The sequence below is a fragment of the Pseudomonas sp. MWU13-2100 genome (genome assembly GCF_023242365.1).
Taxonomy (GTDB): domain Bacteria; phylum Pseudomonadota; class Gammaproteobacteria; order Pseudomonadales; family Pseudomonadaceae; genus Aquipseudomonas.
The window spans coordinates 173,015-230,685 of the sequence record NZ_JALLIX010000005.1 but is presented as its reverse complement, the minus strand read 5'-3'; the positions used below and the strand labels follow the sequence as shown (position 1 = coordinate 230,685).

The window sequence follows — 57,671 nt, the reverse complement described above, 5'->3', positions numbered from 1 at the left end:
CCGCCCAAGCAACGGACGCCGGGTGCGCTTATCAAAGAGGACGCGCCGAAGGCCGCGATCATCAAGGGATCACCACTAGTGGTTGTGGCCCAGCGCCTGTTGAACGAGGCGTCTAAATCACTGGCGCCAATCTCTGCGGCGGATTATTTCGCCTTGACGGAGGAAACCAGGGGGCTGGATCAGGAGTCCTGCATGATGTGTTTTCTCACCGTTCTGGATAGGCAGGTACAGGCCAATACCAAGATCATTCGCCGGCTGCAAATTGATAAGAAGATCAAGAACGCCCACGACCGCATGAGTGGCAACGTCATCATTGAGGATGTGCAGGTATGCAAGCGCTCGGCATGATCAAAAAGCTGATGACTATTTGTCAGTCTGATGCAGAGGAGTTTCGGCAGAGCAAACAGCTTGATAACTTCTGTAAAGAGTTCGGCGTTGGCCACTTATACGGCTCAGTATGGAGGATTAATCAGGCCGACAAAGAAAGAATAGCCAACATTGTTCGTAATGAAGCGAAGGTCGACCCGACTGCCTCAGTTGAGCAGTGGAGTGAAACCCACAGGCACCAAGCGTTGGACATTGGCGGTGACGAGAAGCACTCCAAGAAACGCTTGCGAGATAATCGGGTAGCGGTGAAGTCACTGTCAGGCAGACCGTTGATGATTGCGGGTGGTGACCTTGTTCTTCCGCCGGGAGCGTGCCTGGATTTGGATTTTAACTGGGTGGCCGAGCATTGCCGGCACGATGAAGTCCTACTCGTGGAAAATTGGGAGAACTTCGAACTCACGCACCAAACTCCATTCCTGAATAGTGTCCCGGGTAATCCCTTGGTGGTGTTTCGTGGCGCCCCTGGCAGTTACAGGATCAGTGCCGCTCACAAACTCCTGAACGCTCTTGCCCGGCCGGTAATCGCCTTCACAGATTACGATCCGGAAGGTATGGCGATCGCAGCCACCCTGCCCTATTTCAGACGTTACCTGGCACCACCGAATGATGTGCTCGAGCGCCTGATTAAGCAGGTCACCACCCACGACAGGTATGTCAAACAGCTGGTAGGCAAAATTGGGATGCTGGAAGCACTGTCGGATCCCGAACTGGTTCGTGTTTTCCAGGTGATCAGAAAAGCAACAAAGGCGCTGCCTCAAGAAAAACTGATTGGGCTGGAGGTGTTGGTGTGAATCGACTGACGAGCACCCAATGATCTTCAATGCTGCAAAGTCGCTGACTTGTACCCCTCTTGTCAAACGGATGCCTCCATCCGCCTGCCCATCAGCATGAGCCACGGTGGTCTTTTAGGGGTAGATGCGGCTCTTGCTCAACTGGTAATTCGGGATTGTGCCAGCCGCCATCAGCTGACATGAAAGGACCCGCGGCTGGTGGCCCCCATGAACCGGCAGCATACTGGTGGATCGGAGGGGGATCGACCAGCACCGGCTCGACCACCGCCCACGCTGACTCGATGCTGTCTTCACGGGCAAATAACGCACCGTCGCCGTTTATCGCATCGGTCAGCAGGCGTTCATAGGGAGATTGCTCGCCGGACTCTTCCTGGAACAGCAAGAACTCCCGCTGCACGCCGACGAAATCCTTGCCGTTGCGTTTGACGCGAGCGGCGAGCGCGATTGTCGAGTGGGGTGACAAATGGAAGCGTAAATAGTTGGCGCCCTCACCCATCGCGGCGTCGCCAAAAAGGTTCTGCGGCGGCGCTTTGAAGCGCACCACGACTTCACAGGCGGTGGTCGGCAGGCGCTTGCCTGAGCGCAGGTACCAAGGCACGCCGGCCCAGCGCCAGGAATCAATATGCAGGCGCAGCGCGCAAAAGGTTTCAACCTCGGAATCGCTCGCGACATGTGGCTCGTCGCGGTAGCCCTGGTACTGCCCGCGCAGGATGTCATCAGCGCTCAGCGGTCGCATCGCGCAGAACACATCGGCCTTGTGACGGTGCACAGCCTCGAAGTCTCGGCTCGCCGGCGGCTCCATCGCCAATAGCGCGACGATCTGGAACAGATGGTTTTGCATCACATCGCGCAAGCACCCTGCGCTTTCGTAGAATGCGCCGCGCCCCTCGACGCCGAACTGCTCGGCCAGCGTTATCTGCACACTCGCGATGTGATTGCGATTCCAGATGGGTTCGAATATGGAGTTGGCGAAACGCAAGTACAGGATGTTCATGATCGCTTCCTTACCCAGGAAGTGATCAATGCGCAAAATCGCATTATCGGGGAACGCGTCCAGCGCGACGCGATTAAGTTCGCGCGCCGAGGCAAGATCGCGGCCGAACGGTTTTTCGACGATCACTCGACCACCCTCGGCCAATCCAGCGGCTTTCAGGCCGCGAATGACCGTGGAATAAAGGGTGGGAGGAATGGCGAGGTAAAACGCTGGGCGCCGTGCTTCGTGCAGGACGAGTCGCAGCGCATCGAAAGTCGCCACTTCCTCGTAATCGCCGCTGACATATTGCAGCGCTGACATGAGCTTGCCCAGCGTCGGCGAATCGACTGTAACGCCGGCCTGCTCAATGCTTTCACGGGCTCGCGTACGCAGTTGTTCGACACTCCACATTGACGACGCTACGCCGATTACCGGTATCTTGAGCGCACCACGTTGGCACATGGCGTAAAGCGCAGGGAAGATCTTTTTATGTGCCAGGTCGCCGGTGGCGCCAAAGACGACCAATGCATCGGCAGATTGCAAGTGCGCGTCGGTGACGTCTTGGTTCATTTCATGTCTCCGCTGGCGGGGTCCTGAATAGAGTTGAACCTCAATGTGGTTGAGTTCGCCGCGCCGGTAATAGTTCAAATCGAACGACGAAGATCCAGATAACGGCTCAACGCCGTCCGGTGTTCACCCTGGCCAATAATAGCAATACGCCACTTGACGACAATGCCGAGCCATAGCACCCTGCGTGAAAATCCAGTCCACCTTTCATTGACTGCCCTTTTGAAGTGCTGAGGCCTTTTCGCTCAGAACTACCCGGTAAGCCACTTATGCCAGCACGGTTCAAAAAAATAATAGCCATTTTGTTTTATTGCATTTTACAAGGGCCCAATCCCGTCTTCGCTGCGAATGAAGAGCTTGACGCCAGCAAGATGCCAGAGGCCTCCATGAATGAGCGCGTACTCAATGTTCCCGGTGATAGCGAGCGCCCTGTTGCCCTGCAACTGACGGTATTGACTCCCCGTGGCCCGGGCCCGTTTCCCTTGGTGGTGATGAATCATGGCTCCGACGGCCAAAAAAAACCGAGGGATAACCCCCGCTACCATCTGACTTTTTCCGCCTATTATTTTCTGTCGCGCGGTTATGCCGTAGCGCTACCCATGATGCGCGGTTATGCCGGCTCGGGCGGACAGCTCGAACACCATGGTTGCGACTTTATTTCAACCGGTCTCAACAATGCCCAGGACATCCGCGCCGTCATCCAGTATATGACGGCACAGCCCTATATCGATGGTCAACGCATTGTTGTTGCGGGCCAGAGTTTTGGTGGTTTCAATACATTAGCACTCGGCACGCTCAACATCCCCCACGTCAAAGGTTTGATTAACTTTGCAGGCGGGCTCAAAGCGTCTGATTGTGCCAATTCAGAGCAGAGCATGGCCCTTGCCGCCGCTTACAACGGTGCACATACCACTATCCCGTCCATCTGGTTTTATGGCAGCAACGACAAAGTGTTTTCTGAGCCGACCTGGCGCAGCGCGTATGCGAGTTATACCGCAGCGGGTGGTGCGGCCGAGCTAGTGGCGTATGGTAACTTCATGGATGACTCGCATAACCTGCTGGGTTTTCCTGAGGGATTGACGATTTGGGGGCCTAAAGTAGACGCCTTCCTGGCCCGGCTGGGGCTACCTAACCAACCGGTCCACCCTGAATACCTGCCGGTACCTGCGCCGCCACCAACTCAGTATGCCGGCATCAAGGATGTTGGCGCCGTGCCGCTTGCGAGTGACCAAGAGCGGCAACAATACCGGGATTTCTTGACCCGGCCCATGCCGCGCGCCTTTCTTATCGGTGAAAACGGTGGCGTCGCGTCCATGTATGGCGGCTTCGATCCGCTCGGTGCCGGACTTCGCGCCTGTAAAAATAAAGGCGCCAAGTGCTATCCCTATGCAGTGGACAACGAGGTGGTCTGGGTGAAGCCATTATCGACACCCGTTCCACCACCGACACATTTCGCGGCACTCACTGATGCGCAGGCCGTGCCGTATATCAATGATCAGGGCCGAAAAACCTATCAGCAGTTTTTAACAAAAGGGCTTCCACGGGTCTTTCTGATTGCTGGTGATGGCACCGCCGTTTCAACGCAAGGTGGTGTTGATCCGCTTGCCAGGGGATTAGCCGATTGCAAAAAAGTGGGGCGAAATTGCCGGCCATATGCAGTCAACAATGACGTGGTCTGGGTTAAACCTGCGCAGACTCCGCCCCCCACGCATTTTGCAAGACTAGAGGATCCAACGGCTATTCCGTACCTCAGCACAACAGCCCGTGAAGGGTATAAAAAGTTTTTGGCACTTAAAAAACCGCGTGCTTTTATCATCGCCCCCGATGGCGGGTGGTCTGCATCGGCCGGCGGTAACGAACCACTGCAAGCCGCTTTAGATGAATGTATAAAAGCCCATCGGAACTGTCGCCCCTACGCGGTCGACGATGAGGTCGTATGGTCGAGAAAGTAATCAGCGCTTTTTCGGCGGCTGGTCACAGTGTAGAAGATGACCGAAACACCATATTCAGCAGAGCCCCACCAGGTCGATCAGCGGCACACCTGCTTCACCTCATTGACATCCGGCCACTCACGCAATATTTTAAGTTACGTGAAGTCATCCGGTCGCCGAGGACTTTCCCTACCCCATACATCGTAGCGGCGTGCCGAGCGCCATTGGAGTCGTGAGCAGTATGACCGAGTTCTGGGAAACCGCATTCACCGAGAATCAGCTGATGTGGGGGGATAAGCCGACGGCCTCCGCCCTCTACGTCAAGGATCACTTCGCTCGAGCGGGCGTCAAGGACGTTCTGATTCCCGGGATTGGCTACGGCAGGAACGCCAAGGTGTTTCTCGAACACGGGATGTCAGTCACCGGGATCGAGATATCGGACACGGCGATTGCGCTCGCCCGGTCGCGGCTCGGCCTGCAGATCCCGATCTACCACGGCCCGGTGTCGGACATGCCATACGACAATCGTTTGTACGACGGCATTTTCTGCTACGGGCTTATCTATCTTCTGGATACCGAGGGCCGGACGAAGCTTATCCGAGACTGCTACCGCCAGCTCAACCCCGGTGGGCAGATGATTTTCACGGTCATCTCGAAGAAGGCGCCTATGTATGGCCAAGGCGCTAGGCTTGGCGATGATTGGTACGAACGGATGCCTGGCCTGAAGATGTTCTTCTATGATGCTGCGTCGGTTGAACGGGAGTTCGGCCAGCATGGGCTGGTCGAATTCTCCGAGATCGATGAGCCGACGCCTGGCGGTGGGTCTTTCCCATTCATCAATGTGGTTTGCAAGAAAGACTGAACGTGAGCAACCGCCATGACCGGCCTCGCCTGGGATGACTCGCCGGTGTTAATACTCAGGATAAAAAACATCAAGTCCGTTTTGTTCTATGCCCAAGCATTGAAAGCGCTTTGATATCACCTTTTACTTCGGCTAGCATAAGGCTATATCCATATAAGGAAATGAAAGCATGCGCAAGGACGCTGGAGCAATCAAGCTTGCTCACCCTCAAAAGCGCCGTTAATTCGCATTAAACTCTTTGATTTTATTGTGCGCGCAGCATGATTCTGCTGCGCTCTGACCTGGGTCGAATCGAATAAAGAGGCGCACCTTAGTTATGGAGAGCTACGTTATGGAGAACTGCAAAGAAAAACCTAACCTTTCCTCCCTGCCTTTCTGGGTGCTCTGCGCGAGACAACTCTGTGACCTGGAGTTGCTGGCTAACGAGGCCTTTGCGCCGCTGACGGGTTTCCTCGGCCTGGAGGATTATCTCAGCGTTGTCCACCACATGAGACTGAGCTCGGGTGCCCTTTGGCCAATGCCGATCACCTTGGATATCCCGCAAGCGTTGGCTGAACAGCTGCTACCCGGGGGCGAGTTGGCGCTACGTGATCCGGAAGGCCTCACATTAGCCGTGCTGGCCATTGACTCAATCTACCAGCCGGACCATCACCTCGAGGCACTGCGGGTTTTTGGCACCCAGGATAAGGCTCATCCCGGTGTGGCAGCCTTGTATCGCCAACATCCTTTTAACGTCGGCGGGATCATTAAAAAAGTTGATTCGGTCACACACTATGATTTTGCTGATTTACGTTTGTCGCCCCTGCAAGTCAAACGCGAAATAGCTCGTCGAGGCTGGGAGGCCGTCGTCGCCTTTCAAACACGCAATCCGATGCATTGCGCCCATGTTGAATTAACCCTCCGCGCCATGAAACAAGCCAATGCGGCCTTGTTGCTACAGCCCGCAGTGGGGCTGACCAAGCCGGATGATATCGATTACTACACGCGTGTCAGGTGCTACAAACATACCTTGAAGTCTTACCCCGCCGATGCCGTCCTGCTGTCATTGCTGCCGTTGGCCATGCGCATGGGCGGCCCCCGTGAAGCCGTTTGGCACGCCCTGATCCGCAAGAACTTTGGCGCGACGCATTTTATCGTTGGCCGTGATCACGCCGGCCCTGGCAACGATAAGCATGGCAACGCGTTCTACGCTCCCTATGCGGCCCAGGAAATGGCATTGGCCCATGCGCAAGAAATCGGCCTGCAGATCCTGGCCTTCGAGGAAATGTTATATCTCAAGGAGGAGCGGCGTTACGCGCCGGCCTCGGAGGTGCCGCCTGGCGCCGCCGTGCTGAGCTTATCGGGAACCGAGGTCAGGGAAAAGCTGGCCAGCGGCGCGGATATTCCCGAGTGGTTCAGTACGCCGGATATCGTCGCCGAACTGCGCCGCTCATATCGTCCGAAACAACAGCAAGGCTTTGTTCTCTTCTTTACCGGGTTGTCTGGTGCCGGCAAGTCAACGATTGCCAATGGTATTGCCGTGCGACTGCGGGAAGACGGGCGACGAACCGTGAGTTTGCTGGATGGCGATGTGGTCCGCCATAGCCTCTGCAAGGGGCTCGGATTTTCAAAGGAGGACCGTGAAGCCAATGTCGAGCGTGTTGGTTTCGTGGCGATCGAGATCGCCCGGGCCGGCGGGGTCGCAATCTGCGCATGTATTGCCCCCTATGCGAGTACGCGCCAGGTCTGTCGAGAGTTGGCCAGCACACACAAGACGGCCTTTTTCGAAATATACATAGCGGCGGATCTGGAAGTCTGTGAGCGGCGTGACCGAAAAGGCTTGTATGCCAAGGCGCGGGCCGGGAAGCTCCCGGGGATGACCGGTATTGATGCCCCCTACGAGGCACCGCTGTATCCCGATCTACGAATTGACACCGCCCGTATGAGTGCAGCCCAGGCGGTGGAGTTGATCATTGCCACCCTGGTCGAGCTGGACTATCTCCCCGCCTCTCTCCTTCATGAGCCCTGAGCCGCAACAGCCTTGTATACATCCAATGGTTTCAATCAGGTTGAGCCCGCTGTGTTCCCAAGGAGAACGATATGAACGTCATCCACAAACCTGCGTCCACCGGCAACGCGCGTCCGCGGCCTGTACTGATGATTCCGTTGCGTCGGTGCGGCAGTCACGCACTACGGTTACGCCTCAATCTTAATCCACAATTCTATTCACCTTATCCGCTGCACATCGCTGACTATATGCCGATTGTTCCCCTGTACGGTGATATTGCCGATGACAATGCCTACTTTCGCATGGTGGTCGACGTGGTCGGCTTGCAGGCAGCCAGCATCGTCAAATGGCCCGGCAACGCTTTTGATCCGGTCGATATTTTCGAGCGGGTTCGCCACGAGCCGCGCAGCGTGCATCGGATTACCTGGGAGTTGCTGTTGTGCGCCGCGGAACAGCAGAACGCCCGCGTGGTGATGGACAAGTCCCTCGATGATGTGCACTACGCCCACGAACTCATGCAGCTTTTCCCCAACATGCTGCTGCTCAATGTGGTACGTGACCCCCGCGCGCAGGTCGCTTCAATGAATCGCGCGATCATTCATGACTTCGATACCTTGATCAATGCACAAACCTGGGTGGCGGCGCATCGAGCGGCGCAATCCTTGATCGAGCGTTACCCCGGGCGCGTATTGACCATACGTTATGAAGACTTTCTGCACGATGAAGAAGCGACGCTCAAGCAGATCTGCAATTTTTTCGACATTGAATTTCTCGATAAGATGCTCGATATCTCCGAGTCCCAGGAGGCAAGGCAGATTTCGAAAATGTCGGCGCTTTGGTCATCCAACAGCTCTTCGCCGATCACCACCAATATTGATAAGTTCAAAGAGCAACTGAAAACCCAGGAGATCGAAATCATCGAGACCCTGGCGAAGGAGTTCATGTTGCGATATGGCTATGAGCCAATGACCGAGGCCAATTTCGCCTTTGACACGCACATGTTGGTGGACGCCACCGAGCGTTCAGGTGATGCCAAGAAATTTGCCTGGCAAGACTTGGAACAGAAGAATTTCCAAGACTACATTTTGCGCCAATACCGCGTGGACTACCTGAGCTCGGTGCGTAGCCGGCTTGAACGAAGTCGATAGCGTCAGGCGGATGGCGGAGTGGCTGAGCAAGTCGGCATAATCCGCCTATCCCACCTCAAGCAAGAGATCTTCATGGCAAACCAAGACATCACCTTCCTCCCCGACCCCGACGTGGAGTCCATCTCTTCCGACGTTGCCGGTTTCGGCGGCCTGCTGGTCTCCACCCAGATCCCTACCCGTGCCGACGGCAGCCTGGAGTTGGGCGACATCACCCGGCAGAGCGAATGCACGCTGCAGGCACTCAAGGTGGCGCTGGAAAAAGCCGGCAGCGCCATGGACAGGGTCCTGCACCTGACCATCTACCTCACCGACATCGCCGACCGCCCCGCCTTCAATGAAGTCTACAAACGTTTCTTTGCCAAGCCCTGGCCAGTGCGCGCCGCTGTCGGTGTGGCCGCCCTGGCGGTTGAAGGCATGCGGGTGGAAGTCACCGCGATGGCCGCCAAGCGCTGAATTCGCGGCTTTATCCGGCGACCCCGCTCAGCGAGTGGTCGCCGACCGGCAGTATCCGGGTGTCGGTCAGGCGTTTCGCCGCTACAATGCACGCCTTGACCGTGAAGCCTGACTAAAAAACATGTCCCTACCCAAGCATCACCTGGAATTGCTCAGCCCCGCCCGCGACGTAGCCATCGCCCGCGAGGCCATCCTGCATGGCGCCGATGCCGTGTACATCGGCGGCCCGAGCTTCGGCGCGCGCCACAACGCCTGCAACGAGGTGAGCGATATCGCCGGATTGGTGGAGTTCGCTCGTCGCTACCATGCCCGGGTGTTCACCACGATCAATACGATCCTGCACGACAACGAGCTGGAGCCGGCCCGCAAGCTGATCCATCAACTCTACGATGCTGGCGTCGACGCACTGATCGTCCAGGACCTGGGTGTGATGGAGCTGGATATCCCGCCAATCGAGCTGCACGCCAGCACCCAGACCGATATCCGCACCCTGGCGCGGGCTAAGTTCCTCGACCAGGCCGGCTTCTCGCAACTGGTACTGGCCCGCGAGCTGAACCTGCAAGAGATCCGCGCCATTGCCGACGAGACCGATGCGGCCATCGAGTTCTTCATTCACGGCGCACTGTGCGTGGCGTTCTCCGGCCAATGCAACATCTCCCACGCGCAGAATGGCCGTAGCGCCAACCGCGGCGATTGCTCCCAGGCCTGCCGCCTGCCCTACACGCTGAAAGATGACCAGGGTCGCGTGGTTGCCTTTGAAAAGCATCTGTTGTCAATGAAGGACAACAACCAGAGCGCCAACATTCGCGCCCTGGTCGAAGCCGGCGTGCGCTCGTTCAAGATCGAGGGGCGCTACAAGGACATGGGCTATGTGAAGAACATCACGGCCTACTACCGCCAGCGCCTGGACGACGTTCTCGAAGACCGTCCGGACCTGGCCCGTGCCTCCAGTGGGCGTACCGCGCACTTCTTCCTGCCCGATCCGGAAAAAACCTTCCATCGTGGCAGCACCGACTATTTTGTCAGCGACCGCAAGATCGATATCGGCGCCTTCGATACCCCGACCTTCACCGGCCTGCCGGTGGGTGTGGTGGAGAAAGTCGGCAAGCGCGATATGCAGGTGGTGACCCATGAGCCACTGTCCAACGGTGACGGTCTCAACGTGCAGGTCAAGCGCGAGGTGGTGGGCTTCCGCGCCAATATCGCCGAGCCCAAGGGCGAATTCGAAGAGGATGGCGAGAAGCGCTACCGCTACCGCGTCGAGCCCAACGAAATGCCCGCAGGGCTGCACAACCTGCGGCCGAACCACCCGCTGAGCCGCAATCTGGACCACAACTGGCAGCAGGCCCTGCTCAAGACCTCCGCGGAGCGCCGGATCGGTCTTTCCTGGGTGGTTCGTCTGCGCGAGGAGCGCCTGACACTGACCGCCACCAGCGAAGAAGGCGTCAGCGCCAGCGTCGCCCTGGACGGCCCGTTCGGCCTGGCCAACAAACCGGAACAGGCCCTGGAACAACTGCAGGATCTGCTCGGTCAACTGGGCACTACCCAGTACTATGCCACGAACGTTGCGATGGATGCGCCGCAGGCGTATTTCATTCCTAACTCGCAGCTCAAGACCTTGCGCCGTGAAGTCATCGAAGCGCTGACCCTGGCCCGTATTGCCGCCCATCCGCGCGGAGGTCGCAAGGCCGAGACCACTCCGCCACCGGTGTACCCCGAGTCGCATCTGTCGTTCCTGGCCAACGTCTACAACCAGAAGGCCCGCGACTTCTATCACCGTCACGGCGTCAAGCTGATCGACGCGGCCTTCGAGGCTCACGAGGAGACCGGCGAAGTGCCGGTGATGATCACCAAGCACTGCTTGCGCTTCTCCTTCAACCTCTGCCCCAAGCAGGCCAAGGGCGTCACCGGCGTGCGCACCAAGGTCGCGCCTATGCAACTGATTCATGGTGACGAGGTGCTGACGCTGAAGTTCGACTGCAAGCCTTGCGAGATGCACGTGATCGGCAAGATCAAGGGCCATATCCTTGACCTGCCGTTACCGGGCAGCGGCGTGCAGCAAGTTGTCGGTCATATCAGCCCTGAAGATCTGCTCAAGACGATTCATCGTGCGCCGCACTGAGTGCATGACGGCCTGACATCGGAACGGGGAGCAAAACTCCCCGTTTTCAGGCGTCTGAGTCATGCGGTACAACATCTGTTCGGGATCATCCCTGATACGCCCTGATGCATGATGAAACTATCGCTTACCTTATACGATGCACTGACAGCTGCCACCGTTCCGGCGAACAAGGCCAAGGCAGTTGTAGATGCCTGGGAGGCCGATGTGGAAAATCTCGCGTCAAAATCTGATCTGCAACAAACCGAGACACACCTGAAAGCGTCCATCTCGGAACTGGGTTCAGCTATCAGAGAGCAAGGTGTCGAACTGCGGGCACTGATCAAGGAGCAAGGTGCAGAACTGCGCGCCTCTATCTCGGGATTGGAATCGCAAAACAATATCCTGCGCTGGCAGTTTGGCCTTATCTTCATCTGTGTCGCGGTACCGATCCTGAAAATGGGATTTGAGCTGCTGGCCAGGTCAACCTGACTCCCCCTTCCGTTTGGGGCTTTTTCGTAGAGCGCTTGTTGCCCGCAACCCCACAAATCTATACTCGGCATCAGTCATAGGGGTTTTACATGGGCTGTCCTCAAGTCTGTTCCGGTGCCACCCTGCAATGCTCTTTCGGTCTGGCACCCGGCGTACTCAACGTGCTGCCGCAGAACCGCACCCTGGTGTCCGGTATGCCCGCGGCCAATCTGATGGACCATATTCCGCTGGTCAACATCATGCCCTTCGGCATGTGCCAGAGCCTGGCCAATCCGATGGTGGCGGCCGCTACGGCGGCGGCGCTCGGGGTGCTGGTGCCGATGCCGTGCATTCCGGTGACCGCCACGCCCTGGATACCCGGCGGTGCACCGACCATGCTGCTGGGACCGATGCCGGCGCTGGATGCCAACAGCACGCTGATGTGCAACTGGGCCGGGGTGATCAAGATCCTCTTCCCTGGCCAGGTGCAGATGCTCATTCCCTGATCAGGCATCGGGTGGCTGCCGCCATTTCAACCACCAGGCCTTCCAACGCGCCATGGGTTTGCCCGACTCATCCAGTGGCCGTCCATCCACGGCATAGGATTGCGCGCCGTCCAATGACTGGCCCTTGTCGTATTCAATTCGCGCCGCCAGTTGGCCATTGCCATGGAACCGCTGGTAAAGCCCCTGCAATTGTCCCTGCTGATAGTGTTCGCGAGACGCCAACGTGCCGTCTTCGAAGTAACTGAGCACCTGCCCGTGCAGCAAGCCGGCGCGGTACTGTGCTTCACGAACCAAGGCGCCTTGCGGATTGTGGAACACCGCCTGGCCGTCGAGCTTGTTCTTGCGAAAATTCAGGCGCGCCGAGGGCTGGCCGTTGGGGTGATAAATCACCATCGGTCCCTCCAGCGTGCCCTGGCTATAACTGAGCACCGCCTGCGGGCGGCCGCTCTCGGTTACCCGCGCCGGGCCTTCCAACTGGCCTCCGATCAGGGTGGCGTTGAGCTGGCTGTCGCCGCTGACGACTTCAACCTTGGCCGGCTTGTCCATATCCCCTCCTCAGTTGACCTTGACCAGGCCGCCCTTGATGGTCAGCATCGCACCGCCGTCCACGGTCTGCTCGGCACCGCCCTTGTTCATCAGACTGACGCCGGCGTCGTTGGTCAGCGTGGTGCCGGCCTTGTTTTCCAGTGACGTCCCGGCTTTGTTGCTCAAGGCCGTTCCGGCCTGGTTGCTCAGGGCCATACCCGCCTTGGCACTGAGATTGGCGTCGCTCTTGGCACTGAAGTCGCCGCCACTTTGCAGGGTCAGGGTGCCGGTCACCTTGATGGTGAGGTTGCCGTCCACGGTCAGTTGGTAATTACCGCTCACCGTATGGCTGTAGTTGCCACTGGTGGTGTGGGTCTGGTCGCCGCCGACCTTGAGCGTGCGATCGCCCTTGACGTCCAGGGTGTCGCTGCCGGTCTGCAGGGTCACCGTACGCTTGCCCTTTTCCAGGGTGACGGTTTCATCGCCATCCTTGACCGTGCGTGTACGAGCGTTCTGCACCGTGAGGGTTTCGTCATGGCCGACGGTGGCGGTGGTGTCATTGAGCACATTGAACTTGAGGTCCTTCTGCGCTTGGAGAAAGACCTCCTCGGCGTCTTTCTTGTCTTCGAAGCGCAGTTCGTTGAAGCCCTCCCCGCCCTTGGAGGACTGGGTCTTGATCCCCGACTGGGTCTGGTTGGCCGGCAAGGCATAGGGCAGCGTGTTTTCACCGTTATAGATACAGGCGGTGACCAGCGGACGGTCTGGATCACCGTCGATAAAGGTCACCACCACTTCCTGGCCGATGCGCGGAATGAACTGCATACCGAAGCCCTTGCCGGTCCACCCCTGGGCAACACGGACCCAGCAGGAACTGTTCTCGTTCTTTTCGCCCTCTCGGTCCCAGGTGAACTGGACCTTGATCCGCCCGTACTCGTCGGTCCAGATGTCCTCGCCGTCCTTGCCTACCACCCTGGCCGTCTGGGTGTGCATGGTCGGCTTCGGGGTCAGGCGCAGGGGGCGGTAGTTGACGCTCTTGGGAACCGCCTCGAAGCGATTGCGGTAGTGTTCGTGGCTGGCCTCATGGCTGACCGAGGTCAACAGCCATTCGATGTTCGCGCTCTGGTCGTCATGCCCGGTCAGGGTGAAGGTGTAACCAGGCTGCAACCAGCGGCAGTCGCTTTCACCGATCAACCGCAGCGCCTGGGTACGCAAGGCGTCCATGCGCTGTTTGCCGAGTGCATCACCCCGTGCCTTGGCGGTATAGCCGCCGGGGTGCTCATAGACTGACAGCGGCCCCGACTCGGCTTCAGCGCGGCCGTATAGCGAAGTGGTAGGGGTGACGAACTGATAGTCGGTGGCACTGTAGACCCCGGACACCGCTTGCTGGCTGATTTGCGCCGAGCGGATGCCCTGCAACTCCCGATTACCGATCTGTTGGCCGAGGTAGGCGATGCTGGCACCGTTCGGACAGCTGATAAAGGCACTGTTGCTGTCCGCCAGTATCAGGGTATGCCGTCCTTCGGCATGGCTGAAAAACCAGAAGATACCCTCCTCTTCCAGCAACCGGCAGACAAAGGCGAAATCGGTCTCGCCGTACTGTATGCAGTATTCGCGCGGTTCGTAGCTGCCGGACAGCTTCAACTCGTAGTCGCTGAAGCCATGGGCCTTGAAGATGCTGGTGACAATGTCGCTGGTGGGCAGGTTCTGGTACACCCGGTTGTTACTGGCCAGCGTCAGCCACCAGAGCCAGGGGCGCAATTGCAGGCTATAGCGCTCGGCGGTGGCATCGGCCGGTAACTGGCGAATCTGCGCGCAGAGCCCATCCACGGGGCGCTTCAGCGCGTCGTTATGCAGGGTCAGGGTCACATGGGTGGCCACGGCACTGGCCATGGCCACTGTCTCGGTGGTGAAGCCGGTGACACTGAACGCCCCCAGTTGATTCAGGGACTCTTCGCCGCTCAGGGTTTCGGGGAACAACGGCGCCATGACCGCACCGCTCAACGACAGCGTGGTGTTGGTATCAGTGGGACGGGGCATGGTTTTCCTTGAAAATCATCTTTGACTACCTGTGTTCATTCCAGCACCCATTGCGCCAGTTGCCCTGCCACCTGCGCCATCAGCACATGCTCCACATCCCGCGCGCCGGCTGTACTGCAACGGGCCAGCACGGCCTTGACGATGCCGTCGTCGTAGTCAAAACGCTTGCCGGTGGCCGCCAGGTAACGGGCGCGCAGCTGCTCCAGCTTGGCCAGGACAATCCCTTCCAGGGTAACCTCATCAAGGGCGCGATACGGTACCACGGTCATGCGCGCCAGAAAGGCCGGGCGAAACGCCTGCAACAGCACATTGTGCAACTGCTGGTTGAAGGCTTCGGCGGTTTGTTGCTCGGCGGCGCTGTCGAGGATCAACTCGGCGCCGACGTTGCTGGTTGCCAGCATCACGGTGTTCTTGAAGTCGACCACCAGGCCGCTGCCGTCTTCCATAACGCCTTTATCGAACACGTTGTAGAAGGCTTCGAGCACGTCCGGATGGGCTTTTTCGATTTCGTCGAGCAAGACCACGCTATAGGGCTTGCGCCGCACCGCTTCGGTCAGTACCCCGCCGCTGCCATAGCCGACGTAGCCCGGTGGCGCGCCCTTGAGTTGGCTGACGGTATGGGCCTCCTGGTATTCGGAGAGGTTGATGCTGATCAGGTTGCGCTCGCCCCCGTACAGCGCGTCGGCCAGGGCATAGGCGGTCTCGGTCTTGCCGACCCCGGTGGGGCCCAGCAGCAGGAATACCCCGACCGGCTTTTGCGGATCGGTGAGCCCGGCGCGATAAGCTTGCAGTCGTTGGGTGATGGCGCCGAGGGCCGGCCCCTGCCCCATCACCCGCTGGCCGAGGCGTTCGGCCAGGGTGCGCAGCGCATAGGCTTCGTCGGCGAGTACCTTGCCTTGTGGAATCCCGGTCCAGGCGGCAATCACTGCGGCGATTACTTTCGAGTCGACCTGTGCCGGGACCAGCGGATCGTCCTCGCGAATCGCGTTCAGGCCGCTTTCCAGACGTACCAGCTCGCTCGCCAATTGTTCGAGACGGTTGTCCAGCTCTTCGTCATCGCGGTTCGGATCGACACGTTCATTGAGCGTGAGCATCTCGCGACGGGCCCTGAGCAACTCGGTCACCGCCTCGCGCTCCTTGTGCCAACGGGTTTCCAGTTCGACGATGGCCTGACGGTCGGCCTGTTCCTGAAGTTCGAGCGGCCGGATACGCAGGTCATGATCATGCCCTATGGCCTGTTCGCGGCGCAGGCGTTGCAGTTCGTCGAGCGTCGCCGCCTGACGATGCCGCAGGCTTTCCAGGGCCGGCGGTACGTCGTGCTGGGCCAGTGCCACTCGGGCACAGGCGGTATCGAGCACGCTGATGGCCTTGTCCGGCAATTGCCGCCCGGAGATATAACGCTGGCTGAGTTTCACCGCATCCTGGATCGCCGCGTCCAGCACTTCGACGCCATGGTGCTGCTCCAGCTTGCCGGCCACGGCGCGTAACATTTGTACGGCGGTCTGCTCGTCCGGTTCCTCGACCTGGACCAGTTGGAAGCGGCGTGTCAGTGCCGGGTCTCTCTCGAAATATTTCTTGTACTCAAGCCAGGTGGTGGCGGCCAGGGTCCGTAGTTCACCACGGGCCAACGCCGGCTTGAGCAGATTGGCCGCATCGTTCTGCCCCTCGGCGGCGCCGGCACCGATCAGCGTATGAGCCTCGTCGATAAACAGGATGACCTTGCCGGCAGCGTTACGCACACCTTCGATCACGCCCTTGAGCCGCTGTTCGAATTCGCCCTTGACCCCGGCTCCGGCTTGCAGCAGCCCGAGATCCAGTACCCGCAGGCTGACTTCCTGCAAGGGTGGCGGCACATCGCCCTGGGCAATGCGCAGCGCGAGGCCCTCGACCACCGCGGTCTTGCCGACCCCGGGAGCCCCCACCAGGATCGGGTTGTTTTGCCGACGGCGCAGGAGGATGTCAATGCACTGGCGGATCTCCGCATCGCGGCCGATGATCGGGTCGATACGCCCCTGCCGGGCATCTTCCGTCAGGTCCTGGGTGTATTGCTCGAGCACTGAGGCGTCAGTGCCGCCGGCTCGCGACGAAGCTTTTCCGGGGCGGGCCGGCAGGCCGGTTTCGCAGGAGTGTTCGGTCAAGGCCATGAACTGAGTGCGCAACGGATCGCGGGCAATGACGAGCAATGACGGGATGCTGCCTTGCAACAGGGCCCGATATTCGTCGCGGTCGAGCAATGCCAGTAACAGCAGCCCGGAGCGCACACCGGTGGCGCCGAACACACTGGCCTGGACCACGGCGTCCTCGATCAGGGCCAGCAACTGTCTGGACAGCGTCGGTGTACGGGTGTTGCCGGTCTTGAACAACTCCAGGGCGAGATTGATTTCGCCCGCCAGGCGGTCGCGCTCCAACCCCAGCGCGGGCAGCAGGCAGGCCAGGTCGCCCCCTTCGATCTCCAGCAGTTCCAGCATCAGATGTTCGATTTCGACAAAGTGCTGGTTACGCTGCCAACTGCGCTGGGCGGCCCGTTCCATGGCATCGCGGCACTGGTGGTTCAAACGTGAGATCAACACCGCGATTTCCATCTCAGGCACTTCCCTCTTCGTGCAACCGCAGGTCGATCCGGAAATCCCCCGTGCGCGCGGCACGGTTCAACCGGGTCCCCTGGCCCAGCGCGGTAGGCTGCGTGTGGCCGATCGTCAGTATTGCGCTGCTGGTGACATGCACGGACACCGTACACCGCAACTGCGCGCCGAAATAGAACGCCACCAGTGCCGCCAACTGCCGATGGGCCTCCCGGCGCGGCATGAAACGTTCGGCCATCTTGGGCTCCTGCGGGCCGAGGCGGATATGGATGCCGGCATGCTCATCCCAGACCCGCGTCCCGCACAAGGCGTTGCGACCGAGGATGAGGTTACGGCCCTGGCGCCCCAACACGCTCTGGTCGCTGGACGCAATCTGTTGCCAGGCCCCCTGGTAGCCGTGCAGTTGCACGGGCAGATCGAAGTAATGCCTGAGCAGGTTCTGAAATCCGGCCAGGGATCGCCGTCGGTTGGCCAGCAGTCCGGCGCGGGCAATCAGGGCTCTTTCCGGCAGCACAGTCACCTGCTCCACGGAGCTGGATGACAGACCGCACAAGGCACGTAGCTGCTGGTACACCGGGCTGTGTGCCGGCTTGCAGTAAGGCAGGGCCACGCGCTGACGCTGTTGCACCCGATACATCAGGCTCAGCAAGCGGTGCTGGAACAGATCGAGAAAGGCCACGGTGCCGTGGTCGCGGTTGCGCGCCCTCTGCTGCAACCATTCCTGATAGGCATAAGGCAACGGACCGTCCGGGCCGCCGAGGCCGAACACCTGGGTATGCAAGGTCAGCCGGGCCCCGGGCATGACCACATTGGGAACCTGGCGCAGGCTGCTGATTTCGCTCGGAGCGAACTCCGGCAACAACGGACCGCGCAGGCGTACCACCTCGCGCTCGGGGTCACTACCGGTCCCCAGTGAATCGGCAGTGTGCTGCTCGCGCTCCAGAATCAGCAACGCTTGCAGCAATTCGAAACGCTGGGGCACCTGGCGCAGCAGCGCACCTAGAGAGCCAGGATCGGGTTGCTGCTCGGACTCCATTGTTTGATCTCCTTATCGCCTTCTACCAGCACAGTGCGAACAAAACAGTTGGCATTGGCATACAGCGCGAAAAAGTGCGCCAGTACACCGGAGAACAGCACCCGGCTGCTGCCGGAAAACTTGCTCGGGTCCAGTTCCAGATGAACCTCCAGGCCGTTGCGCCAGCCGCGCCAGGCATCCTTGCCGACACGGCCGACCACCCGTTCGGTTTTCAGCGAGAGAATGCCATTGATCTGCAGACGAGCGGAGGGCTCATCGCGCAAATTATGCAGAATCAGCATTTCCTTGAGGGCCTCCAAGGCATGGGGGCCTTCGGTCAGCGACAGGTGATTGAGGTTGAGTTGCGAGATCAGGCGCCAGCGTGAAGCGCCCTCCAGATCGGGCAACGATTGCGGTGTAGGACTTTTCAGCAAAGTAATGTTGGCCACCGGACCGCTGCGCTCGAACTTCAAGGCGCTGCCGGTCAACAGGTTCTGCGCCATATGCCGGTTGGTGCACCAGACCTGTGCGGTAAAGGTTTCGTCAGGCAATGCGGAGCGCGGCTGGAACTGGCTGTCCACCAGGCTCAGGATCATGTCAGTGCCGGCCCGTGAGTGACCGGGGGCGCTGATCCGTCTGGCGTGCCAGAACAGGCCGTCCTGGCCTTGCCCATGCTGGTAGCCATAGTACGGCGGCACGGTCTGGAAGCCGTCGGCGGTACCGGCCACCAGCTTGCGGATGCTGTGGATTTCGACACTGTTGTCACGGTGCGAGTCAGCGACCAGGCGATATTCACTTTGCGTGCCGTCCGGGCGCAGGGTCTCGGCGGTGCGCGAAAACAGGTTGATGACCGGCGTGCAGCCCAGGGCGATATCTTCGCGTTGCAGGCTGATACGGCTTTCAGGGGCACGATCGAAGGCGACATAGACCTCGAGCAGATCCGTGGCCTGTGGTGGGATCTTCAGCGCGAGATCGAAAAAGGCAAACTTCTCCGGGAAGGCAAAATACTCCACCAGCAGGTGCAGCCCGGGGTGCACGCCATCCTCCTCGGGCAACAGTCGCTGGTTATCGTCATAGCCGGCCGGCAATGGTCGGGCATTGAGTGGCTGCCCGAGACTGCCGGGCAGGCCGCAGACAATATCCAGGCTGTGGGCGGCCAACAGATCATAGAGTTGGGAGCGATTGCCCGCAGGCCCCGCCAGATGAATGCGTAAGGTCTGGATCGGCAATTCGACCCAGGGCTTTGCGTTGTTGCATTTCAAAACCAGGCGCAGCGCCGCCTCGGCGTTGGCGATTCCGGTGACCGACTGCGCGGCGCTGCCTTCGATCAGGCTGGCGTCCTCGACCTCCAGGGGCCACAGGGTGACATCGGCGCAGGTACGGAAATACAGGCTGTCGAGTTGCGCCTTCTCCGGGGCCTTGAACACCTGCGTGCCGCGCGGCAGGTGATAGCCGGCGGTCAGGCTGCCTTTGCTCGGGTCCGGCCCGAACTGCACGATGGCGCAGGACGGCATCGGCCGCAACGCCATCGGATACAGCTGCTCCAGCAACGCGTCGCTGAATTCGGAGTAACCGTCGTCGAGCCGGCGTTGCAAGCGCGCCGCAAGCAAGGCGAAGCTTTCGATCAGGCGTTCGACATGGGGGTCCTGGGAACCACTGGACGACAACTTCAGGCTGCTGGCCAGAGTCGGATGGTTCTTGACGAAGTCGCTGCCAGCACGGTGTAGCCAGGTCAGCTCGCGCTGGTAGTAATCCAGCAGTCGGGCATCGATCGAATCACTCATGCCTGACCTCGAAGCCACTTTCACCCAGCTCCAGGACGAACGACATGTTCGGAGCCGCTTCCTGGCCCCGGACATGCCCCATCACTCGTACCGTCATGCGTGTACGTTGCCCCGGCAGCGCCTGTACGTCGACGTCCTCGAGTGCCAGACGCGGCTCGAAACGGCTAATGGCACCCCGTATATCGCGAATCAAGATGCGATGATCCTCTTCGCGGTCGGCATACAAGGTGCTCCAGTCGCTCATCCCGTAGTCGATAATGGTCGGGGCGAACCCATGAACCCGTTCGGTGCGCCGGGTATTGAGCAGGCGCTCCAGCTCAAGGCGAATGGACTCGACGATCCGCGCCGGATCACGGGCATCGAAGTAAGCCTCCGTGTCCCCCGCCAGGAGGTCGAACAGGGCAACACGCATGAAAATCTCCAGCCGGATGAAAACAGGCGATCAACCCTTGATGAGTTTGTTCGCCGCCAGGTCCCAGGTGGAGGCCGCGGTGCCTTCCTTGGTGCCGTCGTCTTTCTGCGCGGTCAGTTCCCACTTGATCTTGGTGAAATTCAGCGACAGCGTTTCCACCGGCTTGCCACCGGCACCGCCGCTGACACTGACGTTGGAAATCACCACGTTGCTCAGGGTGTAGATAATGAACGGCATCAGTTGGCCGTTGCTCTCGGCGGCGTTGCGGCCGACGGTGACCTTGACCTCGGCGATCGGTTTGCCGCCGCAGCAGTACTCGTTGATGCTCGGGGTGGCGGAGTCGATGAATTTGGTCAGGGTGAATTCACCGATATGCGGCTTGCCGGAAGTTCGTTCCGAGTTGCTGACGTCGTTGGTGACTTGCATGGCCACGTTGTGGCTGTAGGACATGACTTCGATCTTGTCGGCATAGCCTTCCAGCAGGGAGTCGCCTTTGATCGTGGTGCCCAGGTCGAGAATAATTGCATCCATGGGGTGTTGTTCCTTGCACGACTAGCAGAAATGGAGGGCCCGCCGGGTCACGGCGGGCTGCATGGCATGGATCAGGCTGCCGCAGGCGCCGGCAACGCGGCGACCAGGCGGATCGAAGCCGTCAGCTCTTCGAGCTGGAAGTGCGGCCGCAGGAACACCGTGGCGGTGTAGCTGCCGGGACGTCCGGGCACATCGCTGACATCGACCCGGGCTTCACGCAGCGGGTACTGCGCCTTGATTTCCTGAGGGGCGTTGTCGTTGATCAGCACGTAGTCGGCGATCCAGTTGTTGAGGTAGGTCTGCACATTGTCGCGAGTGGCGAAGCTGCCGACCTTGTCGCGCAAGATCACCTTCAGGTAATGGGCAAAACGCGAGGCGGCCAGGATGTACGGCAACATGCCGGAGATCCGTGCGTTCGCGTTGGCCTCGAAGGTGTTGTAGAGCTGCGGTTTGTTGGTGGTCTGGCCACCGAAAAATACCGCGACATTGCTGTTCTTGCGGTGGCACAAGGCGATGAAACCCAGCGAGTCGAGTTCCTTTTCGCGGCGATCGGTAATCGCCACTTCGGTCGGGCACTTGATCGCCAGGTCACCGACCTGGGTATTGAACTGGTACACCGGCAAATCGCTGACCGTACCGCCGCCTTCCGTTCCGCGAATCGCGGCACACCAACGGTAATGCGCAAAGGCATCGGTGATGCGCTGGGTCAGCAGCCAGGCGGCATTGCCCCAAAGGAACTTCTGCGAATCGGGTTCGACCATTTTCTGCGCATCGACATCGGCGCCTTCAGGCGGTACGCCAGAGGCTTTGGCCGCCGCGACGGCGGCAATGGCAGCCGCTGCCGCCGTCGCCCCGGCGGTGGTGTTGACGTCCTCGACGAAGGTCGACATCCCCGGTACCGGATTGTTCAGCGGATCGTACGGCAGGCGTGACAGGTAATGCGGCAGGACCATGGCGACATAGCGTGAATCCTCGGTCTTGCGAAACGCGTTCCACTCGATCAGCGCACCGCTTTCGAAAACCTTGCTCAGGTCACGGGGCACGCCCAGGTCGGCGAAGGTCTTGAGGTCGAACAGCGTCGGACTGGCCGCGGTGATAAGCGGCGCATGGGCCGCCGCCGCGACGCCCGACAGATTGGTGAGCATCTTGACATCGACACTGTTGCGACCGAATTCGTAGTCGCCCATCAGGACGCTGAACGGGCTGCCACCGAGGGTGCCGTACTCTTCTTCGTAGACCTTTTTGAACAGCACGCTCTGGTCGAAATCGATGGCTTTCTCCAAGTCCTGCTGCAGCTCGCCCTTGGTGACGTTGAGCAGGCGCAACTTCAAGGACTCGCTGGTTTCGGTGTTCATCACCAATTGGTGCAGGCCACGCCAGGATGCTTCCAGGGCCTGGAACGACGGATCGTGCAGCACCAGGTTGAGCTGGGCGTTGATCAGCGTGTCGAGATCGGCGATCCGCTTGCTGATGGTGGTCAGCATGTTGCCGTCGGCCTGGACGTTCTTTTCACCCACTTCGTCGGCGAAAACGCTGAGCATCTGCTGGGCATACTTCTTCTGGACGCCATCCTGGGCCCCCAGGATCATCGCCTGGACGATGCTCTCGAGCAATGGGGTTTGAGCGGCGGGTGCGTCGGCTGTTGTGGTGGTTGCGGGCGTCGAAGCGGGGTCATTGGTAGGCATCGCGGTTCCTCCATGAAGGGGGGCTGATCAACTAGGGTTTGGTAGGATCGACAACCGGTGCGGGGTCCACAGGTTTGTTGGGGTCCACAGGATCAGCGGGAGCCACCGCCGGGGCGGCCTTGGCCGGATCGGCGAGGGCTGCGGGAGCCGCTGCCGGCGCTGCGAGGGCCTTTTGCAGATCGTCCTTGAAGGCCTGGACCGCAGCGTCATCGTGCAACCTGGCTATCAGGCTCTGATCCAGATCGTCATTGCCGTCGAGCTTGATCAGCAGGTCCTGCAGTTTCTGGCGTTTGTTGTAGAGATCCTTCAGCCCATCAATCTGGGAAACGATATTTTCCGGGCTGAAATCCTCAATGGTCTTGAAGGACAGTTGGGCCCACAGACCGTCTTTTGCCGGATCGATGAGGTTCGCGACTTTGAACTTCTGCTGCGGGTTGATCCGGCTCAGCACGGTATCGAAGCTGTCCCGGTCGATGTCGACAAAACCGCGCGAAGACAGTGGGTCGGCCTTTTGCGGCTGGTTGTTGCCCGAGAGGTCGGACAGGATGCCCACCACCAGCGGCAGCTCCTGCTTGGTGAAGGCGTTACCGATTTCGACGTCGTAAGTGATTTGCACACGCGGCGGGCGGTTACGGCCCAAATACTTCTGCTTGCTTTCCTGATCAGCGGCCATGCCCTTCTCCTTCTGGCGCGCCTACCGAACGGCAACGCGCTCCTGGTGGTATAAACCTTTCCGACGGCTTGAGTGCGAATTTTCTGTAGGAAAATCGACTGTCCAAAACCTTAGAAGAGGACTATAAGACAAGCAAGAAATATCTGGAAAAACCCATATTTGAATCCTATGAAGCGAATTAAGTTCCTCGGCGGCAGCTACGCGCTAGCTTTTTTCATGATATTTCAGATAAGTGGTTGCAGCCTGTTTGCGCCCAAGGTCGCGCTGCAAAAAGTCATAGTCGATGTCGAGCCCAAAGCCAACAACGACACACCACTGCCCCTGGATTTTGTCGCCGTCGCCGATCCGCAACTGCTCGAACGTCTCAAGGGCACGCCAGCCAACCAGTGGTTTGCCCAGCGTGAGCAGATGCGTCGCGACTTCCCCCAGGGGTTCAACGTCTGGAGCCTGGAAGTGGTTCCCGGGAAACTGGTGACGTTCGCCAACAATCCCCTGCAAGGTGAAAAAGCTGAAGGCGTCTTGTTGTTCGCTGGCTACAGTACACCGGGCGCACATCGATTGCTGCTCGACAAACAACCGGATATCTGGCTCAAGGTCGGCGCCCGCGAAATGCGCCTGCTCGATGCCCAAGGCCAGTGAAAATCGTATTCCAGGAAGGCTAGGAGTGAAGGATGCGCGCTATACCGGATGCTATACCGGATGCGATCTGCTGGAGTGAGGGCATGCATCTGCTGCCACAGCATTTCCAGTTGCAGAGTCTGCGTGCCGAAGGCGTAAGTGCCAGGCTCGCGGCCAATGCCAGGCCCTGGTACTGGGGGGTTCAGTACATCGAAGTAGAGGTGGTGGACAGCGGCAAGATCACCCTGAAGGCACTCGAAGCGGTGATGCCCGATGGCCTGGTAGTCGACCTGGACCCCGTCAGGGACAAGGAGCACTACCCGCTCGAACTCAAGCTGAGCGCCGATGATTTCCAGCAGCAGAGCACCGTCATGGTTTACCTGGCGGTCGATCCGCTGTGGCGTTCCGGACTACTGGGCAAAATCAGTGGCCGGCTGCGTTCACTCAACATCAACGCCGTGGACCTGAACGGCAGTGATGTCCCGACGCCTGACACCGTGTGTGTCTGGCGTCCCATTGTGAGACTGGTCACGGAGAATCAACTCTCCGACTCGATCTGCCTGCCACTGTTGCGTATCAGCCATTCGGGCGGTGTGTTCAGCCAGCTCGACTACGTGGCGCCCAGCCCTGTGCTGACTGCGGACTCGATGATCGGCGAAAGGATCAGCAAGGTGTGCCTGCTGGCCCGAAGCAAATGCGATTTCCTCAAAGGCCGCTGGCGCCTGGCGCAGGACGCCGGCAAGACCCTGGAGGGCGCCGAACTGCGCGGGCAACTGGTGGCGATCGGTTCACGGCTGCCGGAGTTGCAGGCCACCCTGGATACCGGTGTTGCTTCACCGATAGCGTTGTACCTGCAGTTGACCGGCCTGGTTGGCGCTCTATATGGACTGCAACCGGAGGAGCCGCTGCCTCGTTTCAGTCCCCTGCTTTTCGACGATATTCTCTCGGGGTTCAGCCCGGTGCTCGAGTGGATCGAAGGTCAGCTCAACAATATTCGCGCGAGCTACACTCGACGTAGTTTCGACTACAAGGACAAGCATTTTTCCATCGCCCTGCTGGACCGCCAGACGCCGGTCCAGCAGCTGGTCATCGGCCTGCGCATGCCTTCCGGCGCCACGCCACAGGCGGCGGGGGATTGGCTGCAAAACGCATTCAGGGCTTCACGGGCACAATTGCCGCCCCTGATCCAGCAGCGCTCCCATGGATTGGCATTCAACGTGCTGGGGCGCAATGACCAGGTCGCCTACGGTGTTGCCGAGGATATTCGCCTGTTCACCTTGCAGGCCGCTGGTGAGTGGTTCGTACCCGATGCCGATCTGTGCCTGTACATGCCACCGGGCAGCGCCAGGGTCGAGCCGGTTGAAATCATGATATTCGACGCCACGCGGGACTGAACCTGATCAGGGATTGATGAGCGATGCTGGATAACGATGCACTGCCGACGCTCGACACTTTCGAGGCCGCGCCCCTGAGCAGCGCCTTCAACCGGGCCTGGAATGAATGGCTGGTGTTCTGGCAGGCCCTGCCACATACCACCGAGGCCAAGGTGCAGGTCGCACAAGTGGCCGAGCAGATCAGTCAGATTGCCCGACGGTTATGGCGCAGCACTTTCGCCGCTGTCGGTGATGCCCAGGGCCAGCAAGCCAAGGCGACGCTCTTCGCTTTCGTCGGACTGGTCGACGAACACCTGTTGTTCGAAGACTGGCCAGGGCAATCCACCTGGCAGGACCTGCCGATGGAAACCCGCATGTTCGGCACGCGTTCGGCGGGCGACCGGATTCCGGTCGCCATCAAGAAGCTCCTGGAAACCCGCGACCCGGCCCTGCGCGACCTGGGCAGCGTCTACCTGCACTGCCTGATCCTCGGTTTCCAGGGCCGGCTGCGCAACGGCAGCGGCCCGGCCTTGCACGAAAAGTGGCGGCGCAGCTTGTTCACCTTCGTCCGTCAACGCGGCGCCACACCCAACGATATCGCCCTGCAACTGCAACGCCCGAGTGCCCTCGACCCGCAACAGCTACCGGTACGCCGCAGCCTGCCCGACGGTTACCGTCTGGGCCTGGCATTGGGCTTGGGGTTCTTGCTGTTGCTCGGCATCAGCCAGGGGTTCTGGTTGAATATTCAATACCGGGTGCAGCCTGCTCTTGAGCAGGATCGGCAAATACTGGTCACGGAGCTCAAGCGCTGATGGCTTACCTGGGTGAAATACTCGCGGCCCTGCTCCTGCTGGTGGTGGTGGTAGCGCTGTTGTGGAAGTATTCCGCGCGACTGAACGGTGCCAATCGCAGCTTCTATGCCGCAGTGAACGAGTGGGAGCAGGCGCTGGGCGTGCATGACCGCTATGAGACGCCGTGGTTGTTGATGCTCGGCGATGCGCCACAGATCGAGGCCCTGCTCAGCGGCTGGGGACTGACCGCCACGGCACAACCGGCCTGGTTCGGACGGTGGTGGTACGGCCCAGACGGGGCGATCCTGGTGGTGCCCGCGGCTCTGTTCAGCCATGGCGAGCGCGCCAGCGTGCAGCTCAAGCTCTGGCGCCAGCTCTTGGAGTTGCTGCTGCAAGCCCGGGCCAATCGGCCGGCGGACGGCATTATCTGGCTCTGCGACCTGGAACAGTTGGCGCCCGATCAGGATACCGCCGCGGCCGGCTTGGCGGTGCGGCGCAAGTTCATCGATCTGCAACAGCGTCTGGGCCTGAGCCTGCCGGTGTATATGCTCCTGAGTGGTTTCGAGAGCCTGCCCGGTACCCTCCAGTTGCTGGAGGTGCTGCCGACGGCGGCGAAGGATGCACCGTTTGGCTGGACCTCGCCCCACACGGCGCAAACCCCTTGGCACCCGGACTGGATCAACCAGGGCCTGGGTCTGGTCGAACAGACCCTGGCCGACCTGCTGGTGGAAATCGGTACGTTGCGCGGCCAGGTGAACGCCGAGTTGTACCTGCTGCCCCGGCAATTACAAGCCCTGCACGACCCCCTGCGCTCGCTGTGCGATCCGGTGTTCCAGGGCAATGCCATGGGCGAAGCGCCGCGTTTGCGCGGCCTGTATTTCAGCGCCCAGGCCAGCCCCGCTACCCCGGCGGCCGATGCCGACCCCTTTGCCGAAGGCCCGGCGCCGATCCCCGCGCCGCCGCTGTTCACCCCGCGCCTATGGCGGCAACGAATCATCGCCGAACAGGGACTGGCACAGCCGATCACACGCATCCTGCAATTGCGCCAGCGCTGGCAGCGCCTGACGGCGCTGGCCGTGGGCGTGATCGGGCTGGTATGGGTGATCGGAATGCTCTGGGCCTGGAATGGCCGTAGCGATGCCGCGACGCAGTTGAGTAGCTTGCTGCACGAAGACCAGACGCATAACCCGGTGACCGGCGACGACGACGCCGCGCGCGAGCGCATCGCCAGTTTCTGGCGTCTGCTCCAGGCCGCACCGCGCTGGCACATGCGCACCTCGCTCCTGCCCGGTTCGTGGTTCTCTTCACTGGACCAGCAACTGGCCCAGGAGTTGCGGGCCCGGGCCCGGGTGCAACTGTTCACGCCACTCAAGGGCAAACTGCAGGACGAGATCAATACCCTGATTGCGCCTCGCGTGGCGACGCGTCCCAGGGTCGGCAGCAGCAACAATGAAGAAGCCTATCGACAAGCCATGCAGGTGCTCGACCAGGCCCTGGCGGTGGAGCGGCACAACAAACGTTTCGCCCTGAGCGTGCAAGGCGATCAACGGCCGCTGGACGATGCCATCGCCCTGGCCAACGAGCTGTTCGGATTCAATTTCCAGACCAAGGGCCTGCCGCTGAGCGATGACTACAACAACCTGCTGGCCACGACCGAAGTGCCACTGGCCAGCCCCGTGCAACTGGACCCGCTCAAACCGCAAATTGCCACGCGCTACGTCGATACCATGCGCCTGTGGCTCGACAGCCTGTTCGCCAGTTCCGACTTCAGCGCCACGGCCGGAGCCCTGAACAGCCAACTGCGTGCCTTGCAGGGGGGCCAGCGCAACAGTCTCGCCGAGCTTGAAGAACTGGACACCACCATCGTCCAACTGCGCCAGTTGCTGGCCCTGACCAATGCGGCATGGGGCCAGGGCAACGGCGCGCAGTTGGCGCCCGGTTATCAGGAGGGGCTGGAAAAAGCCCGGCAAAGCGCATTGATCGGCAGCGTTGCAGTCGACCAGGTCGAGCGTTATGCCGACAACTCGAAACGGACCTTTCACGATCGCTGGCTGGAACAGAGCGATGAGGAACAGGGCATTTTGCGGCAACAGAGCAGCGGTGCCCTGGAATTGCAGAGCAACGTCGACAAGCTCGGGCAGGTGGTCGCGGCGCTGTTGCACCAGGACTTCAGCCAAATGGCCCTGAACCAGGACGATGCCCCACCATTGAGCGGCCAGGGATTGCGCGAGCTGGACAGCGGCAAGCTGGATGCGGCGCTGCACTATCACGACAGCTACCAGCTCTGGCTGCAACAGAACGTGGCGGAACTGCCTGCGCCCTATCGCAAGGCCATGATCAGCGCCGCCCGCTCGGCGACCGCCGCCGCCATGTGGCAAAGCTTGAACAACGTTTCCAGCCTGAGCACCACCAAGCCACCCGGCGGCGATCATGGCACGACCTTCAACCTGCCCGCCGACAAAGCCCTGCAAGTGCTGCAAGTGTTCAGCGACATAGGCGATTCCCGTCAGACCGAGGCGCTGCGCCAGGAGTTGAATACCCGCGCGCTGAACGACTTGCATCGCGCCATGGCCGAGATCGATGCGCTGCCATTGTTTCGCCAACCCATTGATTTCAGCCAATGGGACGGTACCCGCAGCCTGTCGCTGCGCAGCTTCCGGGACAGTGATCCGCAGGCCTTGAAAGTCGACTTGAACCGGCAGTTCACCCTGATCGGCGATTCGCTGGCCACCGCGCGGCCGGCTATCGAGTGGCTCGACCAGCAGCGTGAGCGACTCTCGGCCAGCGACGATGCAACCCTCGACAGCTTTGTCGACATGAATGCCGAACTCAAGAAGTACAACGACCAGAATCCGGCCAGCTCGCCACTGCAGTACCAGCAGATGGTCCTGCGCGACTTCAACGATATGGACCTGAGCAACTGCGCCAAGACCCTGTCCGACTCGATCCTGCCGATGGGACGGGGAAATATCGCCATCCTGGCCCGCACTGCCCATGATCAGGCACGCCAACGTTGCGACAACTTGCAGAACTACGCCGCCTCCGTGGCCTGGAAGCGCCTGGGCGACTACTTCAGCGCTTACCTGGCCGGACGCTTTCCCTTCAGCGACGACAAAGTGCAGGTCGACGCCAACCCCGACCGGGTCCGTGAATTTCTCGACCTGATCGACAAGAACTTGCCCAGCGCGTTCAGCGGACTGGAGAACAACCGTTCGGCGCAATCGGCCGCGGCGGCCGAGTTCCTGTTCAACCTGCAGAATGCCCGGGCCTGGCTCGGGCCGTTGCTGCTGCGTGACAAGGATGGCGTACGGGGCCTGGACCTGGAAGTCCGTTGGCGTACCGACCGCGAGGAGGAACGTGGCGCCGACCAGGTGATTGACTGGAGCCTGGCCACCGGTCCACGGGAAGTCGGCTATCCGGCGGAAAACCTCAGTCACGCCAATTGGACCGTTGGCGAACCGGTCCGCCTGGCCCTGCGTTGGGCCGAAGGCAGCAACCAACGGCCGCTGGACGATCCGAAACAACCGGCGCTGGCCGTGGCCGACCGGCAAGCCAGTTGGTCATACGAAGGCACCTGGGCCTTGTTGCGCTTTATCCGCGCCAACCAGGCCGGCAATCACTTCGCGACCCAGGACGAGGGTGACCGGCCACTGGCCCTGCAACTGCCCTTGCGCTCGCCGCTGCCGGGCAATGCCAATGCCCTGATGTTCCTGCGCCTGTCGCTCAAGGCAGTCGGCGGCAAGCAGCCACTGACCCTGAGCGCCTTGCCGACGCGCGTGCCGGCCTCACCCTATGGGTCGGTCTTCCCGCTGCCAGTGGTCAGCACCGAGAGCCAACAATGACTATCGACACACCATCCCTCGATCAACTGCGCCTGCGCTTGCCAGGACTGATCGATCCCCTCCCCGGCGCCGATCCCGCAGGTATCAGCTTGCGTTCGGCGCCCGAGATCGACGTATTGCGCGAGGCCCGTCGCGAAGACGATGCCAGCCTGCCCACCGGGGTCTGGCAGGCGGACCTCAAGCGCGCGGACTGGTCGACGGTGGAGAGCCTGGCCAGCGAGCTGCTTTGCCAGCAGAGCAAGGATTTGCTGGTGGCCACCTGGCTGGGAGAGGCCTGGTTGCAGCGCTATCAGTTGCCCGGATTATGTGTGGCGCTGGAGTTGGTGGTCGGACTTTGCGAGCGTTACGGGCAGGCACTCTACCCCCGGGGGGACGACGCCAGCTGGCTGGCATCGCCACTGGGCTTGCTGATTCGCCAGTACAGCCTGTTGCTGAATATACGCTTACCCTTGCTGGGCACCGCCGCGCGCGGGTTCGAAGACCTGACACTGGAACAGTGGATGCGGGCGCAGAAACAGCTGCTGAACAAAAGCGAGGAGCGCAAGGCCAAGGCGCTGGCCCAGGAATCGCAAGACCTGTTGCGTGACTGGCGCGAGGCCGTGCTGCGGGTTCCGGTCGATCAGCTCGACACGCGGTTGCAGTGGGTCAATGCCTGCCTGCAGAACGTCGAGCGCCTGAACCGCTGGGGCGATAGTCAACTGGGCGAGGACGCGCCGAGCTTTGCCGCGCTGCAAAACATCCTCGAACTACACGCTCAAGCTTTGCGGGAGTTTATCGCCATGCACCCGGAACCGCTGCCTGTGCCAGTCAGCCTGCCCACCGAACCGACGATCGAGGAGCCAGCCACCGCAACCACGCCGCTGCCGCTGTCGGCGCCGGAGTCACGCCAGGCCGCCTATCGACAGTTGAAAGTTATTTCCGACTATCTGAAACGGGTCGAGCCTCACAGCCCGGTGCCCTACTTGATCAACCGTGCGGTTGATTGGGGGAACATGGAGCTGCCGGAGCTGCTTGGGGAATTGATCAAGGCCGATCCCGATATCCAGCGGATCTGGAGATTGCTCGGGGTCTTGCCGTGATGGGCGTTCGGCCAAGAGCGATCTAAAGCCTGGCGGAGCTTTTTGGCGAGTAGGCTTGCCCACGCTCGACTGCAAAACAGTCGAAAATCCTGTGACTGCGTTTTGCCTGACACAATGAGTTCACTGATTTCAGGGCTGCTGCGCAGCCCTGCGCGGGCAAGCCCGCTCGCCACTGGTACGCGCTCGGCACTTACATCAATGCATGTCGCCGTGGTCGGCCATGCTGTTCAGCGCTCGGGCCTTGGCCTTGACCTCGATCGACTCCTTGACGCCCTTGGCGTTTTCCAGCACCAGGGTCAGCGGCACTTCATCGCCCTCCTTCACCTGCCCCAGCAGATCGATCAGCATCACGTGATAGCCCTCGGGCTCGATGGCCACGGTCTTGCCCGCCGGCAACGGCACGAACTGCACCGGCTGCATGCTCATCACGTCGTTGTCCATCTTCGACTGGTGGATCTGCACGATCTTGGCTACCGGCGATTTCGCCTCCAGCAGCTTGGCGTTGTCACTCGACGTGATCCGCATAAACGCGCCGGTCGAGGGCTGGCCAGGCACGGTGGCGCGCACCCAGGCGTCGTCCACGCGAGTTTGGGCAAAGGCCGGGACACTCAGCAGCGCGAGCAGGGAAAACATCAGGACGTTCAAGGGTTTCATGGCATTGACCTTATAAGCTCGAGTATTCATCAGCAGACTTCCATCACCGTGAGCAAGTCCTCGGCACACTGTTTGGCCGACAGTGATGGCGACAGTCCCAGGCGCAACACGCCCCGTGTGTCATAGACAAAACTGGTCGCCGAATGGGACAGCGTATAGGTCGAACCGCTGGGGATCTTTTCGTAGAACACCTTGAACTCCTTGGCGGTGGCAGCGGTTTCTTCCAGCGTGCCATAGAGTGCGACAAAGCTTGGGTCGAAGGCCTTTACATAAGCATCGAGCACCTTGGGCGTATCGCGTTCCGGGTCCAGGGTGATGAAGATCACCTGCAATCGATCACCATCCACGCCCATCAGCTTCTTGGCCTGTACCGCCCTGGCCAGCGCGGTCGGGCAGACGGCTGGGCACTGGGTGAAACCGAAAAACACCATCGGCATCATGCCGCGGTAACTGGACAGCGTTCTGACGTTGCCCGCGGTGTCCTTCAGTTTGAAGGTGCGTCCGAGGATCTCGTCGCTCAGGTCCTTGCCGTACTTGTACGACAGGCCGTTGGAGCTGTCGCAACCGGTCAGTGCACCCAGGCCGAGCAGGCCAAGGCCGGCAACGACCTGGCGGCGAGTCAGCAATTCATTCATGTTCTGTAGTCCTTCGTATGGAGCGATGTCGCGGCCTTGCACTGCCGGATACATGCCCATTGACGCATACAAGGGCGTCGGGCTTATCGGCAGCAGGTCGTTTCGACAATGATCGGTGCGGCGGATCAGGCGCTGGCCTGAGGCGGTGCGCGCGAGCGGGCCCCCGGAAAAACCGGGGCCGAGACTTGCTCGGGGGTGAAGTGGTTGTGCGCAAAACTGATCGGGATCAGTGCCAGGCGAGGCGCCAGGGCATGGGAGCCGCTCAGGGCCGGATGCTGGAACAGCAGCGAGCAATAACCGCATTTCTCCCAGATCATCGTCCCGTGATGATCCGCCGGGCCGGAATCCCGCTGCGCGGACAAGCCCTGGCCGGGCACCGCGCCACAGATATCTTCGCTCGACGGGCCGGCGCCGTGGGCCAGGCTGAGTCCCTGCCCGATCAGCGGGCCGACGAAGACCAGCAGCATGGCCAGCAAGCTGAGCCAGGCACCGGTGCGGCGCTGGCCGGACGGTAGAGGAGACGGGATGGGTTTCATGGGCGCAGAATGTAACACCGTCGCCGTGGCCGGTGGTGCGACAAAATGGCACATCCTGCGCCGCACTACACACTCACAAGTGTCATGCCAGCTTGACGTTCATGGTGATCCGCGCCGTGAACACCTGCACGCCCTCCTCGTCACGAATATCCACCACGACGACCTTGTCGCCTGCGGTCGACCAGTCGACCGCACCGCCATCGGCCACGGCGCGTACGTCGGTCTTGGCCTTGGCCAGGTACTCGACGCTCATGCCCTTGGGAATCCAGCGCGCCCCCGGCGGAATCGACACATCGGTCATCACCCCGGCCGCCAGTTCCGCGGCGTTGCACAGGGCAATGGCGTGGACCGTGCCCAGGTGATTGGTGATTTCCCGACGAAACGGCACCAGTACCTGCGAATGCCCGGCTCGCAGCTCGCTGATCAACGGGTTGATGGTGCTGAAGTAAGGGGCCATCTGGCAAGCCATCTGACTGAATTTTTCCGGACCTACACTGGTGAACATACTCAGGAACTGGCTCATCGGGTGTACCTCGGTGGATGTCTTGTTTGATTGACAGAATATTATTCTGTAAAAGAACAATATTCTGTAGATTGAAAACCTGTCAAGCTCACTCCCCGGTTTTATAAGATTGCCGCCTTGCCACTGGACCTCAGGTTGTTGCTGCCATGGAAAACCTCGATCTTCTCGAACGCTGTTACCCGGGCCGTCGTGCCGAACTGAAACGCGCGATCCTGGCGCAGGCCCTGTCCAGCTTCAATGAGCACGGGATCGAAGCGACGACCATCGAGGCCATCCGCGCCGAGTGCGACGCCAGCGTGGGGGCGATCTATCACCACTTTGGCAACAAGGAAGGCCTGGTGGCGGCGCTGTTCTTCGCCGCCCTGGAAGACCAGGCCGGTTTGCGTGAACGCTATCTCTCGGCGGCCCTGACCTTGCGTGACGGTGTACAGGCGCTGGTGTACAGCTATGTCGACTGGGTGGACGCGCAACCGCAATGGGCGAGATTCCAGTTCCAGGCGCGCTTTGTCGTGGCCCAGGGGCCTCACGCCACGGAGCTGGCCAGCCGTAACAAGGCGCGTAACCGACAGTTGCGCGAATGGCTGGGCGAACCGGCCCATGCCGACGGTCTCAAGAACGTTCCCGCTGAGCTGTTGCTGTCGTTGATTGTCGGCCAGGCGGAGAATTACTGCCGGGCGTGGTTATCCGGGCGGGTCCAGAGTCGCCCCGCGACCTTCCGCAGCGAATTGGCCGAAGCGGCCTGGCGCTCGCTGCAGATCTAGCCGGGTGCAGCAGGTTTCTGTGGAAGCGGAGCTTGTGGGTCGCCACCCCGCCGCCAAGGCGGTCGTGAGATGGCCAAAAGCTTCGCGGGCAAGCTCCGCTCCCACAGGTTCTGCGTCCAGATTTGAGGTGTCGTTTCAGGCTTGAGCGCACAACATCTGGATCTGGCCAGGAAAGTGGCGGAAGGCAGCCGGAGTCGAACCTGCCCGGGAACGGATGCCGTCCCCAACCGGGTTTGAAGCCCGGCCGCGCCACCGGGCGCGATTGCCTTCCTTGAAATCTGTATGACCAGCCGAGGCTTTGGACACGCAATCGAACGTTCAGGCGCCTGGTTTGCCAGCGAAGCGGCCGCAAGACCGCTAAAAACCTCGCTGACAAGCCAGGCTCCTACAGGTTTTTCAGCGAGCCCCCGTCCGCCGGTGCGCTTCGGGCCAGTGCATTGTCGGAACGAATGAAGCGTAAGTTGCCGACACGCCGGGTCAGGCCGATCCGATCGAAAAACTCCAATATCTGAATACAGCGTTTACGCCCCAAGCCGAGCCGATCACGAAAGGCGATCACCTGTACCGTCGGATTATCCGCTGCCAACTGCACCAGCATAGCCGCCAATTGGCGGACTGCCGCCTCTGTGTAAAAACGGTCGTGCACCACTTGGTACACCTGCCCCAGCCTGGCCAGTTTGCGCAGCAGCAAGCGTACGGCGGCTTCATCCTTGCCGGTCGACACTGCCAGGGCACGCACCCACGGAGGATCGATCGCGCCCTGCTCCAGTAGCGGTTGCAGTTGTTGCCACAAGCCCTCCTCGTCTTCGCTCAAGCGCACCTGATGGTCGGGCAAATGCAGCCAGGGTCCGCTTGCCACAACCGCGGCCTCATCGAGCAACGCATCCAGCAGGCTGATAAACGCCGGTCGTTCCAATGCCAGGGCGGCAAAACGCCGCAAGCGATCACGGTCCGGTCCCAACTGATCGGGCTCCAGGGCGTGAAATCGCGCCAGTTGCGCGAGCAAAGCCACCTTCTGGGCTTGCCAACCCGCGGCGCTGAACAGCAGCGTCCCTTGTCGCGTGGCGATCAGGCGGATATCGGCAGGCAGCTTCCAGCTGTCGCGCGGACGATTGAACTGGCGCTCCAAGCGTTGCGGATCAAGACCGCCAGCGCTGCCGGCGAGCAAGGTCGGCAACACCGTCTCCAGGCTCCTGGCCTGCGCCAAGGCCTGCAATTGCGCCAGGCGTTCGGGACTGCGCCGCTGACGGGGCGGCGCAAAGGGATCAAGCACCCGGCCACCACCTAGGGTTCGTTGCGCACTTTGATCGCGCAACACCAGGCGGTCACCGTGCACGGCCTGCAAGGGCGCATGGGTCAGCAACTGGGCGAAGGCTCGACCTCCCGGGGCCAACCGGGTGGTATCGAGCAACGCTACCCGGCCCAGTACATCCTGGGTGCCCAAATGAATGTGGACCGGGCTGAAGTGTTCGAACTGACGGGTTTCACTGGCGAGCAGTTGCAGTTCGATATCCAGCCGCTGGGTCGGTGCATGCAGCCACTCGGCCTGCAACCAGTGACCGCGATGAATCTGTTCGAGCGCCAGGCGCTCGGCACTCAGGTTCAGCGCTACCCGTTGCCCGGCAAATGCCTCGCTTGCCGGTTGGTTCTGCGCATGCAGACCACGAACCCGCACCATTTTTCCGGTGGGCCCAAGGGCCAGGACAGCACCGGTTCCAACCTGGCCGGACAAGGCCGTGCCGGTGACCACTATGCCGCTGCCCGGGACATTGAAAGCCCGGTCGATCGCCAGGCGAAAGCCGCCTTGGTCACTGCGACGGCGGACCTCGCCCTGGGCTTCGAGCAATGCCTGGCGCAGTGTCTCGATGCCCTCGCCGGTAACGCTGGAAACTTCAATCAGCGGCGCCTGCGCATAAGGGCCGGGTGCCAGCAATGCCTGGACCTCGGTGTGCGCCTGGGCCCTGCGCACAGGTTCCACCCGGTCGCATTTGCTGAGCACCACAAGTGCCCGGGGAATACCCAGCAGCTCGACAATCGCCAGGTGCTCGCGGGTCTGGGGCATCACCCCGTCATCGGCGGCCACCACCAGCAACACCAGGTCGATCCCCTGGGCGCCGGCCAGCATGTTATGGATAAAGCGCTCATGCCCGGGCACATCGATAAAGCCGGTCAGCGCGATACCGGGTGCCAGTGGCGCATAGAGGTAACCCAGATCGATGGTGATACCGCGCTCACGCTCCTCGCGTCGCTTGTCGCCAGCCTGACCGGTCAGCGCCTGGAGCAGGCTCGTCTTGCCATGGTCGATATGCCCCGCCGTACCGACGATCACCCTGCCCGACTCCCCTGCGCCCGGGTCTCTGGAGTCCCGGACAACCCGCTTTTGGTAGGAGCAAGCTTGCTCGCGATGAACGATGGCGCGACCCCAAGGTTCAATCCCCCAAGCTGTGCCAGCCAGGCGGTTTCATCGTCAAGCTGACGTAAATCCAACCACAAGGCATCGTCATCGATACGCCCCAACACCGGAATCGGCAAGCGTCGCAACGCCGCCTCAAGCCCATGCAAACTGCGCCCGCGCAGGCGTTTCGAGGTATTGGCTCGTAAGCACAGGGCGGCGCTGGGTAGCCGCGCCACCGGTTGGCTGCCACTGCCGATCATGCCCAACGCCGGCACTGCCGAGACACTCCAGCCCGCGCCCAACACGCCAGCCAACAGCGGGCGCAGGCGTTCAGCCTGGCGGAGGATTTCGGCCTGGGGCCGGGTCAGCAGGCGCAAGCTGGGCAGGCGCTCGGCCAGTCGGTCGGGGTTGCGGTACAGCCCCAGCACCGCCTCCAGGGCGGCAAGGGTCAGCTTGTCGACCCGCAACGCGCGTTTCAGTGGGTTCTTCTTGATCTTCGCAATCAGCTCCTTGCGCCCGACAATCAACCCGGCCTGGGGCCCGCCGAGCAATTTGTCGCCACTGAAAGTGACAACATCGGCGCCGTCTTCCAGTGCCTGGCGCACCGTCGGTTCGGCGGGCAGGCCCCAGCGCGTGAGGTCGAGCAGGCTGCCGCTGCCCAGGTCTTCGAGTAACGGCAAGCCATGGCGATGGGCAATCTGCGCCAACTCGGCGGTGGGCACCTGGGCAGTGAAACCCTGGATGTTGTAGTTGCTGGCGTGTACGCGCATCAACAGGCCGCTGCGTGGGCCGATGGCGGTTTCGTAGTCACGCGCATGGGTGCGGTTGGTGGTGCCCACTTCATGCAGGCGGACACCGGCACGAGCCATGATATCGGGGATGCGAAAGGCCCCGCCGATTTCGATCAGCTCGCCCCGGGAGATGATGCCTTCCTTGCGTTGCCCGAGACTGTTGAGTGCCAGCAGCACGGCGGCGGCATTATTGTTGACCACGGTGACGGCTTCGGCGCCGGTCAGTTCGCGAATCAGGCCTTCGATCAGATCGTCTCGGTCGCCACGCTTGCCGCTGTGCAGGTCGAATTCGAGGTTGAGCGGATAACGTGCGGCGTTTTGCACGGCGTCTATGGCTTCTTCGGGCAGCAGCGCCCGGCCGAGGTTGGTGTGCAGCACCGTGCCGGTCAGGTTGAACACCCGTTGCACACGACTGCGGTGCTGGTTGAACAGGCGTTCACCGGCCCGGCCCGCGAGGACCGGCGGGGTCAATTCGCTGGCCGTGAGTTGGCCCGAGCGGACCGCATCACGCAGTTCATCGAGTAACTGTCGCAGGGTCGCCAACAAGGCATCGCGACCGTAGCGCTCGGCCAGGGGCTGGCAAGCGGGGGCGCGTAAAAGGCTATCGATGGAGGGCAGGCGTGGCGGGACGGCGGCAAGGCTCGAGGACATCGGCAATTTCCTGAAGACGCGATGCGGAAACCTCAGTGTAGACGCCCCGCCCGCTCTTTGACGGGTGGGCACGACTTTGTGGGAGCTGGTTTGCCGGCGATGGCGGCTGGAGGGGTAACGTAAGACTCAAGGGCCTCATCGCTGGCAAGCCAGTTCCTACAGGGGGAGTTCAATCACCTCCAGGTGCCAGTAACAGATTCGGGGCCTGGCGTAGGTAACCTTCCTGATCGAGACGGATATCCAGCGCCAGGCTGCTGATATCAGCCGACAGCGCCTCGGCGTCAGCGTCCTCTTCCAGATAGAGCAGCTTGAGGTAGCTGTTGCAGCCGGGACAGATTTCCGCCCGCAACGGCGCATGACCGGCCCCATGGCCGTCATCCCCCAGGCTCAGGTATTTGAGCCCCTTGCTCTGTTCGCAATAAATGCATTTGACCCGCACCACATGCCATTCGCAAGCACACAATGAACACACCAGGTAGCGCAACCCATTGAACTTGCCCCGATGGCGGATCACCCCGGCCATGGCCGGCGAACCGCAGGCCGGGCATTGGCTCAGGCTGTCACCGGGTTTCAGGGCAAGGTTCGGTACGCTCAGCAACCAATGGCTCCAGGCCGCCTGCAAGGCGGCCCCGAGAAACGGCACCAGTGCCGCCGGCAGGCCGGCGTACTGGCCACCGAGCAAGGCCAGCGCCCAGACCTTGCGTTGTCCGGCCCGACTGTCCCGCAGGGTGCTGATGGCCTGTCGTACGGCGGGGACGCTGCTGATATAACCCGACAACAAGGCATCCAGCCAAGGCAGCCAAAGATCTTCGCGCACCAGGCTGTCGGCGGCCAGTGGCGGCAGGCCATGCTCCAGGCACAACCGCTGGCGCTCGAGGGCGGGAGACGCGGTGGTCGGTGGTTGCTCCAGCAGTTGCTGCTGCAGCCGACACAATCCGGCCACCAGGCTGATGTACTCGGCCAACGGATGCCCGACCGCCAACTGCTCCAGCCGCGCCGCGCGCAGGGCGAACAGCGTCGGCGGTGGCGGGTGCAGAAACGGCGGTGAACCGGCCGAGGCCTCGATCTGTCCAGGTTCCAATATCGTGCTCAAGCGCTTATCCCTTTTTCCGTGGCTCGGCGCTCGGGGCGTCGTTGCGGGTGACTTCGCGGTACCACAACTCGTGGTGTTTGCGGGCCCAGGCGCGGCTGACCCAGCCATGCAGCATGGCCCCGACCGAGCCCTTGATCCAGATACCGGCATAAATATGCACGATGATGCTCAATACCAGCACGAAGGCGGCCAGCGCATGGAGCAATACCGCCAGACGAATGCTGCCGATGCCGAAATACTGGCTGAAATACGCCCGCCAGATCACCACCCCGCTGAACAGCAGGACCAGCATGCTGGCCAGCAGCGTCCAGAACAGCAGCTTCTGTCCGGGGTTGTACTTGCCGATCGGTGGTACGCCCTGCTCCTCGTTGCGGATCACCCGGTCTACCCGCTTGAGCCACAGGCGATCATTGGCGATAAAGAAGTTGGCCCGCCAGAAACGGATCACCAGCCCGAGAAACAGCACGAACATCAGCAGGCCCATGAACGGATGCAGAATGCGAGTCCAGGGACCGCCGCCGAACAATTGACTGAGCCAGAACAACGACGGGTGAAACAGTGCCAGCCCCGACAGCCCGGCCATGAAGAACAGGATCGCCACCAGCCAGTGGTTGGTGCGCTGGTTGGCGGTATAACGCAGGATCGGCTTGTCGCTCATGGCCGTGGCTCCTCACCGGTTTTCGGATCAAAGACATGCACGCTCGGGTCGACCTGATGGACGCTGCTGTCCGGGGGCGCCGGATGCTCGTCCTCCTCCACCCGTTGCGGGCCGATGCGCACGTAGTGGAAAAAGCCCGCCAACACCGCCGCCCCCATCGCCAGCAGGCCCAGGGGTTTGCTGATGCCTTTCCACAACTCGACAAAGGGGCTGATGCTCGGACGGTTCGGCAGGCCGGCATAGAGCGACGGCTGGTCGGCGTGGTGCAGCACATACATCACATGGGTGCCACCGACCCCGGCCGGGTCGTACAGGCCGGCCTGGTCGAAACCTCGGAACTTGAGGTCGACGATACGCTCGGCGGCGTGCTCCTTCATGTCCTCCTTGCTGCCAAAGACAATCGCCCCGGTCGGGCAGGTTTTCACGCAGGCCGGCTCCAGGCCCACCGCCACCCGGTCCGAACACAGCGTGCACTTGTAGGCCTTGTGGTCCTTCTGCGAGATACGCGGTATGTCAAAGGGACAGCCGGTGATGCAATAGCCACAGCCGATGCAATGGTCCTGGTTGAAGTCGACGATGCCATTGGCGTGCTTGATGATCGCCCCCGGGCTGGGGCAGGCCTTCAGGCAGCCGGGGTCGGCACAGTGCATGCAGCCGTCCTTGCGGATCAGCCACTCCAGGTTGCCATCGGCATTTTCATGCTCGGTGAAACGCATCAGCGTCCAGCTTTCAGCACTCAGGTCCTGGGGGTTGTCGTAGGTGCCATGGTTATGGCCGACCTCGTCGCGCAGCTCGTTCCATTCCGAACACGCCACCTGGCAGGCCTTGCAACCGATGCACTTGGTGGTGTCGATCAGTTTGGCGACTTCTTCCAGTTGGCGCACGGAGGGCGGCAAGGTGGTGGTCGCCGAACGGGCAATGATGTCTTGGCTGGCCATCAGATTTTCTCCACGTTGACCAGGAACGACTTGGATTCCGGGGTCTGTGAATTACCGTCGCCGAGGAACGGCACCAGGGTGTTGGTCAGGTAGCCGTGCCGCGCCACCCCGGTGAATCCCCAATGCAACGGGATACCGATATGGTGCACGACCTGGTTGTTGACCTGCAGCGGCCGAATCCGCTTGGTCACCACCGCCACCGCTTCGATATGCCCGCGCTTGGAGCTGACCCGCACCCGGTCGCCGGCGACAATGCCCTTCTCCTTGGCCAGGACCTCGCCGATCTCGACGAACTGCTCGGGTTGGGCAATGGCGTTGAGCTTGCAGTGCTTGCTCCAGAAGTGGAAATGCTCGGTCAAGCGGTAGGTAGTGGCGGCATACGGAAAGTCCTTGGCTACACCCAGGGTGTCCCAGACCGAATCGAAGATCCGTGCCGCCGGATTGCTGGTGACCTTCTTGTTATCCGGATGCAGCGGGTTGATACCGATGGGGGTTTCGAACGGCTCGTAGTGTTCCGGGAACGGCCCTTCGGCCATCTTGTCGACGGCAAAGAACCGCGCCACACCCTCGGGGTTCATGATGAACGGGTTCATCCCGGCTTCCGGCGGCACATCGGGTTTGTAGTCGGGCACGTCGGTGCCGCCCCAGGACTTGCCGTTCCACCAGACCAGGCGTTTTTCCGGCGACCAGGGCTTGCCCTGGGTGTCGGCGGACGCGCGGTTGTAGAGAATACGCCGGTTCATCGGCCAGGCCCAGGCCCAACCCAGGTGCTGTTTCATCCCATAGGGGTCGCTGTTGTCGCGCCGGGCCATCTGGTTGCCCTGCTCGGTCCAGCTACCGCAGAAAATCCAGCAGCCCGAAGCGGTGCTGCCGTCGTCCTTGAGCTGGGCGAACCCGGCCAATTGCTGGCCGGCCTTGATTGCACTGCCGGTGGCATCAGTGAAATCCGCACTGGCATAGCCGTTGATTTCCCGGGCCAGTTCCTCCGGCGACGGTTCATCGGCAATCTTGTAGGGCCAGCTCAGCTTGAGGATCGGTTCAGCGAAAGCGCCGCCATTGGCCTGATAGCGTTTGCGAAGACGCAGGAACAATTCGCTCATGATCTTCACGTCGGTGCGGGTTTCCCCCGGCCCCTCGGCGCCTTTCCAGTGCCATTGCAGCCAGCGGCTGCTGTTGGTCAGCGAGCCGTCCTCCTCGGCGAAGCAGGTGGTAGGCAGGCGGATGACCTCGGTCTGGATACTGCCGGTGTCAACATCGTTGTAGGGCCCGGCATTGCGCCAGAACTCCGAGGTTTCGGTGGCCAATGGGTCCATCACCACCAGCCACTTGAGTTTGCCCAGTGCCGCGGTCACCCGGTTCTTGTCGGGCAACGCGGCAATCGGGTTGAAACCCTGGCAGATATAGCCGTTGACCAGCCCGTGGCCCATCCGGTCAAACATGCGCAGGATGTCGTAGCCAGGGTTGTCGAGCTTGGGCAGCCAGTCATAGCCCCAGTGGTTTTCGGCCGTGGCGCTGGCGCCGTACCAGGCTTTCATCAGGCTGACATGGAACTTGCCGTAGTTCTGCCAGTAGGACAATTGGCCGGGACGCAGAGGCTTGAGGGCGCGCTTGGCGATATAGGTGTCGTAGTCCTGCTCCGCATCGGAAGCCAGGGTCAGGTAGCCGGGCAGCGAATTGGACAACAGCCCTAGGTCCGTCAGCCCCTGGATATTGGAGTGACCGCGCAAGGCATTGACCCCGCCGCCGGGCATGCCGACATTGCCCAGCAGTAGCTGGACCATGGCGGCGCTGCGGATGATCTGCGAGCCGATGGAGTGCTGGGTCCAGCCCAGGGCATAGAGAATCGTCATGGTCTTGCCCGGTTGCGAGCAGGTGGCGATCTCGTCCCAGATCTTGCGCATGGCGTCCTGAGGCATGCCGCAGGTCTGGCTCGCCAGCTCCAGGCTGTAGCGGCTGTAATGCAGTTTCATCAACTGGTAGACGCAGCGCGGATTCTGCAGGCTCGGGTCGACCTTGGCAAAACCGTCCTCGCCCAGTTCATAGCCCCAGGCGGACTTGTCGGTATAGGTGCGGCTGGCCGCATCGTAGCCGCTGAACAGCCCGTCCTCGAAGCTGAAGCCGGCTTTGACGATAAATGACACATCGGTGTAATTGCGCACGTACTCGTGCTGGATCTTGTCTTCGCTCAGCAGGAAGTTGATCAGCCCGCCCATGAAGGCGATGTCGCTGCCGGTACGGATCGGCGCGTAGTAGTCGGCCACCGAGGCGGTCCGGGTAAAACGCGGGTCGACCACGATCAGGCGCGCCTGGTTGTGAGCCTTGGCTTCGGTCACCCATTTGAAGCCGCACGGATGCGCTTCAGCGGCATTGCCACCCATTACCAGGATCAGATTCGCGTTGGCGATATCGGTCCAGGTGTTGGTCATGGCGCCACGGCCGTACGTCGGGGCAAGACTTGCCACCGTCGGGCCGTGTCAGACACGAGCCTGGTTGTCGAACCCCAGCATGCCGAGACTGCGAATGACCTTGTGGGTCAGGTAACCGGCTTCATTGGACGCTGCTGACGCGGCGAGAAAGCCGGTGGTCAGCCAACGGTTGACCGTCTGCCCCTGGGCGTTCTTCTCGATGAAGTTGGCGTCGCGGTCGGCCTTGATCAGGTCGCTGACTCGGTCCAGTGCCTCATCCCAGGAAATCCGTGTCCATTCCTGGCTGCCCGGCTTGCGCACCTGCGGGTACTTGAGGCGGTCGGGACTGTGGATGAAGTCCAGCAGGCCGGCGCCTTTGGGGCACAGGGTGCCGCGATTGACCGGATGGTCGGCATCACCCTCGATATGGATGATGTTCTGGGCGACGTTCTTGGCGGTATCACCCTGGCTGTACATGATCAGCCCGCAACCGACCGAGCAATACGGGCAGGTGTTGCGGGTTTCATGGGTATGGGTGAGCTTGAAATGGCGCACTTGCTCGGCGAAGGCCGGCGTCGGGGCCATGCCCAACGCAGCCAGACTCGAGCCTCCAAGGCCGATGGCGGCGACCTTGAAAAACTGACGACGGTTGAGATCCATCGTGTACTCCCGATCAGGTATGAGGTCCCGGTCAGTTGCCGGGATTTTGGAACATGAAGCGCTGGAACGATCACGGTGGCGGCAGGATTGCCGTCAACTTCACTCTAGCCAAGATTGGCGATTGTGCGATGTGACCTGATCGTCGGCCGTTTTGAGGACTGAATCCTATAGAGCCGGCTTGCTGGCGATGAGGCCCTTGAGCCTTGCGGCGCCCATTCGGACGTCATCGCCGGCAAGCCGGCGCCTGCAGGGGGGGAAGCGGCGTTTGCAAAAGTGGTTATTGCTTGCCGGCAAGCTTGGCCGCGACCGGGACAGCGTGTTGGCGAATCGAGCGCTGGGTCTGCAGCACACGCTCCAGCGCCTGCTCCGCCTCACGATCCTGCATCGGCGCATGAATGGCCGCGGAAACCAGGCTGATCAGCTTGGCCATGACTTCGGCATCCGTGGCCGGGCGCCCGAGGCTCATGGCCTGCATCAGGAAGCGCAGCTCGGTCCCGGCAATCACCCCGGAAATCGCCTTGAGGGCGAACTGCAGGCGCACCCCGACCTCATTGCGCGGCATATCCGGCAGCGCCAGGGCGAAGGCATTGAAGAAGCGTTCGAAAACCGGCTGGTAATGTTCCTTGAGGTACTCTTGGATAAAGGGTGAAGTGTCGCTGTAGACCCGCCCCAGGAAACGAATGAAGGAGCGGCTTTCATCGCCGTCGCCGCTGCGCTCCAGGCCCATGGCCGGGGCGAACAGGACCCCCAGCAGGGTCTCGCAGTCCAGCGGGCCGTCCGCCTGTTCTTCGCATTTGGCCAGCAGTTCCAGGCGCTGCTCGTTGAGTGGCCCCAGGCGCTGCATCAGCAAGGCGGTCATCAGGGAATCCTTGTCCCCGAAGTGGTAGTTCACTGCGGCCAGGTTGACCTGGGCGCGTTCGGTGATCTGGCGCAATAACACGGCGTCGTAGCCGTATTTGATAAACAGTGCCTCCGTGGCATCCAGCAGTCGGGTCTTGGTGACATTCGGGGCACTGAGTTTCTTTGCGACCATATGTGAGGAGCCTTTGCGGGGTTAAAATCTGCTCGGACGAACAGCGTTTTAAAAATAAATTTGATTTTTTATACCCGTGAAAACCTTTGAAAGCAAGCCTCTACGCCGGGGACAGTCCTTATCGGGTATTTGAAAACCATTCCATTTGCTTTCAAAAAGGACACCGTTGGCGCCCCCTTGTGAGCAAGGCTAGCGCTCGCAACCCGTGCGGCGCGCAGCGACTGGCCAACAAACTGTATCCAGTTGTCACAAAACCCAGCTTGAGATGTCGTGGCCTTGCAAGAACCGGGCGGCTAGCGCCCCCCCAAGATCACGGCTACTATTCAAAAAATTTTTTAAAATAATAAAATAAACCCTGTGCTCGTCCCTGCCCCGAGAACCGCCTGAGCGCCCACACCACGTTCGGGTCGGAGGTTCCTGCCAGGTCGAGCCGGCCGGCGCGATCAGCGATGACAGACACGATTGCTCACGAAGGCTTCATCTCCCTGCAAGGCATCGGCAAGCGTTATCGCCTCGCCGAGCAAACCCTCACCATTCTCGACAATGTCTCGCTGTCCATCGAGGTCGGTGAAAGTTGCGCGATTCTCGGCGCTTCCGGCTCGGGTAAAAGCACCCTGCTCAATATCCTCGGCCTGCTCGACCTGCCTGACGGCGGCCACTATCGCTTTGCCGGCCATGATATTTTCCGCGCCAGCCCCGACCAGTTGGCGGCGATTCGCAACCAGCAGATCGGTTTTGTCTTCCAGAGCTTCAACCTGCTGGCGCGCCTCAGTGCCCTGGACAATGTCGCCCTGCCCTTGAGTTATCGTGGTATCCCCCGCGGCGAATCGCTGACGCGGGCCATGGCCATGCTTGAACAGGTCGGCCTGGAGGAGCGCGCGCACCATCGCCCCGCCGACCTCTCCGGCGGCCAGCGCCAGCGGGTGGCGATTGCCCGGGCACTGGTGGGCGAACCATCGGTGATCCTCGCCGACGAACCCACCGGCAACCTCGACAGCAGCACCGCCAGGGAAATCATGGATCTGTTGCTGGAGCTCAATCATGTCCGCCAGGTCACGCTGGTCATCGTCACCCACGACCCGCAGATCGCCCAGCGCCTGGGGCGGCAGATCCGGGTGCACAACGGTGTGGTATACGAGGCCTGCCCGGCATGAGCGTGCAGGTCGAACAAAGTGCCAGCCAGTTGTTCCACGAAGCCTTTGTCAGTCTGCGGACGCTGGGGCGACGCTCGCTCCTGGCCTTGCTGGGGATTGTCATCGGCAGCTCATCGGTGATCGCCCTGCTCAATATCGGTCACAACGCGGCCCAGGAAGCCTCGGCCATCTTCAAGGACATGGGCACCGACACACTGTCGGTGCAGTTTCCCGGCAATGCCGACACGCGCACACCGATGCCGGCGAGCCTCGATGTTCTGTCTTTGAGCAAGGCGCTACCGGGCCTGCTGTACATTGCACCGATTACCCTGTCCAGCAGCGCGGTGGTGTTTCACGGGCGCACCACCAACGCCAATCTGGTGGGCAGCACTGAACAGTTGATGGGCGCCATGCGCCTGCAACTGGATGAAGGGCGCTTTATCTCCGACTTCGATCACGGCGAAACCTATGTCGTGGTCGGGCACAAAATCGCCCAGGCGTTGGGCAAGCCCGGCGATCCGCTGCGCCTGGGCGAGCGTATCCGCATTGACGACTACCTGTTCCAGGTGATCGGTATCGTCCGCAGCCAACCGGCGGCCATCCTGATTCCGGTGCAGGCCGACGACTCGCTGTTTCTGCCCCTTGAAGGCCTGCGGCGGGTCATGAGCAACCCGCAGATCAGCAACCTCATCGTGCGGGTTGCCCCCGGCCAGGACACCAATCAGCTCGCCGATGCCTTGACCCGGACCTTGAAACAGACTCTCAGGGCGCGCGAGGTCGAGGTCCAGGTGCCACAACAGATGATCGACGGCATGACCCGGCAAAGCCGGACCTTCGGTTACCTGCTGATGGCCCTCGGCGGCATCTCCCTGGTCGGTGGCGGTGTCGGAGTGATGAATGTGATGCTGATGAACGTCTCCGAGCGCCGCCGGGAGATCGGTGTGCGCATGGCCCTGGGGGCGCGGCGCAAGGATATCCGCAACCTGTTTCTCCTCGAGGCGCTCACCCTGACCGCCGTCGGCGCGTTATCCGGCGCGCTGCTCGGCACGACGGCGGCCTACCTGTATGCGCGGATGTCCGGTTGGCAATTTTCCCTGGCGGTGCTGTCGCTGCCATTGGGGGTCGGTAGCACCCTGCTGGTGGGGCTGTTTTTTGGCCTCTATCCGGCGATTTCAGCATCACGACTGCAACCGGTGGAGGCCCTGCGCGATGAATAGACCCCGGCCATGGATGGCGCTGCTGCTCTGCCTGTCGGGCTTCCCGGCGCTGGGCGCCGACGATCTGGTCGGCCAGCCGTCGGCGCCGAGCCTGCGCAGCAACCAGGCCCGCGGTGTGCTGTTGAGCCAGCAAAGCACCGACCTGACCCTGGGGGACGCGGTGTACCTGGGGTTACGCAACAACCGCGGCATCCGCAGCGCGTACCTGCAACGGATCGCGCAGAAGTTCGACTTGCGGGTTTCTGAAGATGTGTTCAATCCCAAGCTGCTGATCAGTGGCACCTATCAGGCGAACCGAGGATCCCGGGACAGCTCGCGCAATGCCAGCCTCTCGCCGACCACCAGCCTGCTCAGCGAGTACGGCACGCGCCTGAGCATGGGCTGGACCCGGCAACTGACCAACGCCGATATCGCCGGTCGTTATCGCAGCGATGGCCTCGACCTGGCGATCATCCAGCCGCTGCTGCGGGGCGCTGGCTGGGATGTGACCACAGCGCCGCTGCGGGTGGCGCGGATCGCCGAGCAGGTCAACCGCCTGAGCCTCAAGTCCAACGTCGCGCGGACCATCAGCGACATCATCACCGCCTACCGGGAAGTACTCAGGTCCCAGGAGCAACTGACCATTACCCAGGACGCGCTCAAGCGCGCTTATGCCCTGCTGGACGTGAACAAGGCGCTGATCGCCGCGGGACGCATGGCCGAGTTCGAAATCGTCCAGACCGAAGCCGATATCGCCACCCAGGAACTGGGCGTCGAGGAAGCCCGCAACCAGGTGGATATCAATCGCCTGTCGCTGTTGCGCCTGCTGGCCCTCGACCTGTCCACGCCGATCCACGCCACCGAGGCGCTGGAAGCCAACCGGATCAATATCGACAAGCAGGACGCCTTTCGCGTGGCCCAGGTCCAGCAGCCGGATTACCTGGCGTCCTTGCTGGGTAGCCAGCAGGCCGACCTGAACCTGGTGATCGCCAAGGACCAGGGCCGTTGGGATGTGTCGCTGGTCGCCGGGGCCAATCAGATTCGCGATCGCACCGACAATGACATGGGTAATGTGGGCAGCCGCCGCTGGGACAGCTACGCCGGCGTACAGGTGCAGATTCCCATCGGCGATCTCAGTACGCGTCAGGCCGAAGTGCATGCCCGCGTCGATGTCGAGAATCAGCAGATCATTCTCGCCGACGCCAAGCAGGCCCTGGAGCGCAACGTCAATGACGTGGTGCGCGACCTGGGCACTCGCTGGCGACAATACGAGATAGCCCAGCGCGCGGTCGACCTGTCCCGGCGCAAGCTGGATATCGAGCGGGAAAAGCTCAGTGCCGGCCGCTCCAGCAACTTCCAGGTCCTGAGCTACGAAGGCGACCTGCGTAACGCCGAAAACGCCCGGCTCAATGCACTGATTGCCTATCTGAACGCCCAGACCCAGTTGGATCTGACCCTGGGCATGACTCTGGAGAGCTGGGACATTGCACTCAATGACTACTGACAGAACGACCCGCCGCAAACGCTGGCTGCAAAGCGGCGCACTGGGCCTGGTGGTCGTGGCCGCCGCCGCGGTGATCGACTATCGCGCCCCCGCCGCCGATCAGCCGAAGAACGGCCAGTGGATACCCGTGCAGGCCGCCCCGCTGGTCCATCAGATTGGTCTGGTGGGCAAGATCGAGCCGCAGAAGACCATCACCCTGACCGCGCCCTTCGACGGCAATGTTCGCGCCGTGCTGGTGGAACAGGGACAGCGGGTCGAGCCCGGGCAGACACTGCTGCAGATGGACCCGGCGCTACTGGAAATCCAGCTGCGTGACGCCTTGTCCGCCCAGCTCAAGGCGCGCCGCGCCGTTCAGGAGTTGCAGGACTGGAGCAACAGCCAGCAGGTGGCCCGCTCCCGACGTTCACTCCGGGCGGCGGAAATGTCCGTCGGCAACAACGAGCGCAAGCTGCGCGAAAGCCAGACCCTGTTCCAGCGCGGCATTATCGCCCGCAGCGAGTTGGATGATCTGCAACAGCAGCTACAAACCCAGCGCCTGGATCTACAGGCAGCTCAGGGTGATCTGCAACAGGCCCTCGAGCAGGGCAAGGGTGAATATCGCCAGATCGCGGATATGGAGCTGACCAATGCCACGGTCAAATACGAAGCCTTGCGCACCCTGCTTGCGGAAAAAAATGTGTTGGCACCGTTTGCCGGTATTGTCGTGCCTGCGCCCGGGGCGACCAGCCCGCCAGGCTCGACAGCCACCGGTTCCGGGCCGGTGCAGAACGGTAGCCGGGTCACCCAGGGCCAGGTGTTGTTCGGCCTGGCCAATATCGAACAGCTGAAGATCGTCAGCAAGGTGTCGGAACTGGACATCAACCAGCTGCATCAAGGCCAGAGTGTCGAGATCCTCGGGGACGGTTTCGATGGTGTGCGCCTCGACGGTGCCGTCGACATCGTCAGCAGCCTGGCGCTGCCCAGCGATGCGCCAGGCGGCAGCGCACAGTTCCCGGTGACGCTCTCGGTACCGAAACTGAGCAAGGAGCAGTTGCAGCGGGTCCGGCTGGGCATGAGTGCCCGGCTGACCATTATCACCTATCGCAACGAGCAGGCGATCGTGCTGCCGCCCGCGGCGCTCCAGCACGTCGATAGAGGACTGGTGGTGGAATACCGCGGGGCGGTGGATCAGCCGGTCAAGCGCGTGGCGGTCACCACCGGTCAGGCGACTCCGGAAGGCGTCGAGGTGTTCGGTTTACAACCAGGGTTTGTACGGCTGCTGGAGTGACGCGCTGATGATAGTTGGCCGAGCTCCGGCGATTCTAAAGCGCCCTACATTTGCTGACGGCCCCTCCCGCTGATCAAGAGGGCTTTACCTACAAGCAGAGCGGTTTTCTAGAAAGCTCCTACGTATATATCCGTAAATATGACGGCTATTAAAATTCGCTCATAACTGGCACCCCGCCGAGCCTGCCTTAGACTAAAAAAGTCGAGCTTTTTACCCTGTGTTCTCCGTACGCAGTGCACACATTCTGTAGAGAACCTGTCATGTCCGATGAAGATTGCGACCCATTACCGCCGGCCATCATCAAGACGGGCAACCCGGGCGAGCTCGGGTCAAGTCCCGGCAATGGTCTCGCGTCGAACCCGGCACCGCCGCTGAGCAAGTTGATGGCACTGCGCGATGCACTGGTGGCGCTCAAGGGCCCGTTGTCCAACGAGCCCGGCTTTCGGCAGGTGATTGAAAGCGTGCTGCTCAACAATGAAGTCCATGAGCGGGTATTGGGCAAGCGGGTTGGCGGGACCGCGGCCTTCGGTCCGCCCCTACCCCTGCAACGGCGCTTTCAGATCTACCCCCAGGGCTTGGGCGAAAGCCTTGACCAGCGGGCTGCGCGTCGTATTGTGGCGCAGGATCAGATTGAAGGGGGTGTTATAGCTGACCCGCTCCGGCATCAGCGCCCGCAATAAGCCTTTGGCCACCAAGGGCGCGGCATAGTGCTGTGGCAGGAAACCCAGGAAACGTCCGGTCTGGACCAGCATCGCCACGGCTTCCACCTGGGACGCCGAGGCGGAAAAGCTGTCGTAGTTCACAAAGTCGAGTTTGTCGCGATGAATGGCATAGCGATGGTTGACGAACGGATGCTCACGCAGCACTTCGACATTGTTGTGCACGTCGTCCGAGTCGAACAGCGGGTGTCCGACAGCACAGTAAGCTTCGGCGCGTTCTTCATAGAGCGTGAAATAATCGAACTCTTCTCTTTTTTGATAAACCGGTACTATGCCCGCAATATAACGCCCCTCTACCACCCCTCGCTCAACTTCATCCAACTGTGCCGCGTGCAAGCGAAATCTTACTTTCGGCGATTCATCATGGATTTTGCGTAACGCTGCAACTAAGGGTGAATTAAGGTCTGAAATGGTATTGTCCACCACGCCCACACTAAGGTCGCCGATCAGTTCGTTCTGGGCGGAACTAAGCCGGTCGCGAAAGTTGTCGACCGAGGCAAACAAATCAATTGACGCCTGATACACAAGGCTGCCCTCTTCGGTCAGGCAAAAGCCCTCCCGCCCTCGGGTACACAGGCGCATGCCAATACGGATTTCCAGGTCTGAAATCTGCTTGCTGATAGCGGCAAGTCCCACATTCAGTTCATTTTGAGCCGCACTGAAGCCTCCAGCCTCGACCACGGCCTTGAACACTTTGAGTAATTTGAAGTCCAGTCCACTGAGGGCCAAAGGCGCTCGCTGGCCGGGTTTCGGCGCCGGGTTTCCAGAATTGGAAAGCTGGGTTTCCATCATGCTTATTGACCTCGAACCGCATATTCAACAGGCTTGGCTCCACAACAAAAACGTCGCCGGTCGATAATAATGAACACAGAAAACCAGGCTTGGCAACCACCGATATTTTTTGCAAATCCGCCACAAGTCGCTGATTGCAAGCGTGTAAAAGCCATTCTTTTGTACTTGTAGGTGTCACCGGCGTCGAGCGGCGGCATCTACAAGGATTCGTAACTGCCCTCCTGATATTGCATGACCCTGCCCCTCTGCGGATGGCTGGCGGCGGTCCTGTGTCGAATCGATCATTTGCGTGAGGAAAACAACAATGGCTCAAGCCACCGACCGTCTCTGGGGGGCCCGTTTCAAGAGCGGCCCATCCGCCGCCCTGGCCGCCCTCTCCCGTTGCCCGGATCGCTATTTCCGCCTCACCCCCTATGATCTCGCCGGGTCCCGGGCCCATGCCCACGAGCTGCAGCGGGCCGGCCTGCTCGACGAGCAGGAAACCCAAAGCATGGTCGAGGCCCTGGACTCCATCGGCGAGGATTTCCGCGCCGGCCGTATCGCCCCGACCCTCGACGACGAGGACGTGCACACCTTCATCGAGCGCCTGCTGACCGAGCGCCTCGGCGTCCTGGGCGGCAAGCTGCGCGCCGGACGTTCGCGCAACGACCAGACCGCCAATGACTTGCGCCTGTTCCTGCGTGACCATGTCCGCACCCTGGCGGTGGAAGTCCTGGCCCTGCAACAGGCGCTGGTCGAGCAGGCCGAGCAGCATGTGCAGAGCATCTGCCCCGGCTTCACCCACTTGCAGCAGGCGCAGCCGATCGTGTTCGCCCATCACCTGCTGGCCCACGCCCAGGCCATGTTGCGTGATGTTCAGCGCCTGGTGGACTGGGATGCCCGCACCGCGCTGTCGCCCTTGGGCGCGGCGGCGATGGCCGGTTCGGCCATCGCCCGCCAGCCGCAGCAGTCGGCGCGGGAAATGGGCTACAGCGGCGTCTGTGAAAACTCCATCGATGCGGTGGCCAGCCGCGACCATGTCGCCGAGTTCCTGTTTGTCGCCAGCATGCTCGGGATCAATATCTCGCGCCTGGCCGAAGAGTTCTGCCTGTGGTCGTCCCGGCAGTTCCGCTGGGTGGCGCTGGACGATGCCTACGCCACCGGCAGTTCGATCATGCCGCAGAAGAAAAACCCGGATATCGCCGAGCTGGCGCGGGGCAAGGCCGGGCGCCTGATCGGCAACCTGACCGGGCTGCTGTCGACCCTGAAGTCCTTGCCGCTGTCCTACAACCGCGACCTGAGCGAAGACAAGAACGGCGTGCTCGACAGTGTCGACACTCTGCTGCTGGTGCTGCCGGCCATGGCCGGGATGGTCGCGACCATGACCGTCAATGTCGAGGAACTGCGGCGCCAGGCGCCCTTGGGGTTCACCCTCGCGACCGAAGTTGCCGACTGGCTGGCGGTGCGCGGCGTGCCCTTCAAGGAGGCCCATGAAATCACCGGCGCGCTGGTCAAGGCCTGCGAAGCCGGCGACCTGGAACTGTGGGAAGCGAGCCCGACGCTGCTGGCCGAGATCGACCCGCGCCTGACCCCGCAAGTGCGTGACTGCCTGACCCTGGAAGCAGCCATCGCCGCCCGTAGCGGCTGGGGCGGAACGGCACCGGCACAGGTGCGCGAACAGATCGCCCGGCTGAAAGTCGCATTGCAGGCACAGCACCAATGGGCCGCCGAGTATGCCGGCCTGCGTGTGTAACAAGGCTAACACCAAGACCTGTGGGAGCGGTGCTTGCCCGCGAAGCTTTTGGCGGACCTGAGGGCCCTTTCGCGGGCAAGCTCCGCTCCCACAGTGAAGTGACGGCGTTCAATAGAAACAAAGGCGGCCCCCCGAGTGCCGCGTACGGAGAAACACCATGAGCCAATCCCAGGCAGACCGCTTGCTCGCTGAGCGCAAACTGGCCGAGAACCAGTTCGATATCACCCAGTACGAACACGTACCGCGGCGTTATTACGGGCGCGTATTCTTCGCCACCCTGATCGTCGTCGCTCTGGTCGGGCTGGTCCGGGCCTTTGCCCAGGGACAGATCGAATGGTCCTATATCGGCCAGTTCCTGACCGCCAAGGCGATCCTCGCCGGCCTGCTGAACACCATCATCATGGCGATCCTGGCCATGGCCCTGGGCGTGGTGTTCGGGGTAATCACGGCGATCATGCGCATGTCGGCCAACCCGATACTGCGCTACGTGGCGATCACCTACACCTGGCTGTTCCGCGGCACGCCGCTGATTCTCCAACTGCTGCTGTGGTTCAACCTGGCGCTGATCTTCCCCAGCATCGGGATTCCCGGGGTATTCCAGCTCGATACCGTCAGCCTGATGACGCCGTTCGTCGCCGCGTTGCTGGGCCTGTCGATCAACCAGGGCGCCTACACCGCCGAAGTGGTCCGCGCCGGCCTGCTGTCAGTGGACACCGGCCAGTATGAAGCCGCCAAGTCCATCGGCATGCCGCAGCTGCAAGCCTTGCGCCGGATCATCCTGCCCCAGGCCATGCGCATCATTATCCCGCCGGTGGGCAACGAGTTCATCGGCATGGTCAAGATGACCAGCCTGGCGAGCGTGATCCAGTACTCGGAACTGCTCTACAACGCCCAGAACATCTACTACGCCAACGCTCGAGTCATGGAGCTGCTGATCGTCGCCGGGATCTGGTACCTGGTCGCCGTCACCGTGCTGTCCTTCGGCCAGAGTCGCCTGGAACGGCGTTTTGCCCGCGGCGCCGGCAAGCGCTCGTAAGTGTCCTGGAGAATTCGAACATGAGAAGCATCATCAAGGCTGTCGGCCTGAACAAATACTACGATTCCTTCCACGCTCTCAAGGACGTCAACATCGAGGTCGCGCAAGGCGAAGTGCTCTGCATCATCGGTCCGTCGGGATCCGGCAAGAGCACCCTGTTGCGCTGCGTCAACCAACTGGAAAAGATCGACAAGGGCGGCTTGTGGGTCGACGGTGAACTGGTCGGCTACCGGATCGCCGGCAACAAGCTGCATGAACTCAACGAAGCGCAGATCGCCCGCCAGCGGCTGGCCACCGGCATGGTGTTCCAGCGCTTCAACCTGTTTCCGCACATGACTGTGCTGGAAAACATCATCGAAGGCCCGGTCCAGGTGCTCAAGCGTTCGCCCAAGGAGTCGGTCGAGGAAGCCCTCGAGCTGCTGGCCCGGGTCGGACTGGCGCACAAGCGTGACAGCTATCCCATCGAGCTGTCCGGCGGCCAGCAGCAACGGGTGGCCATCGCCCGGGCCCTGGCGATGCGGCCCAAGCTGATGCTGTTCGATGAACCCACTTCGGCACTCGACCCGGAACTGGTCGCAGAGGTGCTGTCGGTGATGCGCGACCTGGCGCAGACCGGCATGACCATGATCGTCGTCACCCATGAACTGGGCTTCGCGCGCGAAGTCTCGAACCGCATGGTGTTCATGGATGGCGGTCAGATCGTGGAGGAAGGGAGCCCCGAAGAACTTCTAATAAGTCCACAAAACCCGCGCACCCAAAGCTTCATTTCTGCCGTTCGAACCTAGGTTCCCCTGAGCCTTCACAACATTCATAAGAGAACGACCATGAAGAATTTCGTCATTCCCGCAGTACTCGCCGGCGTCATGGCCTCCAGCTTTACCTGGGCCGCCGAATTGCCCGCCAGCATCAAGGCCAAGGGCGAGATCGTCGCCGCGATCATGCCCAACTATCCGCCGATGGATTTCAAGAACCCGGCCAGCAACGAGCTCACCGGTGTCGACTTCGACCTGGGTAACGCCCTGGCGCAGCATATGGGCGTGAAAATGAAGTGGCAGGAAACCTCCTTCGAACAGATGATCAACGCCCTGACCACCAAGCGCGTGGACATCGTGCTCTCGGGCATGACCGACACCGCCGAACGACAGAAGGCCGTGGACTTCGTCGACTACTTCACCAGCGGTTCGCAGTTCTACACCCTGGAGAAGAACAAGGACATCAACGAGATGACCGATATCTGCGGCAAGACCGCCGGTACCAGCCGGCGTACCACCTTCCCGGCGGAAATCGCCGCCTGGAGCACCGCGCACTGCCCGGCAGACAAGCAGATCAAGGTGATCGGCACCGAAGGTTCGGCCGACGCCCGGGCGCAGCTGCGCCAGAGCCGCATCAACGTCGCCGTGCAAGGCAGCGAGACCCTGCCGTACCTCGTGGCCCAGGAAAAGAACACCTTCAAGATCATCGGCGCGCCGATGGTCGTGCAATTCACCGGGATTGGCGTGAGCAAGGAAAATGCGCAACTGCGTGATGCCATCCAGACCGCGCTGCAAAGCATGATCGCCGACGGCAGCTACCAGGCCATCCTGAAGAAATGGGACCTTTCGGTCGGTGCTGTCGATAACATCGCCGTCAACAAGGGCCAGTAAACAGGAGCTGCCACTCATGTCCTCGACTCCGACCTGGCCGGATGGGCATAAAGCCTGCCTGGCCCTGGCATTCGACCTCGACGGTCCTACCGGCGATGCCATGCTCGATGGCTCGATCTGGCACAAACCCGAGTACTTCGGTTTTGGCGGTTACGGCCCGTATCGGGCATTACCGCGGATTCTCGACCTGCTCGATGAGTTCCGCCTGCCGACCACCTTCTTCGTCCCGGCCTGGGTCGTGGAAAACTGGCCCCGGCAGTGCCAGGCGATTGTCGAACGCGGACATGAAGTGGCCTACCATGGCTACAAACACGAATCCTTTTACGCCCTGACGCTGGATCAGCAGCGGGACGTGATGAACAGATGCCGCGAGGTGTTCTGGCAACACCTGAACATTCGTGCCGAGGGCTTTCGCACACCTTCCGGCGACTGGCGCGCGGAAACCCCTGCGATGCTGATGGAAGCCGGGGTGACCTATTCCAGCAGCATGCGCGGTGATGACCGGCCTTACCTGGTGCAGGTGCCGGGCCATGCTCAGCCCCTGGTGGAAATTCCCGGCCGCTGGGAAATGGATGACTACGCCTCCATTGCCTACACCCGCGAACCGAATTTTCCGTCGGGACTGGACCGCACGGCCAGCTATGAACTGACCCTGGACAACTGGTGCCGTGAATTCGATGGCGCGGTTGACGAAGGACTGTGCCTGACCACCCTGTTTCATCCCAAGATCAGCGGCAAGCCGGGGCGCATCCTGTTGCTGGAGCGGCTCTTCGAACATATGCGCGAGCGCGATGACGTCTGGTTCGCCACCTGCCGCGACGTCGCCCATTGGTGGCTGAAGGAGCATCATCATGGCTGAGTTCCAGCGTCCCGCATTCCATAGCCCATGGCCTGCGCCTTATCGCTGCGCGGTGATCATTACCGTTGATTACAACGACATACACGGTATTCTTACCCAAGCACCTGAGGTCGCCGGGCGCGACAAGAGCCTGTCGGTCTGGCGCTATGGCAGCCAGCGCGGGGTCGAGCGCCTGCTCGGCCTGTTCGACGAATTGGGCGTCCGCAGCAGCTGGTGTATCCCGGGCATCGTCGCCGAGGAACAGCCGGCGCATATCCGGGCGATCCAGGCCGGCGGCCATGAAATCGCCTGTGCCGGCTACCGCCACCAGAACTACGACGACCTGACTCTCGAAGAGCAGAAGGCCGCGCTCAAGCAAGGTTGCCAGGCCCTGGCGGCATTGACGGGCGAGCGGCCCAGGGGCTTCCGGATTCCGGCCGGCAACTGGTTACCGGGGTTTACCGAGGCCCTCCACGGCGAAGGCATTCTCTGGTCGTCCTCCTGGCGTGGCGATGACCTGCCGTTCGCCCACTCAACGGCGCCGCGGGTCATTGAGCTGCCACTGCACTATGAGCTGGAAGACGAACCCTACTTCGCCTTCAACCTCAGCCCGGCGGTGCCACCGGCGCAGTCGCGAATCGCCTCCTACAGCCATACCCTGGGCAACCTGCAGATGGACTTTGCCGGTTTCCATCGGTTTGGGCTGTGCTATGTCCTGCGCCTGCACCCGGAGGTCATCGCTACGCCGGGTCGTATCGGCGTGCTGCGGGCGTTGCTCAAGGGGATTCAGCAATACGACGATGTGTGGATGGCCACGGGCGCTGAAGTGGCCCAGTGGTGGGACGACAGCGGTCGCGCCATGACGGCGGACCATCCGGCGGCGGTCTATGAGCGCCAGTACCGCAAGTACCTGGCGTGATGTTGCAGCGTTCTTGAGGGCCTCTTCGCGGGCAAGCT

47 protein-coding genes, 1 tRNA gene and 2 pseudogenes (1 of these 50 cut by a window edge) are annotated in these 57,671 nt (G+C 61.3%); 27 read left to right on the top strand and 23 right to left on the bottom strand.

The window, feature by feature from the left end; all coding sequences use genetic code 11:
• Positions 1-348, top strand: partial view of a hypothetical protein gene (locus M5B99_RS06160; protein ID WP_248803176.1) — the 3' end only. The gene continues 897 nt to the left of window position 1, outside the view; only the last 348 of its 1,245 coding nucleotides appear in the window; its start codon lies beyond the left edge, outside the window; its stop codon occupies positions 346-348.
• Positions 330-1,178 (top strand): hypothetical protein, encoded by an 849-nt coding sequence (locus tag M5B99_RS06155; protein WP_248803175.1) that lies wholly within the window; start codon positions 330-332, stop codon positions 1,176-1,178. Before M5B99_RS06160 ends, M5B99_RS06155 begins: the two co-directional genes overlap by 19 nt.
• A 91-nt stretch (positions 1,179-1,269) precedes the next feature.
• On the opposite strand, the gene zwf is transcribed toward M5B99_RS06155, so the two are convergent.
• Positions 1,270-2,721, bottom strand: a complete 1,452-nt coding sequence (zwf, locus tag M5B99_RS06150; RefSeq protein ID WP_248803174.1) for a glucose-6-phosphate dehydrogenase — start codon at positions 2,719-2,721, stop codon at positions 1,270-1,272.
• A gap of 266 nt (positions 2,722-2,987) precedes the next feature.
• Between zwf and M5B99_RS06145 the strand changes: the two genes are divergently transcribed.
• The 8 genes from M5B99_RS06145 to M5B99_RS06110 all read left to right on the top strand — a co-directional run bounded on the left by M5B99_RS06145 (position 2,988) and on the right by M5B99_RS06110 (position 12,174).
• Positions 2,988-4,670 (top strand): dienelactone hydrolase family protein, encoded by a 1,683-nt coding sequence (locus M5B99_RS06145; RefSeq protein ID WP_248803172.1) that lies wholly within the window; start codon positions 2,988-2,990, stop codon positions 4,668-4,670.
• 220 nt (positions 4,671-4,890) lie between these two features.
• The gene (locus M5B99_RS06140; RefSeq protein ID WP_248803171.1) at positions 4,891-5,511 is read left to right on the top strand and encodes a class I SAM-dependent methyltransferase; all 621 of its coding nucleotides are present in this window, start codon (positions 4,891-4,893) and stop codon (positions 5,509-5,511) included.
• Positions 5,512-5,842: 331 nt separating this feature from the next.
• The gene (locus tag M5B99_RS06135; protein WP_248803168.1) at positions 5,843-7,519 is read left to right on the top strand and encodes a bifunctional sulfate adenylyltransferase/adenylylsulfate kinase; all 1,677 of its coding nucleotides are present in this window, start codon (positions 5,843-5,845) and stop codon (positions 7,517-7,519) included.
• A gap of 71 nt (positions 7,520-7,590) precedes the next feature.
• A complete protein-coding gene (locus M5B99_RS06130) occupies positions 7,591-8,646 on the top strand; it encodes a sulfotransferase family protein (protein WP_248803166.1) in 1,056 nt (351 codons plus the stop codon).
• A gap of 72 nt (positions 8,647-8,718) precedes the next feature.
• A complete protein-coding gene (locus tag M5B99_RS06125) occupies positions 8,719-9,099 on the top strand; it encodes a RidA family protein (protein ID WP_248803165.1) in 381 nt (126 codons plus the stop codon).
• Between the two features lie 121 nt (positions 9,100-9,220).
• Positions 9,221-11,221: a peptidase U32 family protein gene (locus M5B99_RS06120; RefSeq protein ID WP_248803163.1), complete on the top strand. Its 2,001-nt coding sequence runs from the start codon at positions 9,221-9,223 to the stop codon at positions 11,219-11,221.
• A 108-nt stretch (positions 11,222-11,329) separates the two neighbouring features.
• Positions 11,330-11,689, top strand: coding sequence for a DUF1640 domain-containing protein (locus M5B99_RS06115; RefSeq protein ID WP_248803162.1), 360 nt, complete (start codon positions 11,330-11,332; stop codon positions 11,687-11,689).
• 89 nt (positions 11,690-11,778) lie between these two features.
• Positions 11,779-12,174: a DUF4280 domain-containing protein gene (locus tag M5B99_RS06110; RefSeq protein WP_248803160.1), complete on the top strand. Its 396-nt coding sequence runs from the start codon at positions 11,779-11,781 to the stop codon at positions 12,172-12,174.
• Here the strand turns inward: M5B99_RS06110 and M5B99_RS06105 are convergent, their stop codons facing one another.
• The 9 genes from M5B99_RS06105 to tssB form a co-directional block, all read right to left on the bottom strand.
• Entirely contained in the window at positions 12,175-12,720 is a 546-nt protein-coding gene (locus M5B99_RS06105) for a toxin-antitoxin system YwqK family antitoxin (protein WP_248803158.1), read from the bottom strand.
• A 9-nt stretch (positions 12,721-12,729) separates the two neighbouring features.
• Positions 12,730-14,736, bottom strand: a complete 2,007-nt coding sequence (gene tssI, locus M5B99_RS06100) for a type VI secretion system tip protein VgrG (RefSeq protein ID WP_248803157.1) — start codon at positions 14,734-14,736, stop codon at positions 12,730-12,732.
• Positions 14,737-14,771: 35 nt separating this feature from the next.
• Positions 14,772-17,318, bottom strand: a complete 2,547-nt coding sequence (tssH, locus tag M5B99_RS06095; RefSeq protein WP_248803187.1) for a type VI secretion system ATPase TssH — start codon at positions 17,316-17,318, stop codon at positions 14,772-14,774.
• Position 17,319: 1 nt separating this feature from the next.
• The gene (tssG, locus tag M5B99_RS06090) at positions 17,320-18,354 is read right to left on the bottom strand and encodes a type VI secretion system baseplate subunit TssG (protein WP_248803155.1); all 1,035 of its coding nucleotides are present in this window, start codon (positions 18,352-18,354) and stop codon (positions 17,320-17,322) included.
• The gene (gene tssF, locus M5B99_RS06085) at positions 18,318-20,117 is read right to left on the bottom strand and encodes a type VI secretion system baseplate subunit TssF (protein ID WP_248803154.1); all 1,800 of its coding nucleotides are present in this window, start codon (positions 20,115-20,117) and stop codon (positions 18,318-18,320) included. Before tssF ends, tssG begins: the two co-directional genes overlap by 37 nt.
• Positions 20,110-20,529: a type VI secretion system baseplate subunit TssE gene (tssE, locus tag M5B99_RS06080; protein WP_248803152.1), complete on the bottom strand. Its 420-nt coding sequence runs from the start codon at positions 20,527-20,529 to the stop codon at positions 20,110-20,112. Before tssE ends, tssF begins: the two co-directional genes overlap by 8 nt.
• A gap of 30 nt (positions 20,530-20,559) precedes the next feature.
• Positions 20,560-21,060, bottom strand: coding sequence for an Hcp family type VI secretion system effector (locus M5B99_RS06075; protein ID WP_248803150.1), 501 nt, complete (start codon positions 21,058-21,060; stop codon positions 20,560-20,562).
• Between the two features lie 71 nt (positions 21,061-21,131).
• Complete coding sequence (gene tssC / locus M5B99_RS06070; RefSeq protein WP_263860411.1) at positions 21,132-22,745, bottom strand: type VI secretion system contractile sheath large subunit; 1,614 nt, start codon at positions 22,743-22,745, stop codon at positions 21,132-21,134.
• 31 nt (positions 22,746-22,776) lie between these two features.
• Positions 22,777-23,418 (bottom strand): type VI secretion system contractile sheath small subunit, encoded by a 642-nt coding sequence (gene tssB / locus M5B99_RS06065; RefSeq protein WP_248803149.1) that lies wholly within the window; start codon positions 23,416-23,418, stop codon positions 22,777-22,779.
• 216 nt (positions 23,419-23,634) lie between these two features.
• Here tssB and M5B99_RS06060 point away from each other — a divergent pair, with 216 nt between their 5' ends.
• Genes M5B99_RS06060 through tssA form a run of 5 tightly spaced genes read left to right on the top strand, consistent with a single transcriptional unit; the run spans position 23,635 to position 31,121 of the window.
• Positions 23,635-24,057, top strand: coding sequence for a type VI secretion protein (locus tag M5B99_RS06060; protein WP_248803147.1), 423 nt, complete (start codon positions 23,635-23,637; stop codon positions 24,055-24,057).
• Positions 24,058-24,089: 32 nt separating this feature from the next.
• Positions 24,090-25,430 (top strand): type VI secretion system baseplate subunit TssK, encoded by a 1,341-nt coding sequence (tssK, locus tag M5B99_RS06055; protein ID WP_318654564.1) that lies wholly within the window; start codon positions 24,090-24,092, stop codon positions 25,428-25,430.
• A gap of 23 nt (positions 25,431-25,453) precedes the next feature.
• Positions 25,454-26,221 carry a DotU family type IV/VI secretion system protein gene (locus M5B99_RS06050; RefSeq protein ID WP_248803143.1) on the top strand — a complete coding sequence of 256 codons (768 nt, stop codon included), beginning with the start codon at positions 25,454-25,456 and terminating at the stop codon, positions 26,219-26,221.
• Positions 26,221-30,042 carry a type VI secretion system protein gene (locus M5B99_RS06045; protein WP_248803142.1) on the top strand — a complete coding sequence of 1,274 codons (3,822 nt, stop codon included), beginning with the start codon at positions 26,221-26,223 and terminating at the stop codon, positions 30,040-30,042. The genes M5B99_RS06050 and M5B99_RS06045 overlap by 1 nt, the downstream gene beginning before the upstream one ends.
• Positions 30,039-31,121 carry a type VI secretion system protein TssA gene (tssA, locus tag M5B99_RS06040; RefSeq protein ID WP_248803140.1) on the top strand — a complete coding sequence of 361 codons (1,083 nt, stop codon included), beginning with the start codon at positions 30,039-30,041 and terminating at the stop codon, positions 31,119-31,121. The genes M5B99_RS06045 and tssA overlap by 4 nt, the downstream gene beginning before the upstream one ends.
• A 195-nt stretch (positions 31,122-31,316) precedes the next feature.
• Here the strand turns inward: tssA and M5B99_RS06035 are convergent, their stop codons facing one another.
• From M5B99_RS06035 to M5B99_RS06020, 4 genes are all read right to left on the bottom strand, one after another.
• Complete coding sequence (locus tag M5B99_RS06035) at positions 31,317-31,775, bottom strand: copper chaperone PCu(A)C (RefSeq protein ID WP_248803184.1); 459 nt, start codon at positions 31,773-31,775, stop codon at positions 31,317-31,319.
• A 29-nt stretch (positions 31,776-31,804) separates the two neighbouring features.
• Complete coding sequence (locus M5B99_RS06030) at positions 31,805-32,410, bottom strand: SCO family protein (RefSeq protein WP_248803139.1); 606 nt, start codon at positions 32,408-32,410, stop codon at positions 31,805-31,807.
• Between the two features lie 125 nt (positions 32,411-32,535).
• Positions 32,536-32,946 (bottom strand): DUF2946 domain-containing protein, encoded by a 411-nt coding sequence (locus M5B99_RS06025; protein WP_248803135.1) that lies wholly within the window; start codon positions 32,944-32,946, stop codon positions 32,536-32,538.
• An 82-nt stretch (positions 32,947-33,028) separates the two neighbouring features.
• Positions 33,029-33,469: a hotdog fold domain-containing protein gene (locus tag M5B99_RS06020; protein WP_248803134.1), complete on the bottom strand. Its 441-nt coding sequence runs from the start codon at positions 33,467-33,469 to the stop codon at positions 33,029-33,031.
• 146 nt (positions 33,470-33,615) lie between these two features.
• Between M5B99_RS06020 and M5B99_RS06015 the strand changes: the two genes are divergently transcribed.
• Positions 33,616-34,230: a TetR/AcrR family transcriptional regulator gene (locus M5B99_RS06015; protein WP_248803133.1), complete on the top strand. Its 615-nt coding sequence runs from the start codon at positions 33,616-33,618 to the stop codon at positions 34,228-34,230.
• Between the two features lie 175 nt (positions 34,231-34,405).
• Here the strand turns inward: M5B99_RS06015 and M5B99_RS06010 are convergent.
• The 8 genes and pseudogenes from M5B99_RS06010 to M5B99_RS05975 all read right to left on the bottom strand — a co-directional run bounded on the left by M5B99_RS06010 (position 34,406) and on the right by M5B99_RS05975 (position 44,854).
• A tRNA-Sec gene (locus M5B99_RS06010) sits at positions 34,406-34,501 on the bottom strand.
• Positions 34,502-34,615: 114 nt separating this feature from the next.
• Positions 34,616-36,559 carry a selenocysteine-specific translation elongation factor gene (selB, locus tag M5B99_RS06005; protein ID WP_248803131.1) on the bottom strand — a complete coding sequence of 648 codons (1,944 nt, stop codon included), beginning with the start codon at positions 36,557-36,559 and terminating at the stop codon, positions 34,616-34,618.
• Between the two features lie 110 nt (positions 36,560-36,669).
• Positions 36,670-38,067, bottom strand: a pseudogene (selA, locus tag M5B99_RS06000) (L-seryl-tRNA(Sec) selenium transferase); the annotation flags it as partial.
• A 169-nt stretch (positions 38,068-38,236) separates the two neighbouring features.
• The gene (gene fdhE / locus M5B99_RS05995) at positions 38,237-39,160 is read right to left on the bottom strand and encodes a formate dehydrogenase accessory protein FdhE (RefSeq protein ID WP_248803130.1); all 924 of its coding nucleotides are present in this window, start codon (positions 39,158-39,160) and stop codon (positions 38,237-38,239) included.
• Between the two features lie 4 nt (positions 39,161-39,164).
• Entirely contained in the window at positions 39,165-39,818 is a 654-nt protein-coding gene (locus M5B99_RS05990) for a formate dehydrogenase subunit gamma (protein ID WP_248803128.1), read from the bottom strand.
• Positions 39,815-40,756 carry a formate dehydrogenase subunit beta gene (gene fdxH, locus M5B99_RS05985; RefSeq protein WP_248803126.1) on the bottom strand — a complete coding sequence of 314 codons (942 nt, stop codon included), beginning with the start codon at positions 40,754-40,756 and terminating at the stop codon, positions 39,815-39,817. Before fdxH ends, M5B99_RS05990 begins: the two co-directional genes overlap by 4 nt.
• Positions 40,756-43,821, bottom strand: coding sequence for a formate dehydrogenase-N subunit alpha (gene fdnG, locus M5B99_RS05980; protein WP_248803125.1), 3,066 nt, complete (start codon positions 43,819-43,821; stop codon positions 40,756-40,758). Before fdnG ends, fdxH begins: the two co-directional genes overlap by 1 nt.
• Before the next feature lie 277 nt (positions 43,822-44,098).
• Positions 44,099-44,854, bottom strand: a complete 756-nt coding sequence (locus tag M5B99_RS05975; RefSeq protein WP_248803124.1) for a TetR/AcrR family transcriptional regulator — start codon at positions 44,852-44,854, stop codon at positions 44,099-44,101.
• Positions 44,855-45,303: 449 nt separating this feature from the next.
• Here M5B99_RS05975 and M5B99_RS05970 point away from each other — a divergent pair, with 449 nt between their 5' ends.
• The 5 genes and pseudogenes from M5B99_RS05970 to M5B99_RS05950 form a co-directional block, all read left to right on the top strand.
• A complete protein-coding gene (locus tag M5B99_RS05970) occupies positions 45,304-46,008 on the top strand; it encodes an ABC transporter ATP-binding protein (protein ID WP_248803123.1) in 705 nt (234 codons plus the stop codon).
• Positions 46,005-47,204 carry an ABC transporter permease gene (locus M5B99_RS05965; RefSeq protein ID WP_248803122.1) on the top strand — a complete coding sequence of 400 codons (1,200 nt, stop codon included), beginning with the start codon at positions 46,005-46,007 and terminating at the stop codon, positions 47,202-47,204. The genes M5B99_RS05970 and M5B99_RS05965 overlap by 4 nt, the downstream gene beginning before the upstream one ends.
• Entirely contained in the window at positions 47,197-48,687 is a 1,491-nt protein-coding gene (locus M5B99_RS05960; RefSeq protein WP_248803120.1) for a TolC family protein, read from the top strand. Before M5B99_RS05965 ends, M5B99_RS05960 begins: the two co-directional genes overlap by 8 nt.
• Entirely contained in the window at positions 48,677-49,954 is a 1,278-nt protein-coding gene (locus M5B99_RS05955) for an efflux RND transporter periplasmic adaptor subunit (protein ID WP_248803119.1), read from the top strand. Before M5B99_RS05960 ends, M5B99_RS05955 begins: the two co-directional genes overlap by 11 nt.
• 365 nt (positions 49,955-50,319) lie before the next feature.
• Positions 50,320-50,457: pseudogene (locus tag M5B99_RS05950) on the top strand (type VI secretion system contractile sheath small subunit); the annotation flags it as partial.
• Positions 50,458-50,490: 33 nt separating this feature from the next.
• Here M5B99_RS05950 and M5B99_RS05945 read toward each other — a convergent pair.
• On the bottom strand, positions 50,491-51,462 hold the full coding sequence (locus M5B99_RS05945) for a LysR family transcriptional regulator (RefSeq protein ID WP_248803182.1): 972 nt from the start codon (positions 51,460-51,462) through the stop codon (positions 50,491-50,493).
• Positions 51,463-51,769: 307 nt separating this feature from the next.
• Between M5B99_RS05945 and argH the strand changes: the two genes are divergently transcribed.
• The 6 genes from argH to M5B99_RS05915 all read left to right on the top strand — a co-directional run bounded on the left by argH (position 51,770) and on the right by M5B99_RS05915 (position 57,633).
• Positions 51,770-53,197, top strand: a complete 1,428-nt coding sequence (argH, locus tag M5B99_RS05940; protein WP_248803117.1) for an argininosuccinate lyase — start codon at positions 51,770-51,772, stop codon at positions 53,195-53,197.
• 157 nt (positions 53,198-53,354) lie between these two features.
• On the top strand, positions 53,355-54,233 hold the full coding sequence (locus tag M5B99_RS05935; protein WP_248803116.1) for an amino acid ABC transporter permease: 879 nt from the start codon (positions 53,355-53,357) through the stop codon (positions 54,231-54,233).
• Between the two features lie 20 nt (positions 54,234-54,253).
• Positions 54,254-55,018 carry an amino acid ABC transporter ATP-binding protein gene (locus tag M5B99_RS05930; protein WP_100943152.1) on the top strand — a complete coding sequence of 255 codons (765 nt, stop codon included), beginning with the start codon at positions 54,254-54,256 and terminating at the stop codon, positions 55,016-55,018.
• A gap of 39 nt (positions 55,019-55,057) precedes the next feature.
• Entirely contained in the window at positions 55,058-55,876 is an 819-nt protein-coding gene (locus M5B99_RS05925) for an ABC transporter substrate-binding protein (RefSeq protein ID WP_248803114.1), read from the top strand.
• A gap of 16 nt (positions 55,877-55,892) precedes the next feature.
• Positions 55,893-56,735, top strand: coding sequence for a polysaccharide deacetylase family protein (locus M5B99_RS05920; protein WP_248803112.1), 843 nt, complete (start codon positions 55,893-55,895; stop codon positions 56,733-56,735).
• Positions 56,728-57,633, top strand: a complete 906-nt coding sequence (locus M5B99_RS05915) for a polysaccharide deacetylase family protein (RefSeq protein WP_248803110.1) — start codon at positions 56,728-56,730, stop codon at positions 57,631-57,633. Before M5B99_RS05920 ends, M5B99_RS05915 begins: the two co-directional genes overlap by 8 nt.
• Positions 57,634-57,671: the final 38 nt, after the last annotated feature.

What these genes read in the sequence shown, in the direction of transcription:
- M5B99_RS05930 (WP_100943152.1), top strand. Translation starts at nt 54,254, where the DNA reads ATGAGAAGCATCATCAAGGCTGTCGGCCTGAACAAATACTACGATTCC.
- M5B99_RS05975 (WP_248803124.1), bottom strand. Translation starts at nt 44,854, where the DNA reads ATGGTCGCAAAGAAACTCAGTGCCCCGAATGTCACCAAGACCCGACTG.
- M5B99_RS05945 (WP_248803182.1), bottom strand. Translation starts at nt 51,462, where the DNA reads ATGGAAACCCAGCTTTCCAATTCTGGAAACCCGGCGCCGAAACCCGGC.
- M5B99_RS06110 (WP_248803160.1), top strand. Translation starts at nt 11,779, where the DNA reads ATGGGCTGTCCTCAAGTCTGTTCCGGTGCCACCCTGCAATGCTCTTTC.
- argH (WP_248803117.1), top strand. Translation starts at nt 51,770, where the DNA reads ATGGCTCAAGCCACCGACCGTCTCTGGGGGGCCCGTTTCAAGAGCGGC.
- M5B99_RS05925 (WP_248803114.1), top strand. Translation starts at nt 55,058, where the DNA reads ATGAAGAATTTCGTCATTCCCGCAGTACTCGCCGGCGTCATGGCCTCC.
- M5B99_RS05915 (WP_248803110.1), top strand. Translation starts at nt 56,728, where the DNA reads ATGGCTGAGTTCCAGCGTCCCGCATTCCATAGCCCATGGCCTGCGCCT.
- M5B99_RS06060 (WP_248803147.1), top strand. Translation starts at nt 23,635, where the DNA reads ATGATATTTCAGATAAGTGGTTGCAGCCTGTTTGCGCCCAAGGTCGCG.
- M5B99_RS05935 (WP_248803116.1), top strand. Translation starts at nt 53,355, where the DNA reads ATGAGCCAATCCCAGGCAGACCGCTTGCTCGCTGAGCGCAAACTGGCC.
- tssH (WP_248803187.1), bottom strand. Translation starts at nt 17,318, where the DNA reads ATGGAAATCGCGGTGTTGATCTCACGTTTGAACCACCAGTGCCGCGAT.
- M5B99_RS06120 (WP_248803163.1), top strand. Translation starts at nt 9,221, where the DNA reads ATGTCCCTACCCAAGCATCACCTGGAATTGCTCAGCCCCGCCCGCGAC.
- M5B99_RS06030 (WP_248803139.1), bottom strand. Translation starts at nt 32,410, where the DNA reads ATGAATGAATTGCTGACTCGCCGCCAGGTCGTTGCCGGCCTTGGCCTG.
- M5B99_RS05970 (WP_248803123.1), top strand. Translation starts at nt 45,304, where the DNA reads ATGACAGACACGATTGCTCACGAAGGCTTCATCTCCCTGCAAGGCATC.
- tssB (WP_248803149.1), bottom strand. Translation starts at nt 23,418, where the DNA reads ATGGCCGCTGATCAGGAAAGCAAGCAGAAGTATTTGGGCCGTAACCGC.
- M5B99_RS06045 (WP_248803142.1), top strand. Translation starts at nt 26,221, where the DNA reads ATGGCTTACCTGGGTGAAATACTCGCGGCCCTGCTCCTGCTGGTGGTG.
- zwf (WP_248803174.1), bottom strand. Translation starts at nt 2,721, where the DNA reads ATGAACCAAGACGTCACCGACGCGCACTTGCAATCTGCCGATGCATTG.
- tssC (WP_263860411.1), bottom strand. Translation starts at nt 22,745, where the DNA reads ATGCCTACCAATGACCCCGCTTCGACGCCCGCAACCACCACAACAGCC.
- M5B99_RS05955 (WP_248803119.1), top strand. Translation starts at nt 48,677, where the DNA reads ATGACTACTGACAGAACGACCCGCCGCAAACGCTGGCTGCAAAGCGGC.
- M5B99_RS06015 (WP_248803133.1), top strand. Translation starts at nt 33,616, where the DNA reads ATGGAAAACCTCGATCTTCTCGAACGCTGTTACCCGGGCCGTCGTGCC.
- M5B99_RS06140 (WP_248803171.1), top strand. Translation starts at nt 4,891, where the DNA reads ATGACCGAGTTCTGGGAAACCGCATTCACCGAGAATCAGCTGATGTGG.
- M5B99_RS06075 (WP_248803150.1), bottom strand. Translation starts at nt 21,060, where the DNA reads ATGGATGCAATTATTCTCGACCTGGGCACCACGATCAAAGGCGACTCC.
- tssA (WP_248803140.1), top strand. Translation starts at nt 30,039, where the DNA reads ATGACTATCGACACACCATCCCTCGATCAACTGCGCCTGCGCTTGCCA.
- M5B99_RS06130 (WP_248803166.1), top strand. Translation starts at nt 7,591, where the DNA reads ATGAACGTCATCCACAAACCTGCGTCCACCGGCAACGCGCGTCCGCGG.
- M5B99_RS05960 (WP_248803120.1), top strand. Translation starts at nt 47,197, where the DNA reads ATGAATAGACCCCGGCCATGGATGGCGCTGCTGCTCTGCCTGTCGGGC.
- M5B99_RS06125 (WP_248803165.1), top strand. Translation starts at nt 8,719, where the DNA reads ATGGCAAACCAAGACATCACCTTCCTCCCCGACCCCGACGTGGAGTCC.
- fdxH (WP_248803126.1), bottom strand. Translation starts at nt 40,756, where the DNA reads ATGGCCAGCCAAGACATCATTGCCCGTTCGGCGACCACCACCTTGCCG.
- tssE (WP_248803152.1), bottom strand. Translation starts at nt 20,529, where the DNA reads ATGCGTGTTGCCCTGTTCGACCTCCTGGCGGGGGACACGGAGGCTTAC.
- M5B99_RS06035 (WP_248803184.1), bottom strand. Translation starts at nt 31,775, where the DNA reads ATGAAACCCTTGAACGTCCTGATGTTTTCCCTGCTCGCGCTGCTGAGT.
- tssK (WP_318654564.1), top strand. Translation starts at nt 24,090, where the DNA reads ATGCGCGCTATACCGGATGCTATACCGGATGCGATCTGCTGGAGTGAG.
- M5B99_RS06115 (WP_248803162.1), top strand. Translation starts at nt 11,330, where the DNA reads ATGATGAAACTATCGCTTACCTTATACGATGCACTGACAGCTGCCACC.
- M5B99_RS06025 (WP_248803135.1), bottom strand. Translation starts at nt 32,946, where the DNA reads ATGAAACCCATCCCGTCTCCTCTACCGTCCGGCCAGCGCCGCACCGGT.
- M5B99_RS05990 (WP_248803128.1), bottom strand. Translation starts at nt 39,818, where the DNA reads ATGAGCGACAAGCCGATCCTGCGTTATACCGCCAACCAGCGCACCAAC.
- M5B99_RS06105 (WP_248803158.1), bottom strand. Translation starts at nt 12,720, where the DNA reads ATGGACAAGCCGGCCAAGGTTGAAGTCGTCAGCGGCGACAGCCAGCTC.
- M5B99_RS05965 (WP_248803122.1), top strand. Translation starts at nt 46,005, where the DNA reads ATGAGCGTGCAGGTCGAACAAAGTGCCAGCCAGTTGTTCCACGAAGCC.
- M5B99_RS06020 (WP_248803134.1), bottom strand. Translation starts at nt 33,469, where the DNA reads ATGAGCCAGTTCCTGAGTATGTTCACCAGTGTAGGTCCGGAAAAATTC.
- M5B99_RS06155 (WP_248803175.1), top strand. Translation starts at nt 330, where the DNA reads ATGCAAGCGCTCGGCATGATCAAAAAGCTGATGACTATTTGTCAGTCT.
- M5B99_RS06145 (WP_248803172.1), top strand. Translation starts at nt 2,988, where the DNA reads ATGCCAGCACGGTTCAAAAAAATAATAGCCATTTTGTTTTATTGCATT.
- M5B99_RS06050 (WP_248803143.1), top strand. Translation starts at nt 25,454, where the DNA reads ATGCTGGATAACGATGCACTGCCGACGCTCGACACTTTCGAGGCCGCG.
- tssF (WP_248803154.1), bottom strand. Translation starts at nt 20,117, where the DNA reads ATGAGTGATTCGATCGATGCCCGACTGCTGGATTACTACCAGCGCGAG.
- tssI (WP_248803157.1), bottom strand. Translation starts at nt 14,736, where the DNA reads ATGCCCCGTCCCACTGATACCAACACCACGCTGTCGTTGAGCGGTGCG.
- M5B99_RS06135 (WP_248803168.1), top strand. Translation starts at nt 5,843, where the DNA reads ATGGAGAACTGCAAAGAAAAACCTAACCTTTCCTCCCTGCCTTTCTGG.
- M5B99_RS05920 (WP_248803112.1), top strand. Translation starts at nt 55,893, where the DNA reads ATGTCCTCGACTCCGACCTGGCCGGATGGGCATAAAGCCTGCCTGGCC.
- tssG (WP_248803155.1), bottom strand. Translation starts at nt 18,354, where the DNA reads ATGGAGTCCGAGCAGCAACCCGATCCTGGCTCTCTAGGTGCGCTGCTG.